This window comes from Paenibacillus sp. Soil787 (assembly GCF_001429545.1).
In the GTDB taxonomy this organism is placed as follows: domain Bacteria; phylum Bacillota; class Bacilli; order Paenibacillales; family NBRC-103111; genus Paenibacillus_E.
Window position 1 is genome coordinate 103,615 of sequence record NZ_LMSP01000006.1, and the last position, 57,671, is coordinate 161,285.

A 57,671-nucleotide genomic window follows, 5' to 3' on the forward strand; every position below is an offset into this window, starting at 1 on the left:
AGTCCGAAAACGACTTCTCGAAGCTAGAAGGATGCTTTTTACCCACAAATGTATGCTGAAAGGGCCGAAATGGACTTCTCACCGTCGATAAAGTAGCAAAGATCCGGGAGCTCGAATATCGACTTCTCAACCTTCAAACGCCTACCTCGCAACGGTTTTTCGCTGCATTTAGGTTTCGTTTCCGAGCCTATTTGGATCACTCCTCGCGGAAAGCTCGATTTCCGCACCTATTTCAATAACTTCTCAACGAAAGCTATTCGGTAAACCAACTTTTACTCCGGGTGATAAAGAGTTCCAACCACTTGAAGACCGCGTGAGGCATTTGGGCAAGCAGCTTCCACTCGCTTGGAAGGTTCCACGTTTGTGCAACTTCCTCGTTAATCAAAGGATTGTAGTGCTGAAGTGATGCGCCAAGACCTTCTTGCTCCAGCGCCGTCCATACTACAAATTGCAGCATGCCTGAGGATTGGTTGGACCAGATCGGGAAATTGTCAGCATCGGCAGCAAATTGCTTTTGCAGATTCTCTACGGTCGTCTCATCTTCAAAGAATAACTCCGTTCCATACCCGCTTTTGAAACTATCGATACGTTCCTCAGTTGGCGCGAAGCTGTCAGTAGGCACGATCTTTCTCAGTGTTTCCTTCGTAATGTTCCACAATTTTTCGGATTGCTCGCCGAATAATACAACAACTCTATGAATTCATCTTTTTGTCAAGCAAATTTACATTACATTTCAAAAGGTCGTCGAAGTTTGAGATCCCTCCCCGAGGGGAATAATCGGATGTAAATCCATATCAGGAGGGACGAATTTACATGGCGGTCACAACCAAAGGAACACTGCTCGTGGAAGGGCATGAGCTGACAATTACGAACCCGAACAAGCTTTTATGGCCTGAAATGGGCATTACTAAGGCTGATTATCTCGCCAAGTTAACCGAGTTGTCTCCATTCCTGCTGCGCTATTGCCGTAATCGCCACTTAACAACGATTCGTTTCCCTAACGGGTATAATGAAAAATCCTTTTATCAAAAAAATGCCCCCGATCCGGTACCTAGCTTCGTGAAGCTGGCGCCGCTGGATGGCATTAATTACATCAATCTAGACTCGTTACCCACCCTGATTTGGCTGGGAAATTTGGCTTGTTTGGAGTTTCATCCTTCCTTCCACCGAATTGGCGAGACGCTGCCAGCAGAATGGGTAATCGATATCGATCCATCCCTAGAGGAAGAGCCGCGAATTATGGAGGCTGCCCATATCATTGGAGAAGTGCTGGATTCCCTGCATATTCAGTCGATTCCCAAAACCTCAGGCGCTACCGGTGTTCAGATCTACATCCCTATTCAGTATGGCTACACATTTGAACAGCTTCGCCGTATCGGTCATTTCATTGGCGCCTTTGTCGTGAAGAAGTATCCTAATCTTTTTACCATCGAAAGGTTCAAGAAAAATCGCGGCGATAAAATTTACGTTGACTACCTACAGCACTGGTATGGAAAAACATTATCTGCGCCTTATACACCACGCGCCAAAAAGGACGCCTCTGTTTCCACCCCCCTGTTATGGAAAGAGGTTGAGATGCGTCCTAGCATTCGTGATTTCAACTTACATACGATGATGAACCGTTTGAGAACGTATGGCGACCTCATTGAGAAGGTGCCTCTGCAAAATTTGAACGCTATCTTAGACCGCCTCCAAGGATAAACGACTCCGTCGTCCTTCAGGGACGAGCGCGTTTTGTCAAGGTAGATGCGAAGCAAAAGTATAATACTTATACTTTCTTATCTACAAATAAAATAGCAGCCTCGAATAGAACTACTCTATTAGAACAAAGGGGATAATAATCGGGCAATGACTTCCTTCCCCTTTTCCACCCGGGACCTCTTCTCAAATTGGGCTAATTTCAGCTCAACACTCTCCTTCAAATCCATTAAAAAGTCAGCCTCTAAGCGCTTAATTACATCCTTATTAAACATCACGGCATTCAATTCAAAGTTGCTAAAAAAGCTGCGCATATCTACGTTCGCCGTACCTACTGTAGCCATTAAATGGTCAATGATCATGACCTTAGCGTGCATGAAGCCTTTGCGGTATAAATAGAACTGTACCCCCGCCTGCATCAGCTCAAGCAGATACGATCGCGATGCATACTGAACGATTTGGGAATCTGATTTGTAAGGGAGAATAATACGGACATCGACACCGCTGATAACCGCAGTTTTGAGTGCCATCGTGATACTTGGATCTGGAATAAAGTAGGGCGTTGTCATATAAATTCGCTTCTTAGCCGCTATAATACCTGCAAAAAACATCTCCTGAATCGCATCCCAATGGGCATCTGGACCGCTTGCAATAACCTGGATCAACGAGGCTTGCGGTTCATTATGCTCAGGAAATAACGATTCTTCAACTAATCGATCCCCGCCAACGAACATCCAATCGGTCATAAAGGTCTGCTGCAAGTAATACACCGCATCACCGTGCAGCATGAGATGGGTATCCCGCCAGAAACCAAGCTTTCGGTCTTTCCCTAAGTATTCATCGGCAATATTAATACCGCCAACGAACCCCACCAAACCGTCTACGACAATAATTTTTCGATGATTGCGATAGTTCATTCGTTTATCGAAGAAGGCAATGAGCGGACGCAAGAAAGGATGAATTTCAATCCCGGCTTGCTTAAATTTATTTATGTAAGCTGTAGAAAGCGTATAGCTGCCCACCCCGTCATAAATTACTCTGACCTTGACACCCTCCTTCGCCTTACGAATCAGAACTTCTTGAAATTTCACACCGGTTTCATCATGTCTTATGGTATAAAATTCAAAATGGATATGACTTCTCGCCTGCTCAATCGCCTTTATCATAGCCTCGTAAGTGACTTCCCCATTCGTCAGCACTTCAACTCGATTCTTCGGGGTAATGGGCGACCCCGGAATGTTATGGAGCAATCCACAAAGACGCGGCTCATCAAACAGTTGATAACTCTCCGCATTATTCGCAATCGCAGCCGATTCCTTATACATCCAATGATGTTTAATTTCATCCATTTTGCGGCGTCCTTTGCGCCGAACCATTTTCCTTTGGGTATATTCCTTAGCTAAGAAATAGTACATGATAAATCCGATAATTGGAAAAATAAACAAAACGAGCAGCCAAGCCACCGTTTTGGCTGGCCTTTTGTATTCACCGATCAGAATCGTGGCGGTCTGAAAGATGAATAGCAGCAGTAGTATGACAACCCACAACAAAAGCTCCATCTCCTCTACCAATTCCCCCAGATTTCTTGTCCTGATAGCTTTTGCCAAGGGCTTCTCATCTATACCCATCCTTCAATCTGAACTGGGCCGAATAAAATTTTCCAACTTTCGTAATAAAATCCTTTCATTTCGAGAAAAATAAGAAACGCATTCCTATCATCTTCATGCAGATTGCGGCAGGAGGGGCCAGCGCAATGGTTAAAGCATCCAAACAATTGATGAAAAGTATCCTGCGTAAACGCCCGTCAGACAGGCTCGGTGAGAATGATGAGCAATCCGAGCTTATTGATTCGCTTGACTATCATTTCATCGAAGAACTTAAGCAAACTAAACTATCCCTTCTTCTACATGATAATCATGTATTTATTAAAGCCATGTTTCAGGACTGCTCTGATGTCGTCGTCCGTGAATTCGAGATCGAACCGCACATTCCGGCACTGCTGCTCTTCGTTGATGGACTAACCAACACCCAACTGCTCAACGAAACGATGAAATCGTTAATGATTCTGGGTGGCGGCCAAACAGCAATCGACCGCATCGTTGGCACGATACTGCCGGTGTCTCAGACACAGATCTCCGATAATTACGGAGACCTGCTCGTTTCAGTTTTGGGCGGGGATACCGCCCTGCTCGTGGAAGGCAACGCGAAAGCCATTCTGCTTGGTATTCGCGGTACAGAGAAGCGTTCCGTCGGCGAGCCGGAGACGGAAACTGTCGTGCGCGGACCGAAAGAGGGTTTCGTGGAGAGTATTCGCACGAACACCTCAATGATCCGCCGCAAACTAAAGACGCCTAGACTCAAGATGAAATCCATGAGCGTCGGCAAAGAGAGCAATACCGCTCTTGTCATCTGCTATCTCGACGACTTGGCCATGCCCTCTCTTGTTGAGGAAGTGGTCAAGCGGATTGAGCAAATCAAGATCGATGCCATTTTGGAGTCAGGCATGCTTGAAGAACTCATCCAAGATGATGCGTATTCACCCTTTCCACAGATCCAATTCACAGAACGGCCAGACGTTATTGCCAGTGCTCTCCTGCAAGGACGAGTGGCCATTCTTGTTGATGGCACACCCTTTGCACTTGTCGTCCCTTTCGTATTCATACAGGTTATGCAAGCGAGTGAGGATTATTATGAACGATTCCAAATTGGTTCACTATTACGCTTGCTGCGTTACATCTTCTTGTTTCTGTCGCTCACCGCACCTGCTCTGTATGTCGCTATAACGACTTTTCACCATGAACTACTACCAACAACTCTGATGTTAAGTGTTGCCGCCGCCCGTGAAGCGATTCCGTTCCCAGCTGTTGTTGAGGCGTTCATCATGGAAATTACCTTCGAAGCTTTACGCGAAGCAGGCATCCGATTGCCCAAAGCGGTCGGCTCCGCTGTCTCCATCTTAGGTGCGCTCGTTGTTGGACAAGCCGCTGTTCAAGCCGGCATCGTTTCCGCACCGATCGTTATCGTCGTATCCATTACCGGGATTGCTTCGTTCACCATCCCGCGCTATAACGGCGCTATCGCTATTCGGATGCTGCGTTTTCCCTTTCTAATCGTTGCGTCCGTATTCGGTTTCTACGGAATCATCTTCTGCTTGTTGATTTTGTTCGGACATATGGCGAATTTACGGTCCTTCGGAGTGCCTTATTTATCCCCATTAGGACCGTTATCCGCTGGAGATTTACAAGATTCGCTGGTTCGCTCTCCTTGGTGGGCGATGGAGAAACGACCTGCATTTATGGCAATTCAAGACACACAGCACATGGATAGCAAGCTGCCTCAGCAAATCAAGGAGGACGGAGGCGTAGACGGAAGCAGAATTCAGCATGAGCATAAAGCGAGTGAGGAGGGCAATTCAAATGACTCATCGTAGGCGTCTTTTCGTGTTTGGGATGATGATCACCCTCATGCTGACATTCCTAACAGGCTGTTGGGATCGTACCGAAACCAACGATATCGCCTTTGTGCTCACTTCCTCCATTGATCTGGAGGACGATGGCAAGTATCGCGTTACCTATATGTTACCCCTTCCCGGTTCCATGGGCGGTGCCAGCGGGGGTGGAGGCGGTACGAGCGGAGGTAAAAGTTACTATATCGATTCGGAGGTCGGATCGACGATACGAGACGCAACAAGCAAACTGCAGATGCGAATGTCACGCAGACTGTTTCTGTCTCATCGACGTACGATCGTCTTAGGCGAAAAGCTTGCCAAGGCAGGCATTGGCATCATGTTTGACGATGCGGCACGGACACCGGAGAGTCGGTTGACCTGCTTTCTCGTAGTGACCAAAGGCAAAGGCTACGACCTGCTGAATGCAGAGCCCAAGTTTGAACGTTTTCCCTCCGAGGTTATTCGAGAAATAACCAAATCGCACCGCGCGATGGCGACATCCACGAAGGATATTGGCCTTGCGCTTAGCTTTAACAGTGATCCTATTTTGAGCTACCTCGAAGCCAAGGAAACTCAAGGCGCCAAGAAGCCCTCTCAAGAAATTCAGTTGGTCGGCTATGGTCAGTTCAAAGGAGACCGAATGGTTGGCATTTACAAGAACCAGGAGACGAATGGACTCATGTGGCTGAGAAACTATGTTAGAGAGCATCTTCTCACTTTTCCGTTTGAATCAGGCAAAGATATCTCCATTCTAGTTAAGGAAGGAAATACCGAAATCAAACCTATACTGCAAGGGGACAAGGTCATCTTTGAACTTAAGCTAGAGGCAAAAGGTGTCATTGGTGAAGATTTATCCGAACAAGATCTCAACAAGCCGGAGGCCATCCACAAGGTGGAACGTAAATTCGCAGAGCAAGTGAAGAAATGCGTCCAAGCCGCCATTAAGCAAATGCAAAAGGAAGGGACCGATTCAGCGCAACTGGGATTAATGATTTGGAGAAGTCATCCTAATACGTGGAACAACGGTTTAAAAGAACGGTGGCCTGAGGTGTTTAAAGAAGCCGAATTCCGCATCAAAGTGGAAGCCTCTATCACCGAAACCGGTCTTATCAATCAGAATGTGACCAAAGATGGGAGCCAGCCATGAACAGCATATTTATACTGATCTTTCTATTCATTATGATTGCCAGCCTTTTGATAGACCGCAAGGTACTTAAGCATCAGAAAGGCAGCGTAAAGGCGGCATATGGGTTAATTACCTTTGTCACATTCGTACTTTTTATCACCAAATATTTACACATACCTATTCCAATGCCATCGCGCTTCTTTATCCACACGGTCTCCCCTTGGTTTAGTCATTTAATGGGCATTTGATTGCAAATTAGCATCAATAACGCAATGATTTAGTGATCAGCCCAGAAGCAATCGAAAAGGCGGTGTCTTTCATGGATAAAAAACAAGTGATTAACCAGAGACAGCTGGCGTGGCTGGCCTCATCCGTCATCACAAGCGGAGGCATCTTTACATTGCAAAATGTACTGATTCGAGTAAGTGAGATGGATGCATGGTTCAGCTATATCCTATCTGTTTTCTATATATTTGTGATTGCAGCCTTTTTCGGATATCTAGTGAAGATGTTTCCCAAGCGGAACATTTTCGAAATATCCATACATGTGCTGGGACGCTGGGGCGGTACTGCCGTCAATCTGTTGATTTTGTTCCACTTCTGGCAAATTCTCGTACAGGATCTGGCTTCCGCGTCGAAATACAATTCCACTTTGTTGCTGCACAACACACCCTTGGAAATCTTAGTTCTGATGCCCTGTTTGTATCTGATTTATTTTGGGAGAACCAGCGTTGAAATCGTCGCTCGCGTAAACGATATGTTCTATCCTCTCTTCGTCATCGCGACTTTATCAATGCCGCTGTTGCTATCAAACGAATTCAATCTTCGGCTCGCATTGCCCGTTTTTGCAATGCCGTTCAAACAATTGGCCTTCAGCAACCTGCTTACTATCGGAAGTGCGGGTGATATTTTCATTCTCGGCGCCTTTCTGCATACGATGTACAACGCAAATCAAATCCGTTCCGCAATCCGACACGGATCCCTGCTCGGTATTTGCCTGTTCACGCTTCTCATTTTTTTGGTACTTACCGTTTTGGGACCGAAAATGCCAGCGAACTTCATATATCCCGCTTACAATTTGGTGCAAATGATCCATGTGACGGATTTCCTCGATCGGCTTGATATCGTTCTCCTGACCATCTGGTTACCCGTCCTAGCTTGCAAAATGATCGCGATTTATTTAGCGATTCTCTTAGGCATTAGCTCGATCATCAAGGAGCGCAACTATCCCGTCATTAACAAGCAGGTCTCGCTTTTGGTGGGGTTAACGACTATTCTATCGTTCAAGAGTATCACGGAGGTGCTCGCCTTTGCGAATTTCAGCATGCCGCTCATTGTACTGGGATATCAGCCTTTCGTCATCGGTATCCTATTCGCTGCCGCGAAGATCAAGCAGCGGAAACAGCTTCATCCAGCGGTGTCGCCCAGTGACAGTGGGAATTCAAATACAACTGCTCCTGAGCAGATGACCAAGGTCACTGTGCGATTCTCCTACAAGCAATGGGTTTGGCTGGGCAATATCCTGATCGTTTTTTGCACTGTCAGCATCTTCATCGGACTTGCCTTCGGCAAGTATATGCCCATCATGAGCATAGCCTGCGCTATGTGTTTTGCTTGTTGTTTATTCCTTACGCTCCTGACAACTTATATGGAGGTGAACCGTTCGAAGCAATCACAAGCCGGTAAATGATTTAGGAACAACAACCGAATAATTAATTGCGAGTTATTAGTCGGTTGTTCCTTAGCGGCAAAAAACAAAAAAACGCACCTGCCTAAACAGGTGCGTTACATGGTTAGACAGGAACTGACTGGCTTAACCGACTTTTGGCCACTTTCAAGTAGCCATACATATTTAGATATTCGCTTTCATTAGCGAATCTCAGTTTTAATGACCCTGCGGCTTCTTGGATGTAAGGTTTCAGCGCTGATGCGCCTCCACCAATCACATAGAAGCATTGAATATCAGGATATTTGCGCCAGCGCTTCTTGATCATCTCGATCATACGCAAAGCCGCCCGGCGGAAATGCTGGTCTACGATCGGTCGAATATCGACCTGTCCTTCGCCAAGGAGTTGAATCGTAAATTCGCGATTCTTCACTCGCTGAACTAGCTTCGCGCGGCTTGGGAACACGTAGCCGTAAGCATCTTCGACATCGCGAATGACGGCATCGAGGTAGGTAGCGATGCCAATTTGCTCGCCATGGCTGAAGTGATTGTCAATGGCCATCCGTTTAATAACAGGGAAGTCCGTTGTCAGCGCGCCGATCTCGCAAACGCCGATGCAGCCGTTGTAAATCTCTTCATCCTTGACTTGCAAGCTGTCGTGCGTAGCCAAATGGAACATAGCTGCCGCCCCTTCAATGGAGACTGCAACCTTGCGAACCGATACTTTAATCTTGCGGTTTTGGAATTGTGGAGTGGATAGAAACGTCACTTCATGCTCACCCAGCAGCCTTTGCTCGAATTGCTGATTGAACTTCGCAAATGCACGAACAGGCAAACCGGTTCCGAGCGTATATTCGACTTCGTCTACATTTCCGTACCCAGCATTAGAGGCTTGGTTGGTGAGACCTTGATAAGCTAATGCAGTAAGCGCAACAATAAGGGATTGATCCGATATCGCCTTATTATCCGTGTCTTCAAGCTCCAGGTTATCTTCATGCTCCAAAGCAAGTTGTCCGACGAAATAACGTTGATTTCTTTGCGAAAGTGATGGACTGTAAATCATTACATCCAGCGCTTTCAATGGTGAGTCTTCTTCCTGCAAAATATGCCTTTCGTATCCCGGCGCAATGATATTCGGGATCACTAGCGGTTCTCTAGAACCATCCAGCACCAGTTTAATACTATCGTTCCCTATATCGATACCTGCAAGCTTTATCATTAGCGGCTCCACTCCATATCTACATCTTCCTGTATTTGTTAAGTACATTCGATTATATCCGACAGGATTCCTTCCTACTTTCGACTCATTTTATGTAGGACTAGTAGGTATAAGGAAGGTTTTTATCAGAATATGACGAATTGAAGTACAGGAAACGCAATTTACCAAATTCAACCACGATAGGAGACAAGTAAGACTTTATGAAGCTCAACTGGAAACCCAAAAAACTTACGCTAGTCATCATTCCAGATGCTAATCAATCAGTCGTCAGGTTTCGTATTCCCCATCTATTCGCTTATATCGCTGCAGCATGTTTATCCGTGCTGCTGCTAATTTCTATAATCACATATGTGATGCATACAAGCACCTTGAAAGAGGCTAGCGCTCTACAGTCAAAGCTAACTGGAGCTAACCAGCAGTGGAGTGCTGCATTAAATTCCAAAGACAAGGCCATCGAACAATTACAGAATGAAGTTATTCAACTGTCTGAGCAAGCCGAACAAATGAAAACAAAAGTCGAAGAGATGAAGAAATTAGAAAGTGATCTCAAATCGATTGCCGGGATCGACGCCAATACATCTGGTACATCTGTTGCCAGCACGTCATCCAGCACAGCGGATAAGCCCGCGGATGCGGACGGGAAGCCCCCTGCCCTTGATAGCGGCGTTGGCGGAAGTCCTAACCCTGCTTCTCAGGAAGACATTATCAAGCTTGGTGAACAGACGTTAGCATCCTTCACGGCACTTAACAGCGATGTGAATGAGCTGCAAACCAGCTTTACCGTAACGAAGCAAAAGGTTGCCGATAAGCAGCAATTGCTTCGCATAACCCCAACCCTGTGGCCGACTACCACCAAGGTCGTCACATCGACGTTCGGTTATCGTACGGACCCTTTTACGCATCGTCCAAGCTTTCATTCCGGCATTGATTTCGGTGCCCGTGAGAATGATCCTGTCTATGCAACCGCAGACGGTAAAGTCGTCAGTACGGGGAGTGATATGTTCCACGGCAACAATATCGTCATCGAGCATTCGAAGGGATTGCGCACTTGGTACATGCATTTAAATAAAATTTTAGTGAATAAGGGAGATTCTGTGGAAAAAGGTAGTTCCATAGGCCTAGTCGGCTCCACAGGACGCAGTACTGGACCTCATCTGCACTATGAGGTACTCAAAAATGGGGAAAGCATCGACCCCAAACCATATCTCAAAGCGACTCGAAAGGATGAATAACCACCATGTTTAAGAAAAAGAAAGACTTCATGAATCCAAATACAACCGATACTTTGATTGGAGAAGGTACAACCTTTGAAGGCCGCATCAAATCAGAAGCGAGCATACGCATTGAAGGCGGCATTACAGGTGATATCGAGTGCGCAGGGGATGTTATTATTGGGGAAAATGGCGTTGTAAAATCCAATATTTCGGCAAGAGACGTTGTATTGGCAGGAAATGTGCAGGGCAACATCATCACCAAGGGCAAGCTGACGATTACTTCTACAGGTTCCCTTCAAGGCAATATCAGCGCGGCTTCCTTCATCATTGAAGAAGGTGGACTATTCCAAGGAAACAGTAAAATGGACTCGAAAACATCAACAACGGCTCCTATCCAAAACGGTGAGCAAGAGAATGGGAATAAACCTGCCTCATCCGCCAATGGGACATTTAAGGGGAATACGGTGGCGATGTAAGGGTCTCGCCTAGGCCTTAAGGCTAGGCGCATGTTATAATAGTTGGAAATTCATTTCTAACTGATGCAGGAGACGCGGCCTATGAAAGAACAGACGATACTTTTTGATCTTGATGATACGTTGGTGCATTGTAATAAATATTTTGACTTCGTGATTGACCAGTTTATCGATCTTATGCTCACTTGGTACTCTGGGCACGGACTTAGCGCGCAGGACATCAAGCAGAAGCAGCTCCAAATCGATCTCGCTGGCATCCACATTCATGGCTTTATGCCGGATCGTTTTCCCAAATCATTTGTTGAGACATACCAATGGTTCGCCTCACAATATAACCGTCCAACGAATGTAAAAGAAGAATCATGGTTGATGCAATTAGGCCACACTGTCTATGAATACACGGCAGAGCCTTATCCACAAATGAACGAAACACTCGATCATCTCCAGCAAGCCGGACACCGACTTTTCCTATATACAGGTGGCGATGCATCTATCCAAATGAAAAAAGTGAAGGACTTGAGCTTAGACACTTACTTTGATGATCGCATCTTTGTTACTGTGCATAAGACGAGAGAATACATGGAAACGATCATGAACGAACAGCGTTTTGATCGCAGCCACACATGGATGATCGGCAATTCGATTAAGACGGATGTACTGCCTGCGCTTCATGCGGGTATTCACTCGATTCACATTCCTGTGCAGCAGGACTGGGAGTACAACAAAGGAACCATCGACATCACTCCCAAAGGGGCGTTCTATCAGTTGAACTCCTTGCAGGAAGTTCCTGATACGATCCATGCTTATATTCAAAAATAAGAAAAGGACGATTCCAAAGGTTTCATAACCTAGGAGTCGTCCTTTTTGTATCTGTTAATCTCTGATCATCTGATGATCAGGCGGCTACATCGCGTCTGCGGAATATTTCCCAAGAGAGCACAATAAACAATAAGAAGTAGAAGAGCAGCACGGTTATAGAGAAACCAAGCGTCATCCCTTCTGCCAGCGGCTGCCCCTCTAAGTAGGGAGTGAGATCCGTGTTGGCGAATAAAAAATATTTGCCCCAGCTGTATCTCATCAGCAATAGCGTAATAATTTGCCCCGCGAACATGATGAAAATGCTAAGGCCAATAGCTAGTGATGAGCTGCGAAATACGGTCGAGATCATAAAGGCCATCGTCACGATCATGATGAGTTCGATCAACTTTAGTCCATAGGTTGCAAACACATACACCAACATGCTCCCTTCGCGAACTTGTCCTGCTGCATTTACAGTCAAGTGTGGAAGGTTTAGACTCTGAAACCCGTAGAGGAACCCGTTCATAATCAGTGAAGTAATAAACATCACAATCAGCAGCGTAGCTGCAAACAGCAGCGTTGTTAGATACTTAGACAAAAGAATTTTCGCTCGGCTGGCAGGACGAATGAGCAGCAGCTTGATTGTCCCCCATGTAAACTCACCAGCGACCATATCTCCGGCAATGATCACGGTAAATAACGTAACCATGATGATTAATCCTGCTGCGCTTAGGGTGCCGCCCCATAACGTGCTATCTGTCGGAGGATAATTATGATCCAACATGTACTGCTGGAGTGCTATGTCCTCCCTCATCTTCTGTTTAAATTTGGCCGGCACATCGGGATTTTCCAGCTCTTTCTGATTGTGCTCAATCGATTCCGCCGCTCTTATCTTCCAGTTATCGTCATTAGTACTATAGCCCGAATGTGAGAACAGTGCAGCTAATACGACAATGACAATCAATAATCCACCTAGAATCCAAGTTCGCAGCCTCCGATAAATTTTCATATGTTCATTTCGAATAAGATTAAGCAATCGGATCACTTCCCGTCATCTCTAAAAATTGATCTTCCAGGGATTTGGTTGCCGCTCGGATGCCGTAGACCGCAATCCCTGCCTCAACGAACCTTTTGTTCCACGCTGCTGTCTCTTGCTTATCGAGATTCATGACAAGATCATCCCCAGATACTTCCACTTGTGCTCCGTGTTCTGCTGCTAATGCCACAGCTCGATCCATCGACGCCACCTCAAAAGCCACCTGCTGCTTGCCATCCGCCTGACCAAACTCTTTAATAAGTCTGACGTCCACCAGCTTCCCGTTCTGAATAATGGCGACACGGTCGCACATCAGCTCCATCTCCGACAGTAAATGACTGGACACGATAACGGAGATCCCATCCTCCCGGGTAAGCTTTCGCAGATGATCACGCAGTTCACGAATACCTGCCGGATCCAGCCCATTCGTAGGCTCGTCCAGGATTAGCACAGACGGCTTATGCAGCAAAGCTTGAGCAATTCCAAGCCTTTGACGCATACCGAGGGAGTACGTTTTGACCTTGTCATGGATTCTATTTTCCATACCAACAAGATCAATGACCTCATGAATTCGGTCTTCCGGAGTACCCGGGAACATTCTCGCGTAATGGACCAAATTATGATAACCACTCAGAAACTTGTACATTTCCGGATTTTCCACAATAGCGCCAACATGGCGAATCGCTTGCTCAAAATGGGTACGAATCGAATACCCGCCAATCCGTATATCCCCTTCCGTGATCGACATGAGTCCGACCATCATCCGAATGGTTGTCGTTTTTCCCGCTCCATTTGGACCCAGAAACCCAAACACCTCGCCCCGCGGCACTTCAAAGCTTAATTTATCAATAATCGTCTTAGAACCGATTCGTTTCGTAATTCGATCGATTTTTACTATCGGCGTAATGGCATCTGTTGTTGCTGTCATCTTTAACACTCCCCCTAACTTATAACCAATATAACCCAATGCTACCCTACCTGAACCGCTTTGCCTAGTAATCTTCCTAAGAATAGTCATAGAGAAAAGTCACCAATCATCACCAAACCATATGACTGCGCTCACTATGGCTTTTTCCTGATTTTATGTACAATGATCTTATATGATCTTGTGTAAAGGAGTCCTTTTATGATTCAAAGAAGACCTTGGCACGGTGTGGAGTGGTCCCTTTTTATCGTATTGACCGGTTCTACGTTGCTTGGCCTGCTTTATGCGCTTCTGCATATGCAAGAGCATGAACTAACGACCAACATCCAAACAATATTGGCCATCCTCCTGTCTTATGGCGCTCCATTTCTATTCTGGAGACCGAATTACATCAACTCAACTTTCTATCCGATTGCCGTGCTGCTGACAGGTATTCCTCTACAACTCTATCTTTCATGGATGCAGCAGGATGCGTACCTTACTATTAATTGCCCATTAATGGTCATCGGATTCCTTACCGACCGAAAAAATGCTTGGTGGACCGCACCCATATTCATGGTGGCTATGCCTGTTGAGTATTATTTCATCCTGCATAGCGGGATGGGGGTTGGCCAGTTATTTAGCATTATCTTAAATGCTGTGCTGTTCTTTGCCATTGGCCTTAGCTTACAACGGGTTGTGACTTCGAATGAGAAGACCGAAAAACTTTTAGCCGAGAACCAACGTCAGTATCATTTAATCCATGAGCAAAATAACGCATTAGAACAGTACGCCAACCAAATCGAACAGCTTACGCTGCTTGAGGAGCGCAACCGGATGGCACGTGAATTACACGATACGGTGGGTCATACGTTTACCTCCGTCATCATGGGGATGGACGCTGTGTCCTACCTCATCGAAACTGCGCCAGACAAAGCCAAAGAAAAGCTGGACGTCCTGCGCAGCGTAACCCGTGGTGGACTCGAAGAAGTACGCCGCAGCATTCATCAGATGGTTCCCGAGGGCGATATGCTGCTCTCCCAACAGTTGACGAGACTGGCCAACGAATTTGCCCTTCATACCGGAACCCAAATACGATTCACGACCGTAGGTGAGGAATTCGAAATTCCGAAACAAACCAAACTTTCGCTCATTCGCTGTCTGCAGGAATCACTGACCAATGCCAAACGGCATGGCCGTGCTACCACCGTAGAAGTTACACTAACTTATGCCAATGATCTAGTCGACATTCGCATTGAGGACGATGGCATCGGTACGGAGCAGCTGAAAGTTGGCTTTGGTATCAACGCCATGCAGGAACGCATATTTGCTCTGCAGGGTACGCTGCAGGTAAGTTCCACATTAGGTCAAGGTACTATCGTCCATTGTTCCATTCCTGCCAAACGCTCGCCGTCATTGTAAATTCTTTCCCGTTGGAAGTACTGGGTGGTACAATGTGTGTACGCAAACTCAAGCAGCACTTTCGATGCCAGTTTTTCTGGCGAAAAACTCAAGTAACGCTTTCGATGCCAGTTTTTCTGGCGAAAAACTCAGGTAACGCTTTCGGAGCCAGTTTTTCTGGCGAAAAACTCTAAGGAGGACCAAGCATGAACACGACACCGCTTAAACTTCTTCTGGTCGATGATCAGGATTTAATAAGAGAAAGCCTGCACATCGTACTTGATATGGACCCTGAAATTCACGTCGTCGGTTTGGCCGAGAATGGTCATATAGCTCTAAAGCAGTGCGAAGAACAGCAGCCTGACGTGGTACTCATGGACATTCATATGCCTGTCATGGACGGTGTCGAAGCAACCCGCCAAATCAAGGCCGCATGGCCTCAGATTCGCGTCATTATCCTGACTACCTTCCAGGAAATCATCTATGTCATGGATGCCCTAGGAGCGGGTGCTGAAGGCTATTTGCTCAAAGCCATTCATCCGAAGGATCTGGCTGCCGGTATCAAATGGGTGCATCAAGGCGGTACACTCATCCCGCAAGATATCGCCAAAATGCTCGTCCAGCAAGCGAGAGGCGCCGCAGATAGCACATCTCAGGGTGCCGGAATCAAAGCTGTAGAAGAGCAGGTTCGGGCCGATGCATATGGACTCAGCGAGCGTGAAGTGCAAGTACTGCACTGTATCGCCGATGGCCTCAATAACAGAGAAATTGCCGAAAAGCTGTTCTTATCCGAAGGCACCGTGAAGAACTATATTTCCAGCATATACTCGAAAATGGACGTCCGAGACCGCGTGCAAGCATCCAAGAAGGCTCATGAGGAAGGGATGCTGTAGATTTTCAGCCGCACTAAGAAACGGAAAAACCGCTCTTCGACTAGGAAGAAGCGGTCTTTTGTTCTTTTTAACTATCCGAAAAGCTTCTCCAGTAACGACTTCTTTCGTTTCCGAATCTTTTTGTAGCTTTTCACTCTGGAATATGTCGGCTCTTCATCAACCGGTTCAGACAGCTCATTTGAATAGAGAGTCAACTGTTGGGATTCCTTATGCAGAACTTCGGCATCCATGTCCGTCGGCTGCTGCAGTACAACGATCCCGTTTGCCAACTGCTCATGGAGCTTATGTTCAATTTGATATTTAAATTGCCGCAGCAATTGTTCTTGTTGTTTGTTCTGGAGTTCAAAATGCGCATGAAGCTGCGTTTGAAGATCCGCTACCTGCTGGGAGAGGAGCACAACGGCTTTTTGCAGAGAATGAAGATGCTCTGTACCGATGGGTTCGTGCATTTCAAATTCCTGAAAGTCCTCTCCATTCTTAGCTAACAGTGCATACAGTTCCGCCGCCGTAATGAGATCCTCTTTCTTCATGTGCTCCCCTCCAATCCGTACATACTAGGCTCCGCAGCATCGCGCGCTCACCTGCTCCTTCTATTGTACATGATGTGTATGAATTGTTCACCTTTTGATTCTGTGAGTTAGGAGTAAATCAAACATGCAAATCGAATCCCATCTTAAAAAGAAACAGCGAGTACTAGATAATTTCCTAATTCCATTCATCAAATCGCGTTCCTTTCCTTATCTGTGGCTCAGCCAACTCATCTCCATGCTCGGCGGTTCTGTTACTACCGTTATTTTGCCCATGGTTGTTTATTCCCTAACAGGTTCAACCACAATGATGGGCATCGTTATGGCTGCTTATATGCTCCCTTACATAATCATACTCCCCTTTTCCGGCTGGATCGTCGATCGTTATGATCGCGTTAAAATTATGATGTTCTCTGATATCGTCCGATTCATCACCATGTTAGCCATCGCGGTGCTTATTTTCACTAACACCTTATCCATCCATGCTTTATTCGGACTTGTTGGCATCTATGGCCTTATGGAAGGCCTTTTTCATCCTGCGTATTCAGCTGTACGCGCCACCGTATTCACACCCGAAATTCGCAATGCAGCTAACGCTCTGACACAAATGAGCAATCAAGGCGTCCGACTCATCGGCCCCGTCCTTGGTGGACTGCTGATCTCCTCCCTATCCGCCAGTTACGGCTTTGGATTAGATGCGCTGACCTATCTATTTTCCTTTCTATGCCTGCTATTTTTGGTAAAAAAATCACTTTATGCACCAATCATCAAACAAATTGCAGATCAACCCTCGACTTCGTTGAAGAGTGAATTTCTAGAAGGCATTAAGATCCTCAAAGGTCATCCTTGGCTTTGGATAACGATCCTTGCCTTTTCGTTCATTAATATTAGCTATAGTGGAATTAGTGTCATTCTGGTTCCATGGTTATTCAAAGTACATCTACAACTGGATCCCTTGATGTATGGGATCGGGATTACTTGCTCCGGTCTTGGGGCCATCGTTGCAGCACTCATTTTTGGCTCGAGGGCAAAATGGCCTCATCGAGGTCTACTCGCTTACGGCTCTGTACTCCTTAGCGGTGTGGCATTGCTGCTCTTGCCTTTCACCTCTTCAGCGGTCATTCTAGCTTTACTGATGGCTGTAGAAGGCTTTGGACTTATGATCTTCGGTCTTATCTGGGAAACCAGCTTACAGGAGCTTGTACCGGCAGAAGCCTTCGGCCGAGTGGCCAGTCTGGATCTCTTAGGGTCTTTCGCCCTGCTGCCTGTGAGTTATTTCCTTATCGGCTTAATTGCTGATGAGATTGGCGGGATCACGACTATCACATTATTCGCTTCGATTGGCATCGCCATTGTTGCTAGTGTGCTCTGCGTGCCGGCTATTCGTCGGTTTCAGTGACTGGTTAGGACATCTTATGGAACCGCGAAAGGGAACGTCGATGCGTTATTTTGCTTAATAATCGCTATAATGCTAGCATGGCGGAACGTCAGTGCGTTGATTTCAATATTGGGAGCCGTATTTCAATCTAAATGGTAAAACAACGGATCCACGTTCCCTTTAGTGTTCAAAAAGTAGAAATTTCGATAAATAGAGCATCGTCGTTCCTCTTGCTACGTCCGAGCCCAGTAGACGTTGGATAGATAAGATACTCCCACTGCACTGCTATTGTTCGACGACAACTAAATCAGGGTCCAAGGATAAACGACTCCGTCGTCCTTCTGGGACGAGCGCGTATGTCAAGGTAGATGCGAAGCAAAAGTATAAACTTATACTTTCTGCTTTGAAAATTAAAAATTTTCATTCATCAGTGGTGCCGCAACGCGGCATGAAAGTCTTATCAACAAAAAAAGGAAGAAACCCAAACCAAGGGTTCCTTCCTTTTCTACATCTTTATGGTAAATTCGATGATCCCATCAAATACCGATCCACTTCACGAGCCGCTGCGCGGCCTTCGTTGATCGCCCAGACCACTAGACTTTGCCCACGTCGCATGTCACCGGCAGCGAAGACACCGTCCACGCTCGTCGCAAACTTGCCGTAGTCCGCTTTCGCGTTGGAACGCTCGTCTTTGACGACGCCGAGTTGATCCAGCACCGTGTTCTCCGGTCCTGTGAAGCCCATCGCGATCAGTACCAGCTGAGCTGGGTATACTTTCTCGCTGCCCGGAACCTCCACTGGAACGAACGCACCCTTCTCGTTCTTCTGCCACTCGATGAGCACCGTGTGCAGTTCCTTCAAGTTGCCATTCTCATCCCCCACGAATTTCTTCGTGTTAATTAAGTATTGGCGCGGATCTTCGCCTTGCACGGCAGCCGCTTCTTGTTGACCGTAGTCCACTTTGTGGACTTTCGGCCATTCCGGCCAAGGATTGTTCGCTGGACGTGTGTCCGGCGATTTCGGCATGATCTCAAACTGCGTAACACTCTTCGCTTTGTGACGCAAAGATGTGCCCACGCAGTCTGTACCCGTGTCCCCGCCGCCGATGATGATAACATCCTTACCTTCGGCGGAAATGAATGCGCCGTCAGCGTGCTCGGAATCCAGCAAGCTCTTCGTGTTCTTGCTCAGGAATTCCATGGCCAAGTGGACGCCGCCTAGCTCACGCCCCTCGATCGGAAGATCGCGGCCTTTTGTCGCACCACCGCACAGAACGATGGCATCGAACTCTTCTTGCAGCTTCTCGATCGGATAGTTCACACCGACATGAGCGCCGGTAACGAATGTAATACCCTCGGCTTCCAGTAGGTCTACACGACGCTGGACGTACTTCTTATCCAGCTTCATGTTCGGGATACCGTACATGAGCAGTCCGCCCACGCGGTCTGCACGCTCATACACGGTTACCCAATGTCCGGCTTTGTTCAGCTGCGCTGCTGCAGCGAGTCCGGATGGGCCCGAGCCTACGACAGCAACTTTTTTACCTGTGCGCACTTCCGGAGGCTCAGGTGTAAGCCAGCCTTCATCGAAGCCTTTATCAATAATGGCTTTCTCGATGCTTTTGATCGTAACCGGTGTATCCTTCAGACCTACCGTACAAGATCCCTCGCATGGCGCCGGGCATACGCGTCCTGTGAACTCAGGGAAGTTGTTCGTCTTATGCAGACGGTCCAGAGCCTCTCTCCATTGACCGCGGTATACCAAATCATTCCATTCCGGAATGAGGTTATTCACTGGGCAACCAGCGGCCATGCCGCTGATCAACGCCCCTGTGTGACAGAATGGAATCCCGCAATCCATACATCTTGAGCCTTGCGTCTGTAATTTATCTTCCGTCAGCGGCGTCGCAAACTCCTTCCAATGTCCAATCCGGACTAGGGGAGCAGTTTCAGTCGCCACTTCACGACGATGTTCTATGAAACCAGTTGGTTTACCCATTAACGTTTAATCCCTCCTGAGAGTTTTCCCGAGAAAACTTACTTCGTAAGCATGTGCTGAGTTTTTCGCTAGAAAAACGGACATCGGAAGCATCATACTGTTTTGCATAAACAAAACATACTTCGTCAGCATCTGATCTGATTCGTTAGTTTCCGCCGACACGAGAAACGTCCCTCATATTCGCCTCGAAAGCAACCATGATCGCTTCTTGTTGGCTTAGACCGGAGCGTTTCACCTTTTCGATAGCATCAAACATCCGTTTGTAGTCCTTCGGTATAACCTTCACGAACTTCCAAACATACTCATCCCAGTGCTGAATAACATGGTGGGCAACGCTGCTATCCGTAAATGTGGCATGGTGCTGAATCATCGTTTTCAGTTCGTTCATTTCATACGTTTCTTCCAACTGCTCTAGGTAAACCATTTCTTTGTTCACCTTGCTTGAGAAGTCCCCCTTCTCATCCAGCACATAGGCGATACCGCCTGACATACCTGCTGCGAAGTTGCGTCCCGTAGAACCGAGGACAACAACACGTCCGCCCGTCATGTATTCACAACCATGGTCACCTACACCTTCGACAACCGCTCGCACGCCGCTGTTTCTTACGCAGAAACGCTCGCCTGCAATACCCCGGATGTAAGCATCCCCGTCGGTTGCGCCATAGAACGCGGTATTACCAATAATTACGTTGTCTTCGGGAACAAAGTTCGACTTACTGGAAGGGAAGATAGCCAGCTTACCACCGGATAATCCTTTACCAACGTAGTCATTCGCATCGCCTTCGAGCGAAAGCGTGATTCCTTTCGGTACGAAAGCACCGAAGCTTTGTCCTGCAGAACCATTAAAGTGAAGACGGATGGTATCGTGAGGTAAGCCGTCCACCCCGTGACGACGTGTAACTTCACTGCCTACAATCGTTCCGACAACACGGTTGACGTTCGTAATTGGCAGGATGGCATGGACATGCTCCTTGCGCTCAATAGCAGGCTCACAAATAGCGAGCAGCTTCGTTACGTCCAAAGAGCGATCCAAACCATGATCCTGCGCCATTTGGCAGAAACGGCCCACATGCTCGCCCATCTCTGGTTGATGCAGTAGCGGCGATAAATCGACGCCCTTTGCTTTCCAATGCTCGACAGCTTGCTTAGACTCAAGCACATCTGTGCGGCCGACCATCTCTTCAATGGTGCGGAAGCCAAGCTCAGCCATCATCTCACGCACATCCTGCGCGATGAAGGTCATGAAATTGACCACATGCTGCGGGTCTCCGGCAAATTTCTTGCGAAGCTCCGGATTTTGCGTAGCAACCCCAACCGGACAGGTATCCAGATGGCACACGCGCATCATCACGCAGCCAATGGTAATGAGCGGAGTTGTAGCGAAGCCGAACTCCTCAGCCCCAAGCAGGGCAGCTACGACAACGTCGCGCCCCGTCATAAGCTTGCCGTCTGTCTCGACGACGATACGGCTGCGCAGGTTGTTGAGCACGAGCGTCTGATGCGTCTCCGCCAGACCGAGCTCCCACGGCAGTCCCGCGTGACGAATACTCGTCTGCGGCGACGCGCCTGTTCCTCCGTCGTAGCCGGAGATGAGGACAACGTCCGCTTTCCCTTTGGCTACGCCGGCAGCGATGGTGCCAACGCCGACTTCGGATACCAGCTTCACGCTGATCCGTGCCCGCGGGTTGGCATTCTTGAGATCGTGGATCAGCTCAGCTAGATCCTCGATCGAATAAATATCGTGATGCGGCGGCGGCGAGATTAAGCCTACGCCTGGCGTAACACCGCGAACCTCGGCCACCCAAGGGTACACCTTGGTTCCCGGGAGCTGACCGCCCTCGCCGGGCTTCGCGCCCTGCGCCATCTTGATCTGAATCTCGTCAGCATTGACGAGATAGTGGCTTGTGACGCCGAAGCGGCCGGACGCCACCTGCTTGATTGCGCTGCGGCGAAGGTCGCCGTTCGCATCCGGCGTGAAGCGCTCCGGATGCTCGCCGCCCTCGCCGGTGTTGCTCTTGCCGCCGATGCGGTTCATCGCAATCGCAATCGTCTCATGCGCTTCTTTACTGATAGAGCCGTAGGACATGGCTCCCGTCTTGAAGCGCTTAAAGATCGACTCGATCGGCTCCACCTCTTCGATCGGGATCGGTTGCCTTGCTTCCTTGAAGCTTAGAAGCCCGCGCAAAGCCATATATTTCTCATCCTCACGTTTGATGAGCTTCGAGAAATTCTTATACATCGCGTAGTTGTTCGTACGAACGGCTGATTGTAAAGCATGCACCGTTTCCGGTGTATAGAGATGATCTTCTCCATCTCGGCGCCACTGCAGATCACCACCCGTATCGAGCACCTTATCGCGTCCCTCTTGCTCGGAGAAAGCACGATTGTGGCGGATCAAAGCTTCCTTAGCCACAATATCGATACCAATCCCGCCAACAGGTGTGTGTGTCCATGTGAAATACGAATCGATGAGCTCTTGGCTAAGTCCAATCGCTTCGAAAATTTGCGCCCCACGATAACTCTGGATCGTGGAGATACCCATTTTCGCCAGGACTTTAACAACGCCCTTCGTCACCGCTTTAATGTAGTTATACGTCGCTTTCTCAATATCAACGCCAACAAGTTGCTTGCGCGCTATCATGTCGTCTAACGTTTCCAACGCGAGATACGGGTTAATAGCTCCTGCGCCATAACCGAGCAGCAAAGCAAAATGGTGCACTTCACGCGGTTCACCCGACTCTACTAGCAAGCTAACTTTGGTCCGTGTGCCTTGGCGAATCAAATGGTGATGAAGACCCGAAGTCGCAAGTAAAGCCGGAATCGGCGCCTTACGGCTATCCACGCCGCGGTCTGAAAGAATTAATAGAGATGCGCCTTCCACAATGGCTTGATCAGCCGCAGCATAAAGGGCTTGCATAGCACTTTCCAGACCAACTGTGCCTTCAGCCGCCTCGAATAGCGTAGGCAAGGTAACTGTTTTGAAGCCATCGCGCTTAATATGACGCAGCTTCGCCAACTCTTTATTAGAAAGAAACGGTGATTGCAAACGTATTTGTCGACAGCTCTCCGGTTCAGGATTAATCAGGTTGCGCTCAGGACCGATTGTCGTGCCTTGAGCTGTAATGATTTCTTCGAAATTCGCATCGATCGGCGGGTTGGTCACCTGCGCAAACAATTGCTTGAAATAGTTATACAACAGCTGCGGTCGATCGGAAAGCACAGCTAGCGGTGCATCCGTACCCATTGAACCAATGGGGTCTACACCCGTTTTGGCCATTGGCTCTAGTGTCTTACGCAGTTGTTCGAAAGTATAACCAAATGCATGCTGACGCTGCAGTACCGTGTCATGGTCGGAACCGAGCACGACCGGCGCATCTTCCAAATCTTCAAGGGAAACCAGGTGCTCGTTCAGCCAATCGCGGTAAGGCTGTTCGCCAGCGATGCGGCTTTTGATTTCCTCATCAGTCACGATGCGGCCTTCTACCGTATCTACTAGCAGCATGCGTCCCGGTCTGAGACGATCTTTGTACAAAATGCGCTCCGGCTCAATATCTAAGACACCAACTTCCGAAGCCAGTACAATGAAGTCGTCGGTAGTTACATAGTAACGCGATGGCCGCAAGCCATTACGGTCGAGGATTGCTCCAATTTGACTGCCATCTGTGAAAGCAATGGCTGCTGGACCATCCCAGGGCTCCATCAGTGTACTGTGGTACTCGTAGAAAGCTTTCTTCTCATCATCCATCGTTTCGTGTTTGGACCAAGGTTCCGGCACCATCATCATGGCTGCATGCGGCAGCGAACGTCCAGAAAGCATAAGGAATTCTAATGTATTATCAAACATTTGTGAATCGGAACCATCGGTATCAATGACAGGAAGAATGCGTTTGAAATCTTCGCCGAATAATTCGGTTTCGCACATAGCCTGACGGGCATGCATCCAGTTCACATTGCCGCGCAGGGTATTAATTTCACCATTATGAATCAAATAACGGTACGGATGTGCACGTTTCCAGCTAGGGAATGTGTTCGTACTAAAGCGGGAGTGAACGAGTGCGAGTGCGGAGTCTACTTTGTCATCTTGTAATTCCAAGTAATAAGCGTCCACTTGCTCAGGCGTTAACATACCTTTATATACAATCGTTCTGCTAGACAAGCTAGAATAGTAAAATTGCGAATCATCATGGGATAATTTGATAGCGTTTTCAGACAGTTTACGAATCATATATAGCTTACGCTCAAAATCTAAATTGCTTGTAACATCCTCACTTTGACCGATAAAGACTTGGCGTACAAACGGCTCTGCAGACTTAGCGGAATCTCCCAAAGAACTGTTGTCCGTTGGAACGGTTCTCCATCCGAGGAATTGCTGCCCTTCTTGTTTGACAATTCGCTCAATTATACTCTCACATGCTTGGCGCGCCTCCAAATCCTGAGGTAAATAGACCATACCGACACCATAGCTGCCAGCAGCAGGGAGCTTTATATTTTCTTCCTCACAAGCGAACTGAAGATACGTATCCGGGATTTGCATCAATAAGCCTGCCCCGTCACCCGTATTCGGTTCACTGCCTTGACCACCGCGGTGCTCTAAATTACAAAGGACACGAAGCGCCTGCTTGACGATTTCATGTGATTTGACACCTTTGATATTGGCGACAAAGCCAATACCGCAAGCATCACGCTCAAACCCCGGATCGTACAATCCCTGTTTGGGAGGTAATCCAATTTTAGTCATGTTGTGCAACCTTTCTTTTCTCGTTTTTGGTTGTACTCTTCGTCCTTGTGGACGGACGCACGCGTTAAAGCGCTAAAAAGTGATGACGCGCGAATGCCTATTCCATCAAAACCCGCAATTATTAGATGAAATATTCTCAATATTTTTTATATTATATTAACACTTGATATCTTATAGTTCAATTTAAAAATAATTAATATGAAAAGGTTTTCAATATAGTAGATTCCATGCGTTACAATCACCGCTGTCCGATATCCATTTCGTCTTGCCATCCCATATCACAGCACCTAAAATAATGTTACAATTACTAGGAGTTACATGGGAATATTTCCAAGTAAAGTTAACTTTCCATCTCATTAGAAAACCGCAAAAAACGTGACAGAAAGTTTCTTATTCATTGGCCCATGATAGCAAACTTTCTATGTTTCATGCTATGATAGCTTATACCGCTGCAATGAACATACATCCAGATTCCACAGCCTAGGAGGAACTCTGTTTTGAGTATACAGCATACCTTTTCAACCGGAACGATCTGGGAGCCTCTTTATCAATGGCAAATGAAGGCCCATCCGATTGAAGTTGAGCTTTTCCGGTCGCAGCCAGTTCGCCGTCTGAAGTTTCTGCATCACTTCGGGGCATCTGCGCTTTTTTCACCAATGACACATTCCCGTTTTGAACATACCGTAGGCGTCTGGTCATTGATGGCTCATTTTCGCCCAGATGAACCTCATCTGCGTATTGCTGCGCTTCTACATGATATTGGACACTTGCCATTCTCCCATGCGGTTGAGAGAACACTTGGGTTCGATCATCATCAGCAAACGGAGCAATTGATCAGGCGCGGCGTCGTTGCTGATATTCTCATCAAGCACGGCATTTCTCCACCGTCGATTGTGGATATTTTGAATCAAGACAGCCCTCTTACGAATAAAACAACGCTGCTCGGGCTCGATCATCTTGATAGCTTTCTGAGAGATACTTATTACGCCGGACAACAAGTACGTCCACCCTCTGAGATTGTCAAAGGGCTTCGCTTACGCGGTCACTATGTGGAGGCTGATGAAGATACGGCTGCTGCGCTCGTACATGCGGTTGTCGAGGACCACCGGCTCTTTCTGAACCCGCAGTTCCTTGCGATGGATGCTCTGCTGGCCAAGGCCGTTGCTCATCACTGCGAGTCGAATCCCGGCATGAAGGAACGTATTCCTTCCCTTATGGATCATGAATTGATCCAGGAACTTTTGCAAAGCAATAATGCGATTTCCAGGGAAATCATCCATGTGTTGATGTACGAGCCTGAGCGGATTCAAATCACAGGGGAGCCTGTTCCAGGCAGTATAGAAGTCAAAATTCGAAAGCTTTACAAGAAACAGCCACTGATCGGCGATAAGCTCGCCTCAGAAGCAAGCTTCCAATCCGCCGTCAAACTGGCAGAGCTCGATAGCATGAACGCCACTTACTTTTTTACCATTTAAATACTTACATTTATTTCATCCGCAGAGGGGAATGGCCCAGCTTGGCAAAATTGTATTTCCGTTATGGCACAATGAACAGTGGTAAATCCATTGAAGTTTTACGTGTCGCTCACAATTATGAAGAACAAGGTAAGAAAGTACTGCTCCTCACGTCCGTTGTGGATGATCGTTTTGGGGTTGGTAAAGTTGTCTCCAGAATCGGCATGCAAAAGGTCGCTACCGTGGTAGACAAGGACTTGGATATGATTGCACTCGCGAGCACAGAACGCCCAAACTGCATTTTGGTTGACGAAGCGCAGTTTTTGAATAAAGAGCAGGTTGCTCAATTAATTGAAATTGTGGATGAATTAGATATTCCCGTTATTGCTTATGGGCTCAGGGCTGATTTCATGGGGCAATTATTCGAAGGTAGCGATGCCTTATTAGCTGTAGCTGACACGATTGAGGAGATCAAAACCGTTTGCTGGTACTGCGACAAAAAAGCGATTATGAATATGCGCTGCAAAGACGGGGAACCGATCTTCCACGGGGAACAGATACAAATTGGCGGTAATGAAAGCTATGTGCCTGTGTGTCGTAAATGTTATGCATCTAAGCGGAAGTCTTCACAAATTTAAAGGCTATACCTATCTATAGATCACAAAGATATGGTTTTATTAAGAAAGGTGAGTTCCTTGCGAAAAAAACGGATTTTGCTCTTATCCGAGGGCTTCGGGAAAGGTCACACACAAGCGGCTCACGCGCTTTCAGTGGAGCTAAGACAAAGCTCATCTGAAATTATCACACGAGTGATCGAGCTTGGCGCTTTTTTGCATCCTACCTTAGCACCTTGGATCTTTTCGGCATACCGCCGCACGGTTACATCACAACCCAAACTCTATGGTATGCTTTACCGTAATCAATATGAAAAGTCGCCTAACCGCGTTGCAGCGCTTATGCTGCATCGTATTTTCTACTCCCAAACGAAAGCAATTATCAAGCAGCTTAAACCAGATATCATCGTTTGCACGCATCCTTTTCCGAGCATTATCGTCTCTCGTCTCAAAAGAGCTGGACTTGCTGTTCCACTCTTCACCGTCATCACCGATTATGACGTTCATGGCACTTGGATTGATCCCGCAGTGGATAAATATTTGGTTTCAACACCATTGGTGAGAGAACGCATGATAGGCCGCGGCGTGCCGGAAACGCATGTTGAAGTCACAGGGATTCCTGTGCATCCTAATTTCCGTTTGGAACATAGCAAAGAGCAGATTCGCCAAGAGTTTGGTCTACAAGCAATGCCCACTGTTATGGTCATGGGCGGCGGTTGGGGTGTATTTAAAAAGGAAGAAAAGGAAGAACTGCTGACGTATTTGGCAAGCTGGAGCAAGGATATCCAGCTTCTAATCTGCCTGGGGACGAATGAAAAAGCGCGTCAACAACTGCTCGAGGAAGACGTGTTCCGGCAGCCTAACGTACATCTGATCGGTTACACAAGCGAGATTAACAAGCTGATGGACATCTCCGATCTGCTCATTACGAAGCCGGGCGGGATGACCTGTACAGAAGCGATGGCCAAAGGCATTCCGATGCTGTTCTACAGTCCCATTCCCGGTCAAGAGGAGAAGAACTGTGACTATTTTCAGGAACAGGGTTATGGTCAGAAAATTATTTCGTTAGAGATGATAGATCACTGGTTCAAATTGCTGCTTGAACAGTATCCAGAACTAGTGAAACGTAGAATGGATATCCGTAACCATCAAAAATATACGGCGCAAGACTGCTCCGCGGCGATCATTCAATATTTAAAGTTATCGGAGAAGCGCCCTTATATGCAGGCATCAACAACAACACCGCTCATACAATGGTATTAACCATGTATAGGGCGGTGTTTTATTTATGGATCCCCTTCACCGATTTGGCAAGCAGTTCATTTTCACTTATTTGCTTATCTGGTTCGTCGGCAGCCTCTGGATGATGGCTGTGCTTGGCAGCGGCTCTGTTCAGGGAAAGCTATTCGGTGTAGATGTAAATCTATATCATGAGTATGTGAGCTTTGGATTTGCAGGAGCTTTGGGCGGGGCGCTGTATGGACTGCGCATGTTTCATGAGCATTACCACGACCTCACTAATCAGTGGGTATATTGGTACCTGATGCGTCCAATCCTATGCTTCGGATCAGCGATTATTACCATTGTCTTATTCGAGAGCGGCATTCTGCTGCTGCAAGTCGGGGACTCGATGGCCGCCCGTATCAGTGTGGCCTTTCTAACCGGATATGGGTACGGGAAATTCATGGAGAAGATTCGTGCATTGACGAATACGTTTTTTAATGGCAGTGGGAATGGGAGCAGTAACGGAAACGGAAATAACGGCGGTGATCAGCCGAAGGCCTAATAGAATTGTGCAAAAGACATGTTGCCGCCGCAGCATGTCTTTTTTTGCTCAAAATCACCAAAAAAACTGAATCGTTCCAAATTTATATTGAATTGGATTGGGTTAATTGGAGATTATAATTTTGTCACCTACTTGTATGAAGGAGAGAACCATGAGAATATTCTTGATTTTGTGTATATGTCTATTTTTGATACAGCCCGCTGTTAATGCTAGTTCTGTCCCTAAGAAAGATCGAGCTTATTATGAGACGCGCGGAGAAATCGTTTGGGAAGTAACCACCGATGAAAAAGTCATTGCACTAACGTTCGACGATGGTCCTCACCCTGAGTACACACCTCAGATCCTGGAACTGCTTAAACAGTATGAGGCTAAAGCCACTTTTTTCGTTGTAGGTAATAAAGTAAAGCTTTATCCTGATGTTCTAAATCAAACCATACGTGAGGGCCATGAGATAGCTAATCATACATATACCCACGCCTATCTGAGCAAAAAAAACAACATCAAAAAAGAAATTAATAAAACAGAGGAACTTATCTATGACACAACTGGAAAGCGGTGCCTATTGTTTCGCCCACCTGGAGGGTTCTATAACGAGCGGCTTGTAGCTACTGTCCGAGCAGAAGGTTATAAGATGATAATGTGGAGTTGGCAATTGGATACAAAGGATTGGAGCACACCAGGGGTCAACAAAATTGTAGATCGCGTATTAAAGAATGCGAAAAACGGAAATATTGTGTTATTTCATGACTATATTGAAGGTCCTACAGACACCATAGCAGCCTTGAAGATCATTTTGCCAGAATTAAAAAATAGGGGGTATCAACTAGTTACCGTTTCACAGCTTCTAAACTATAACAAGGTTCTTCCTGCAAAAATTAATTAGACATAGAAATGCCTAAATCTAAAAAGTGATTTGATTGGAATGGAGTGCATTGCGATGGCACAGTTTAAGCTACGTTATTGTTTGATACTTTGTACGCTGCCTGTTTTGTTCGGATTCACAGTATCCGCTGGTGATTCCGTCATGACCGAGATTATGAATGAAGCTCCAAAAAAGCGAATCTTACCTATTTCCGCCAGAATAGATCGTGTTGACGGTGCAATCCCTGGTTACAACGGTCTGGAAGTCGATATTCAAAAGACATACGAAATGAACAAGAATAACCTTGGCGGAAGAGCTATTCATTATGTTTATAAGGAAATACCGCCGGAGATTCATCTTAACCAGTTGGGAGCAGCCCCCATTTATCGAGGTAACCCTCAAAAACCTATGGTTTCGTTCATGATTAATGTGGCATGGGGAAATGAATATCTCCCTCTGATTCTCGATACACTGGACAAGCATCATGTGAAAACAACTTTCTTCCTTGACGGATCTTGGCTTAAAAAAAATGTGATCACGGCCAAACAAATCCTGAGCCGCGGCCATGAATTATCCAATCATGCTTATTCTCATAAAAACATGAGCCAATTAAGCAATAGCCAAGCCTACCAAGAAATCTCGAGAACCGAGAAACTGCTCTCACAAGAACTGCAAGTAAAAAACCGATGGTTTGCTCCACCGTCGGGTGATTTCGATAAAGAGACTGTTGAAGTTGCTCAAAGTATGAAGCTGAATACGGTGTTGTGGACGCTAGATACGATAGATTGGAGAAATCCAAGCCCGCAATCCATTGTTCAAAAAATAAATACAAAAGTGGACAAAGGATTCTTAATCCTCATGCATCCTACTCGATCAGCAAGTAAAGCCTTGGACGGCATGATAACCGCTGTCAAGAATAAAGGATTGCACGTAGGGACTGTAAGTGATGTATTATCTACAAATCGGGTTCCAGTTGGTGAACAGTACTTTGGGACCGAATAATGCGGGACTTTTGAGGAGTTACAGAACGCGCTTAGCCTGGACAAAGCGCTCTTTCCAAGAACTATTCAATTCAGATATTGTGACTCCAATGCCAGGGCGGAAGGTATGCAGCATAAGACCGTTACCTAAGTACACCGCAACATGTCCGATACGGTCGATGCCGCTTTTAGTTTTTCTTTTGGGAGTGGTGAAAAATACGAGATCACCTTCACGTAGTTGATCGATGGCTACCTCTGTACCCAGCTGACTCTGCTGCCTTGAATCTCGCGGCAGCAACACCCCTTGACTGATAAAGATATATCTCAAGAAGGAAGAACAGTCGAAAGAGTCGGTTTGGTCCGACTTCGCCCCGAATACGTAGGGGGTTCCAAGAAAGCTAAATCCTTTCACAATGAGATGATCGGCTTTGCGTTTCCAGTTCGGCTCCTTTTGATCCGAATGGGCAAGCTGTTCAAAATGTGCGACGACTTTAGCTATTTCGGCGGCGGATATCTTTACATTCTTCGCATTTGGGACTGGATCATCTCCATCTTGGGTCTGATCTTGTGTGAGAGCGTTCTCATTCTCCTTCACGGCAGCCGTGCTGGACGACGACTTGGCAGGGGCTGGCCCTTGGTTCGGTTTACGCTCTTCAGCCTTTGATTTCGCTGAAGGCTCCGCCACTTCGCTGGCTGTACCTGCAGCCGATAATGCCATGTCCTCAGGATTTTTCATGGTAAAACCGATTAGTACCAAAAGAGCAAGAACTAGAGCGACAATCGCATATTTTGGGGCAAGCATGTGTAGCCTCCTATAGACAACTAGTATACCTATAGCATTCAATGGCCGATGACAAGGTTAGGGGGTATACATAATGGGATTTCATGGGTGATGAGGCAGCAACGAAGGATAAACGACTCCGTCGTCCTTCAGGGATGAGCGCGTTTGTCAAGGTAGATGCGAAGCAAAAGTATAAAACTTATACTTTCTTATCTACGAACAGCAAAGAAGCCTTTCCGTCAGCAGATCTCTGCTTCCGGAAAGGCTTCTACTTCATTTCAGTGCATTAAACGTATGCACCTTGTTCCAACTAACACCACCGCTAGCAGTGGTGTACATCACGCTTGGCTGCTCATTGTCATTCGTGATGAGCCAGCCTTGAGTTATGTCTGCCATTGCGAGCAGCAGCTCACCATAGCCTGTGAACGACTCCTTGCCGTTCACCCATGTCTTGCCGCCGTCCTTGGTCCACCCGACGGAGTTCGGCTTGTCGCAGCTTGGGCACTGCCCGCCCATATAAGCTACGTCTGGACTGACGACGTAGAGAGGCCCGGGCTTGGAACCCGTATTCTTCGGCCCCGTGTTCTCACCCGCAGGGAAGCCAGGGGCTGGTCCACCACCTGCGGTGCTGTTTGCCAGAACCGTCAGCCAGTTTTTCCCGCCGTCTTTCGTGTGAAACAACGAATACGAGGTTTGGGTCATCCCTGATTCGCCTATTAACTCAACCCATGCATCGTTTATACCCGCAGAACGAATAACGACACCGGTTAGCGAAGCTGCTGTTTTACGCGACATCACCTTATTCCATGTCTTACCGCCATCCTGTGTTCGCTGGACTTCAATAACATCCTTGACTTGTCTAACCGCCCATCCATTATTTTTATCATGGAAATAGGCGTCCCCCTTCGTTCCCTCAGGTACTGACAAGGAAGTCCATTTCACTCCTCCATCCACGGTGTGTGCATTTCCGCTAAATGCTTCCGTCTTCGATACAAAATGAAGGAACGCCTGATTCGGCACTTTACCAATGGATGTCCAGTGTTGGCCTCCATCCTTCGTACTTAGCAGTTTCCCTTCATCCGAGGCAACTGCCCAAGCATCTTGGCTATTCAGAGCGAACAACTGCTTAATGTCGCCTGTCCCTTCGTATTGAACTTTCCATTTCACACCGCCATCGTCTGTTCGTGCGATCCAACCTTTGCCGCCGATCCAGCCGGATTTGGCATCAGCCAGCCTTACCGCTGTTACCCCGTTCATTGATACCTTCGATGGCGTTTCATTACCTTTATTGGGAACCGCTGTCGAACCAGGAGTTGGCGTTTCAGCCGCCGTTGTCGGTTGTGGCGTGATCGTTGCACTAGGTGTCGGTGAATTTGAAGCATTCACTGTTCCGCTTGCTGTACCGGATGATTGACACCCTGTAAGTGCGAATACTGTTATTACCAAAAGTGTAAACGTTTTTCTCAACATCATCATAGCTCCCTTCATAACTAACCCTTCATCGATCTACCTTATAGACGTAACTTTCATAGGAAAAGTTGAGCCCTAGACAAAATAATAATTGGAAAATTTAGTAGTCCCGTAGCGTATAGTGCATATGTTGGCAGCACGAATGACCGCCATCCCCTTTCTAGCAAAATAATAAATTAGGCATGACTCATCCCATAGACGAATACAATCGAATCAAGGAGGGGGACATTGTTACGGAAAGGAAGAGGATCGGTTGAAATTCATCTGGGGTAAAAAAGAACTCACCTTAATGATCATTCCGGGCGCCAACCGCCGAACCGTAAGATTCAAGCTTCCGCACAGTAGTCTGTATATTGTGCCGAGCTTGATCCTGCTCGTGTTGATTGGATTTTTTGTCACGATTTACTTAATGAATATCTACTCCCATCAAACGAAATCCAGCATGCAGCAAACATTCGATGGACAAGAACGCCAACTGGTTAATCAAATTACACTTAAAAATAGCGAACTGGAACAGCTTCAAACTAATTTGATTGACTTATCCCAGCAAGCGAATGAATTTAAGGTGAAGTTAGAGGAAATTAAGAAATTGGATCATGTCATTCAGTTAATGAGCCAGACAGAAGGAACAAACCGGACAAGCAAAAAGATTTCTATGGAGAATACAGAAGCTCTGAGTGGCGTAAGCTCGGACATCGGTGGCAGCGAGGTCCCTGTTACTTCGCAAGAAGTAACTTCTTTGGTCAGCAGCACCAAACAAGGACTAACTTCGTTAGTTGGGGATATTAACGCGCTTCTTGTGAATTTGAACGAATCCGAAGCCAAGCTGGAAGAAGCCGAGCGTCTACGCAGCATTACGCCGACACTTTGGCCAACGGTGACCCACGTTATTACATCAGGGTTCGGCATACGAAGAGATCCTTTTACGCTTAAACCGACCATGCATGCCGGGATTGACCTCGATGGTGAGATCAATGACCCCGTATATGCCACTGCTGCAGGTAAAGTCGTAGAAGCGAGTTTTGACAACGAACATGGCAATCATATTATTATCGACCATTCTCGAGGGATACAAACGGAGTACATGCATCTGAATAAAATCCTCGTCAAACGCGGAGAATCAGTAACGAAAGGTCAAAAGATCGGCCTACTCGGCTCCACAGGACGAAGCACGGGCTCCCATCTGCATTATGAAGTTCATAAGAACGGCGTCCAGATTGACCCCTTCCCTTATCTCATTACCAATAGAAAGGATGAACCCTAATGCTTGGAAGCTCAAAGACGAAGCGAATTGATGCGAAAACAACCGACACATTGATTGGAGGCAGCACCATTTGTGAGGGTAAAATCATGTCCGAAGCCAGCCTTCGCATCGAAGGCCAGATGAACGGCGACATTGAGTGCGCAGGCGACATCACCATTGGTGAGAACGCTGTTGTGCAGTCCAACATCCAGGCGCGCGATGTCATCGTTGCCGGCAAAGTGAAAGGCAATGTTCACACCAAAGGCAAGCTCATCGTGACCAGCTCCGGCGTGCTGGTTGGCAATATTGATGTCCGTTCCTTCATTATTGAGGAAGGCGGCATTTTTCAAGGAAGCAGTGCGATGAACCTCGCAGCCGTGAACGAAAAAGGAAATGGCAAAGTCATCGATGCCAAAGCACATAAGCAGCAAAAGAACGAGCAGCAGGCTGCTTCTGGCGGGAACTAAAATAATTCATATTGTTAATGGACATTAGAAATATAGACTGCCTATTATCCGGCCTTTTTGGTCAGGTTGTTGGCGGTCTTTATTTTGTTCTGTTCGATGGCACCTGACTTCTCTCGCTGCTGAAAAATGGCAAAAGCGGAGTCTGTTTTCCCTGCTGCCCCTGTGGCGCGCGAAAACCAACCCTTCGTGCAGAACAACTGCAGCATTCGACCGGCAGTTCGGTGATTGATGCCTAAATGAGTCACTACATCAATTGGCCGCAGCGGCCGAGCGAGACTGCATAGGCGGACCCAGTCCAGACGAGACGAACGACTTCCCCTCTCCGAAACGCTGCTCGAAGCAGTCTTTATTTTGTCCCCTAATCGACTTTCATCGTTAGGCGAATTGATGAAGCTGATGAAAAAGCCTGCATAAGTGCAGTCTTTTCTCAGTCGAGTCCAACGATTAGGGAGGAATTCCTGCAAATATACAGTATTATTGCAGCATTTCTGCTTGTTCCTGAGAAGTAGCTGCGAAAAAGTGTATTTTTGCAGGCATTTTATTTACCGAGCTAAATAAGAGGTAGAAAGGATGTATAAATGCAGCCATTCTACAAGAGCTGATTTGCGCTTCGTTGAAGTTCGTATCGCACGACGTTTTTGCCTGCTGCCCCTGTAACAGCAGAAAACCAACCCTTCGTGCAGAGCGACTGCAGCATTCGAACGGCAGTTCAGTGATTAATATCTAAATGAGTCACTACATCAATTGGCCGCAGCGGACGAGCGAGACTGCAGGCAAGACGAACGATTTCCCTCTCCGTCACGCTGCTAGGACTGGTGAGAGATGATTGCGACTGATAGCGACTAAGCATCATCCGCAGTAACGTGGTGCATAGCTCAGGACGATGAGCGACATCGTCATAGGCAAAAGATATGATCTGGAATCCCATAGCAGATAGAAAGGTTTCCCGGTTCAGTTCGTTGCAGTACTTCTGTCTGTCCATATCCCGAACATGCGGACCGAAACCTTTGATTTCGATGATCAGTTTCACAGCTCGCGTCAGGCAAAATCGCAGAAATAGGATAGGCCGCGCCAATCGAGTACTTCGAATTCCGGATGCAGATTGTCGAAATTTCCTAGGAGAGGCCACCATATGTTCCTGCAAAACAATACCTCGGCTTCCCGGTGTCCCCGTTTCAGGTGACCTCTTCGTTCTCCCGTTCGCCTCTGCAAATGATTCTGAATAAAATCGGCATGTAACTTCTCAAACGTCATCTCCAACCCCCCTCTCAAATGAAAAAAGAACGACCCAACTCCATCTGTTAAAGAATGGAGCGGGACGTTCTTCGTCTCGTTGAAATTATTATAATTCGAAATGGATCGTTTAACCAGCACAAAATTGGGTAATCATTCCTAATTAAAGTCCTGCATTCCCCGCTGCCTCGCGGATCCTTTCCGTATCCAATCGCGAAGCCTCCCCACAACTGACTAGTAACGCGTCACACTCTCCAATTCGGCCATGAAGCCAAGTCAGCGCTCCTCGTTCTCCATATGCGATAGAAGTGAATAGGCTTGCAGCCATGACGGAAGGCGTGTTGCTCCTATCTCTTCGATGTCATCAGAGTCTCAGCAGCATTTTCTCCACCAACCGTAAACGTCATCTTAAGATACCTCCATCTTCTAGCCGCTGCCATGTATCAAAGGAATGCCTTCCTTCTTCCAGCCGAATGACACGAGCGCCCCGAGGTAAGTTTCCGTAGGTGTTATAACCTGTCACGCGGCCAAAGCATAACCGAATATCATGCAGCGTACCGCAGTAATCATTATCATGATCATGACCGACAAAGGTTCCCATCACATCGCCCATTTCCACCATTGCTGCAAATAATCCGCTGTTGAGTTTGGGACAACATACCTCTTCGTGCTTGGTACCGCTCACTTTCCCCAGTTTCCATACATCGTTGTATTCAGGAAGCGGGATGTGGAAAAACGCGAGTCCAGGCCGTACAGCCCCGACCCGTTCGCGGAGAGCAAGCGACTACTGCTTATACCAATGCACCTGATCCGAGGCAATCCAAGCGTAACCGCCCACTGATTCTGGCGCCATCTCGCCGGAATCGAGAAAATAAAGCACAGCAGCCGGATTCTCGGATGCCACACTTTGAATCGTGAGCATGTAATTGCCAACGCCGCTGAGATCGACTGGACCTGCTTGCGAATAGCAAGTATTATGTGCCAGCGCAATCGCCATCAGTTCCTCACGGGTCACATTCTCCTCCGTATCGTGATTACCGAATACGTGCGTCCAGGGTAAGCCAGACTCAACTGCCGGAGCAATAGCTCTGCGAAAGGATGCTGAAGGGTCAGATACGCTATAGCTTGAAATCAGATCGCCCGTATACACGATGAGATCCGGCTTCTCCGCCGCCAGCACCGCTCTGACCAAAGCGAGCGTCCGCAAATCCTCTTCATTGTCCTTATCGCCTCCTAAATGCAAGTCCGTGAGCTGTACAATAGTAAATGTCCCGTCCTCCCGGAACCTCAGATCGTCCGCCATTCATCCATGCCCCTTTCTAATCGCAAATTATTGAGAAAGCTACTAAGAATGTATCCACAAAAACCACAAACTCGGTAGAATGAACAATGAAGGGAGAGAGGCGAGATTTAGGCATAAATTATTGCATTTACTACAACATCGTTCAACAGCGAATATGAATACGTTCATCCAGCAACCTAAATATTCTACCTATATGATGATTGATTCGATTTAAGACAAATCAACGTTGAGCAAGATTGGGTCGAATGAATCGACAGCCTCCAAACTGCAACTTTAACTTTTGGGCGTGAGAATTGTTGTAGAGACTATAGAAACTACAACATTGGTGCCACGAATGCGCTAACTACCCTCGTAAAGCTGAGTTATAACGAGCATAATTCATAGCTAATCAAACTGAATAGAGGGTAAGCCTCGCATATCCTCTTTTCCAAGCTATTCAGCGACTAGTCGTTATACCACCTCAGAATGGTCAGATCCCTGTTCTTTATTTTGCCTAATAAAAGCTTCCAGACCTTCCAGATCCGGGGTGCCGGTGCTGCCGCCATAAGCTCCGACTGACATGGCTCCGCATACGTTGCCATACAACAGGCAAGTCTCGAGATTTAGCCCTGTTAAGAACCCATATATATAGCCGGCATTAAACGAGTCTCCCGCTCCTGTCGTATCTACGGCATTGACCGAGAATCCGGGGGAAGACGTTTGCAAACCGTCTTTCATCGCTACGGCTCCTTGCGGTCCAAGCTTGACTACAACATGCTTGCAGAAGCCCGACATATAGCTTAAGCTGTCATCTATGTGTTCGAAGCCCGTATAATGGTGCGCCTCGGTTTCGTTCATCAGAAAGATATCTACATAACGCATCAATTCAAACACCCCGGAATACCATTCCCCGGTATCATCCCACCCTACATCGCAAGAAAGTGTGACTCCCATCTCTTTCAACCTCTTAGCCATACCCACGAATTCATCATGGTTGCGTCGTCCTCTATAACCAGTTACGTGGACATGTCTGCCTAACGCGACTTGAGTTAAATCCAAATCGCTTACTTGCATCTCCGCGTTTGATCCAGCATAAGTAATGAAAGAACGATCCTGCTCAGGATTAATCGCTATCGTTATGCCTGTACGACTCGTTTGGCTAGTCAGGATCAGACTGGTATCGATACCATATTGTCCGAACTGTTCCCGGATATAATGACCGTAGCCATCATCTCCAAGAACACCGTTAAAGGCTACATGCAGCCCTAACTTGGCTAATGAGATCGTGAATAGAGCCGCACCTCCGCCTACATGCATCATCATATCTTCAACAAAAATTTCCTGCCCAGGCAGCGGAATCTGATTACAGCCCACCACTACTAAATCAATATTGGCATCGCCGATGACAACCGCATCAAACTTGTTCATTCCGCTCTCCCTCTCCCGCCACGTTCTGTCCTATCTCTCAGTTTGAAAGGCCCTGCAGCTGTCGCGCACGACAAGTTTATGTCCCAAGATCAAATCTTCCCTCGGACTGAATGTAGGATCTGAAATTAATTCAATCAGCGTATCCACCGTAATTTTCCCCATGTCCTGAATAGGCTGCTCCATAGAGGACAATCGCGGACGAACGAGCTCCGTCAGTTGGCTTCCATCAAACCCGATGATCGATATATCGTCCGGAACTTTTAGCTGATGGTCATGAATGCAGTTCATAGCCCCAACCGCCATATCGTCACTTACTGCAAATAAAGCAGTAGGACGTGGCTCACAGGCAAGCAGTTCCTTCATCAGATTGTATCCGCTCTGCGTCTTATAGTCGCCAAACCGGATATAGTCATTCACAGTCCTGACCCGGTGATCTTTGAGGGCATTGCGATAACCTACATAGCGGTTCTGTCCAGAGGTGATGTCTCTCATATCCCCGCCAATAAAGGCAATTCGCTCATGTCCGAGCTCAATTAAATAACGGGTCGCATCATAAGCCGCCTCGTAATCATCGATAATGACAGAAACGAACTTATGATCTACAGGTCTTACACTTGAAAAGATGACCGGGATATCCAATTTATTAATAAAACTGCGAATGTCATCGCTTAATTTCTCATGCATAATAATAATGCCGTCTACACGCATCTCTTTAAACACATTCAAATATTTTAGCTCTTTATCCGTATCCTCGATAATGTTGCAGACCAGCAGGTTGTAATCATTCAAGCTCGCCGTTTCCTCGATGCTGCTCAAAATGGTGGAATAGAAGCTGGATGTCAGATCGGGAACAATGACGCCAATCAGGTTCGTTTTCTTCCGCACCAAACTCCTCGCGATGTGGCTCGGGGCATAACCAAGCTCGTCAATCGCTCGTTTGACTTTGGCCTTCAGATCGTCCTTCACGTATTTTTCTCCGTTTAACACTCTGGAAACTGTGGTTACGGATACTCCCGCTTTCTTGGCTACATCCTTAATTTTGGGCGCCATGATTATCATCCTTCCTTGCTTGCGGCATGAACATTTTTCTCCGTTATTCGACAAAAATCGGCTGAGCGAACGCCCCGAATCCACCTTCCAAGTCGACGGCGATTCTGATATAACCCTCATTGCCTTTAACCGTATACTTCACCTGGTTGATTCTTCCTGTCTCCTCATGAAGGATACGGCCATCTTTACCGATCAATGTCACATATTTATACATTTTATCATATAATGGGCTCGACCGAAGATCATAAATAATTTGACCATCTCTTACCTGAATTCCATCAAAGCCATAGCCTGTAGAAACATAAAAGCTGCCCTCACGAATCGCGGTAAGAACCTCGCAGCAAGATGCCTTGTTTGTTATAAGGGTTTGTTATTGAAGTCACTTACAACCTCTCCTCCTGGGCGATTATTCTTTGACCGATCCAATCATTGCACCTTTAGCAAAATACTTCTGAATAAAAGGATAGGCAGCAATAATCGGTGCCACAACCACGATGATCGTCGCCATCTTCAGGGAATCTCCCGTAAGCTGCATGCGTTCAAGCATCTGAAATTGCGTCGTACCGGCGGCCTGCATCAGAGATTCCCGAATCGCATCCTGTTTGGTCAACATCTCCTGCAGCAGGGTAGATAAAGGTCTAAGCGAAGCAGTGCGGACAAAAAATGCACCTGTGAACCAATCATTCCAATGACTCACTGCTGTGAACAAAGAGATCGTTGCCAGCACAGGCTTACTGAGCGGCATGATAATCCGCATAAAAATACCAAAGTCGCTGCAGCCATCCAGCTTTGCCGATTCTTCCAGACTGATGCTAATTTGCTGGAAAAACGTCCGCATGATAATCAAATTCCACGCACTGTATAGTCCCGGAAGGACATAGACCCAGATCGTATTGGTCAAATGCAGACTTTTGAGCAGCATATAATAAGGAATAATGCCGCCAGAGAACAACATCGTAAAAAAGACCATAAGCGTAAAAAATCGTACGCCCGGCATTGTCTTGCTTTTTAGCGTATAAGCAGCCATAGCTGATAGAAACACGCCTGCAATGGTGCCTAGAGCCGTACGAAATATGGAAATGGCAAATGCCTTGCCGATATTAGCCGATGTAAATACTTCACGATAATTTTCTAGCGTCCATACACGGGGCCAGAAATAGATGCCTCCTCTTTCCGCATCCTTACCTGCGTTAAAGGAAAGTGCCAGTATGTTCAGAAAAGGAAGTATGATGGATAGGCATAGGAGAATAATGAGTGCATAATTAACGAACTTAAATATTTTTTCACCTGCTGAGAGCTTATAAAATTCATTTCCCACGTTAATCTCTCCCCGTACTAAGAAGTGCGCTCCCGCCATGATCTGGGGGGAGCGCCCGCTTCCCTACTCATCCATTCCTTATTTGAGAATAACCTTCGTTTTAGGATCGCTGTCCTTCTTCTGAAGCAGTTCTTCGAATTTGTCCAAGCCAGCTGCCTGCAGTTGCTTTTTCGATGCATCCAGAATTTTTTGCGCTTCATCCATGCTCTTGGCATAGAATGCGCGAATGACGCTTTCATTGTAGTTCGTTAATGCTGTTTTTAATTCATTGCCTGTTGCAAACTCGTCAATAAATGAAAGCGGACGATAGCCGTCGTTGATGATTGCGTTTTTCTTTTTCTCGTCATAGCCCCAGTACTCGGCAATTTTCAGCGGTGTCGCATTGGCTTCGGGTGAAACAGCATCCCCATACTGCATTTCGCCGAAATCACCCAGCCTGTTGATATCCGTACTGCCAAGATAGCTTCCCCAGCCATTCCCTGCTCCCTCAAAGCCAAGCTGCATGGCCGCTTTCGGATCTTTACTCCGAAGCTCCAACACTTCTTTCTTGACCAATGGATTGCCTTTGGCATCCAGCGTATAATCTCTTCCCTCTAAACCGTACTGCCAAAGCAGCTTGCCTTCACGACTGGCCAGGAAATCAGCGAATTTGACGACATCCTGCGGATTTTTTGTTGTTTTCGGAATTGACCAAGCCATGTACCCGCTCTTATAGTCAACCGACATCCGGTAGCTTCCATCCACAGAATTAATAGGTCCAAGCGGAAGATAGCTCATATCTTTATTGAAATCCAAATAGCTGTGCATATCGCCAATGATGCCAAATGAACCGTTAATAGCTCCTTCCGTCGCTTTGTTTTCCTGCATGGCGTAATAATCAGGAGCCATTAGTTTATCCTTCAAAAGCTTCTGAACGAACTCAATACGTTTCATCGGATATTCCGTCTTGCTTTCGTGAACAATTTTACCTTCCTTGTTCTTTTCGAAGCCTTGATCAATCGCTCCCCAGGTCAAATCATTAAACAGGGGCCCATTCTCGTGATTGCTATTGCCCCAGTATCTAGGTCCGAGAGGCGTAACGGCTTTTCCGTTTTTATCTTTGAAATTGCCATCTTTGATCTTCTGGGCCAATTCATATACTTGATCCGTTGTTTTAATCGTTCGAGGATCCACCTTCAACGCTTCGGCAATATCTTTGCGTATGAAAGGACCTCCGACATACTTGCGTTCTTCGTAGCCACCCTCTCTTTGAACGTTCATATGGACAAAGTAACTGGAGCCGTTAAATTCCGGACGGAACATAACACCGTTCTTCGTATCAAGCGGCAAATATTTATCATCCAGATATTTGCTATATATCTTTGTACCTTTGATAAGAGGAGTCAGGTCAGTAAACATGTTTTCTTTGGCAGCTTTCAGGATGACTGGCATTTCTTTGCGTCCGCTGTTATTGAGATAATAAACGATGAAGTCAGGCAAATCGTTGGAAGCTAGCCCTGCAATCAGACCGTCAATCGCGTGCTCCGAGTTTACACCTTCCATTTGCAACGTAATCCCTGTCATTTCTTTCAGCTTCTTGGCAATCTCCGGATTGATATCTTTCGTTATATCATCGCTGTCAATAAACAGAAGCCCCTTGATGGTTCGGTCTGCAATCCAAGTTGCGGGCTTGCCGCTGCTGGCTGTGGTTGACGGCGTTGAACTCGCATTGTCCCCTCCACCTGCTGGTTGACTGGAACTTTCACAACCGGCAAGCAGTAAACTTGCTGCCAAAGGCATGGTTACCCATTTGACCCATCTTTTGCTCATACAATACTCCCCTTATCTTTCAATTTTTATGAATAACACCCGAAGGCGCCCTTCAACAGTTGAAAAGCGGAAATCATGGTAACGCTACCATATTGATTCGTCAAAAAACTTTTTGGAAGCTCGATTGGCAGTTACAACAAGAATCAGTCCAATAACACCCTGCATTAAACCAACAGCCGTCGCATAACCGTATTGTCCATTTTGAAGGCCTACACGAATGATATAGGTGTCAAGAATATCGGCTAACTCCATATTCCCGGGTGTTCTCATCAGATAAATTTGATCAAATCCGGCCTGCAGAATGCTGCCCAGCGACAAAATAAACAAGATAGAAATCGTTAACCGTATGCCCGGCAAGGTAACATGCCAGATTTCATGCCATTTATTAGCGCCATCAATTTTGGCGGCTTCATGCAGCTCAGGATTTATGCTGGCAATAGCGGCCAAATAAATGATCGAATCCCATCCAATACTTTGCCAAATATGGCTTCCGAACATGAGTGGATAAAAGTACTTGCTCTCCATCATGAAAAAAGTGCTTCCGTCTCCGCCGAAGAATCGGATCGCCTCGTTCAGCAGCCCTGTCTCGGGAGCAAGCACCCGCTGCATAAGACCAATGACGATTACCCAGGAAAGAAAATGCGGCAAATAGGAAATGCTCTGTGTGATTCCGCGAAAACGTCGGCTTCTGACCTCATTGAACATCAAAGCAAGCAGAATCGGAAAAGGCAGCCCCAGAAATACTTTGATACTGCTGATAATCAGTGTGTTCTTAATCAACTTTCCACTTTGATAGTCGTTAAAAAAAGCTTTGAAATACGTTAACCCCACCCAAGGACTGCCAAGGATTCCCTTGTTAAACTGGTAATTCTTAAAGGCTAACATGAGTCCACCCATCGGGATATACGAAAAAATAACGAAAAATACAATACAGGGAAGGAGCATGAGATATAAATGCTTGTGCTGTAGTATTCTTTTCCCCAGATCAGCATTTTTCTTCTTCACCGCAGCGCCAACTTTAGCTTGCGGCAGATTCGTTTCCATGTTATGACCACCTTCCTATGGGTTTCTGCAAACTCATCTGGTATCGATTCCATATTGCACATGAATAAAGAAAATTCCGTGGAATAATTGTCTGGTAAGCGTTTTCTGAAATCGCTACCATATACATCTGCCTTTAGTATAAATCCATTACCTTCATTTGACAATACAAAATTTCATTTAAAATTCTTAATTTTCTGTAAATAACTGAGGGATCAGTAAAAACAAATAAGCGCGGAAAACGCGTTTATTCTTGCAGCCCTTAAAGAAAAATAGAGCCCGATTCATCCAGCACTTGGACGAAATCAGGCACTTCTCTTTACTTCCCGTTCTTGACTTCTTGCAGCATCGACAAATCGACGAATTTACTAAGGTTGAGCTCCTCTTTGTTAATGCCCTTAATATAGCGAGCATCGATGGACACCTTCGCCATCTCCTCCATCACCTTAACGTCAACGTCGGTGGTGAGTTTCAACCGGCTCAGCGAGGCTTTGATCAAGCCTTTGTCCATCCCTTTACCGCTGTATTGCTTCAGCTGGTTGTTGATGAGATCATAGGCTTGCTCCGGACTGTTCTGGATGAACGCGATGCCATCCCTATTCGCCTTGATCGCTCCTTTCACCATATCCCGGTGCCGCGCAATGAACTTGTCGCTCGCGACCATGATGACCGTCGGATAATCGCCGTTGTTTGGCGGGATCGCCTTCCAGTCGACGACGACCTTGCCAAGTCCGGCCTTCTCAATCTGTGTTCCCCATGGCTCGGGGACGAGCGTCGCATCGATCTCCTTCTGGCGGAAGGAGATCAGCGCATCCGACGGGGAGCGCACGATGAGGTGCGCGCTCTCTGCACCTCTGCCCAAGCTCACCCCTTCTTGCTGCAGCAGCATGCGCAGCGAGATTTCGTTCGTGTTTCCTTTGGACGGAATCGCGATTGTTTTATCCACTAAATCTTTAACGGTGTTAATTCCCGAGCCATTTCGCGCAACTAATACGGCTCCGCCATTATTCGAACCGGATACGACCCGGTAATTCCCACTTTTCAAAAAGAAGGTAGTCGCGGGCCCAGGACCAACGAATCCAACATCGATATCTCCTGTCGCCATCGCGATAGATAGGTCTGAGCCGTTATCGAAGGCTGTAACCTCAATCTTAACTTCGCTGCCCCATTCCCGGGCGAAATAGCCTTTCTCCAGCGCGATGTAGGCTGCGGCATGTGTGACATTTTTGAATACGCCGACTCGTACCACTTGAGCTTTACCTGTAGGCGTCAGCTTCTCACTACACGCACTCATCATTATAACCACGATCAGAAGCAGCATCAGCAGCCATCTACGTTTTCTCATACGACCCGCCCCCTGCTCAAGACTTCGAGCCAGCGAGGCCATATCGCTCTAGCACTTTATCTTCGAGTTTCTTAAAGCAGAAGTGATCAGATACCGTGCCCAGTACCGCGATAATAATGACAATACACAGCATCAGTGATGTATCGCCAAGATTTCTTCCGTCCTGTAATAGCTGGCCAAGCCCAGCCCCTTTGGCAATAAGCTCACCGGCAACAAGCGCGCGCCATGCGAATGCCCAAGCCGTACGAACACCATTGATCAAATGCGGGAAAGCGGCTGGAATCATCACCTGTACGAATAGATTAAACCCATTGCCCGTTCCCATCGTCTGCGCGGCGCGCAAATAAATAGGGGGGATGTTTTTGATCCCAGTACGGCTAGCCAATGCCATCGTCCAGGTTGCTCCGAGTGTCGTAATGAAAATAACCGAAGATTCGTTAAGACCGAACCAAATAATAGCAAAAGGCAGCCAAGCAATACTCGGAATGGTCTGCAAAGAAACCACCAGAAATCCAAGCGTATCATCCAGCATCCGGTAGCGTGCGAATAGGAACCCCAGAGTTGTACCGATCAGCAAAGACAAAGCAAAGGAAACCAGCAACCTCACCATACTCGAAAATGTTGCCTGGAGCAGTTCTCCATGCACTAACCCATCATAGAAGGCTTGCAAGGTTTGGGTGGGCGAAGGGAACTTCCAGCCCCATCCGAATAATCTAAATCCCGCCTCCCAAGCTATCAGAAGCAGTACCAGAAAAATCGTTCTTCTTGATGCTGTACTCATCGCCAGTCTCCTCCCTTACCACTTTCTCCAGCTCGTCTGCCAGCGCGTCCATGATCGAATTCTCCACATGATGGAGTACGGTATCTGCGCTATCCCGTGGTCTCGCCGCTTTCACGGCGAACTCCTTCTTAATGGTCCCGGGACGCGTGGACATCACGAATACACGATCCGAGAGGATCACGGCTTCACGAATGTTATGGGTAATGAAGAGAATCGTTTTGCGCGTACGCATCCAGATTTCTTCCAGTTCTTTATGCAAAATAAGGCGCGTTTGCTCATCCAAAGCAGCGAACGGCTCGTCCATTAGCAAAATCTCTGGGTCCATGGCAAGCGCCCGGGCGATTGCGGCCCGCTGCTTCATCCCGCCCGAAAGCTCATGCGGATAACGATCCGTAAAACGGCTGAGATGCACAGCCTTGATCTGTTCCATCGCCAGCTCGTAACGCTCCTTTTTACCAATACCCTTCTGCTTGAGACCGAAGGCTACATTATCGAGCACCGTCAACCAAGGGAATAGACCATGCTCCTGGAACACGACGACACGGTCCGCTCCAGCGCCGGTCACCTTTTTCCCATTCACCTGAATAAGGCCATCACTCTGCGTATCGAAGCCTGCAACCAAATTCAGCACGGTCGATTTCCCGCATCCGGACGGACCCAGCAGGGAGACGAACTCCCCCTTTTCAATCGTTAAAGTGATATTATCCAGCGCCTGATAGCTGCCGCCTAATCGCTGAACAAACGTCTTGCTAACTCCTTTAATCTCGATCAAAATGCCTACCTCCACTCGGGCTTCTCCCGTCGTTTTTCACCTAAAACAGCATTTTCAACCCTGCCAAGCCAAGTCCGATGATGAACCCGCATATCGCACCGTTGACACGAATCCACTGCAAATCATTGCCGAGCTTATCTTCCATCAACTGGGTCAGCTTTTCGTTCGTCAGCTTATCCAGATTTTCTTTGACGAGTAAACCGATTTTGCTGTGATTTTGCTCCAAATAAGCAGCGATTTTCTCTTGAATCCAGATCTCTCCGCGCTGCAGCATATCCTCGTTTTCCTTCACCGAAATTAGCATTTTACGAACCACCGGAACCACATACTGAGGCACAAAATCGGGCTGATCCACGAAATCCTCTGCCTTCGCCTTCAACCGCTCCAACAGCCCCGATAATTTCTCATCGAGATCAAATAGGCCCGGCAGCTTCGCCTTCAAACCTTCCAGCTCAGCCAAAAGCTGCGGATTCCGCTCAAGCTTGTTCAGCTCATTTCGGATAAAGGTAAGAACCGCTTCCCTGCGCGGATGATTCTTCATTCGCATCTGCTCGATGTAGGAAAGAACGAAGTTTTGGATAATGCCGCCAATCTTCTCTTCATTCACCATACCAATGAACGCATTCACGGCAAATGCCATGAAACCATTCGACTGCAGACCCTCGAACGCTTTGAGCGCCATAGCGCCCAGTTGATCGCGCGTATCCGTCTTAACAGCCCATGCTTCCACTTTATCGATAACAAAATCAAATGTTTTGCTGTCATAACCACCATCGACAATGCTGTCTACAATCGTACGAACGAGTCGACTCGTATCTACGTCTTGGAGTGCTTTATGAATTTCCTCGGCTAAAAGCGGCGTCAATTTGTCCAGATCAATCGCGTTAATAGCTTGTTTGGCAAATGTCGAGAGACCTTTGTGAAGCGACACATTGTCCAATTGGCTTTCCGCCAATTCAAGTCCACGTTCCAAAAAACGAATTTGCTGCAAACGGACACGAATGGTTTCTTTGGAAAGCAGTTCATTTTCAACCGTCGAAACGAGCGCTTTCGTGATCTTCTCACGATTATTCGGCAATAGGGCCGTATGCGGAATCGGAATCCCAAGAGGGTGACGGAACAGGGCACTAACCGCAAACCAGTCAGCCAAGCCCCCTACAACGCCGGCCTCAAAACCACCTTGCAAAAAGGTTCCCCAAATTGTTGAAGAAACCGGTGCGGGCAGCGTGGCCAGAAAGCCTGCTCCCATGACCCCTAAGGAAACCGTCGCTATATACTTTGCTTCTTTTTTCATTGTCATAACATCTCTTTCTACTCGAAGTTAATTATTCATTCCTTCTATTTTATCACAAAATACGACGAAAACTGATCTTGCAGCTTTTTTTGTTGCATGCGCATCGTGGATGCGTAATAAATGGTACGATAACACTCTGGCAGGAATACAAGATCATGCCTAAAGATATTTGGACCCAACAGAATGGAGCTAATCAAAGTGAAGCGAAGTTGTACTTTATACAACAATGTGTCCTTGAAAGCGAGGATATCCACTCCGAAGTTGTACAATGTGCAACACTTCCCCTCAACAACCGCGAAAAGATCAGCCCAATCTCACCAAAAAAAGAGCCGTAATTGGCTCTTTTTCGTTTACTATCGCTCGCCTTTCCACTCCGCATAAAACTGTTCGAGGTACTGCTCCATGAAGCGGTGCCGCTCCTCTGCCAGCTGGCGGGCGTAGGCTGTGTTCATAAGCTCCTTCAATTTGAGGAGCTTCTCGTAGAAGTGATTAATCGCGGTGTCATTCCCAGCGCGATACTCCTCCTCCGTTATATGCTCACGCGCCATGACGGTAGGATCGTGAATCGGGCGGCCTTTCCAGCCCGAATATGCGAATACGCGCGAGATGCCTACCGCGCCTATCGCATCCAACCGGTCGGCATCCTGCACGACCTGGCCTTCGAGCGTGCGAATCGGTGGACGCGCGCCGCCCTTGAACGACATCGTGCTGATGATCTCCAGCACGTGCTGCACTTGCTCCGCCGGCGTGCCGCTGGCAGCGAGCCACGCCTCCAGCTCGCGCTGCGCAGCGGCTGGATCGGCGTTCAGCTTCTCATCGACGACGTCGTGAAGCAGCGCCGCAAGCTCGCAGACGAAGCTGTCCGCGCCCTCCTGGGCAGCAATGCGCTTCGTCGTCTGCACGACGCGATAAATGTGCCACCAGTCGTGGCCGCTGCTATCGCGCTCCAGCTTCTCCTTCACGAGCGCTTCCGCTGCGAGTAGAATTCCCTCTATTTTCGTTTGTTGCGCGTCAGGCTGCGTCATTTCTTCTTTCTCCTTTTTCCCTCGGCAGACTTGCCTTCACTAGGTTTGCCTTCCAACGACTTCCCTACACCCGCCGGTTGTGGATCCATCTCCTTCACCCCGGTGTACTTCTGTATAATCTTCTTGAAATTCTTGCCGTATTTATCTTCCAGCTTTGCGCCCATATCCTGCTGCAGCTCATGGATCACCACATCACGGAAAAAATTGTTCAGCAGCAGCTCCACCATCGCTGGATGCTCCGTCAACATCGCCAGCGTCGGCTCATCGCCGCCTCGCGTACCAATAATCGCCAGCTTACGGTCAATCAGCAGCGTAAACTTCCGCCCATTGCGCTCCGGCCAATGCACCTCGCGCCCGTGCGGGAACTGATGAACCCCGTCCGGCAGAACCACTTCGCCGGTCGTTGAAACCAACAAGCGCACGCCTTGCGCGGGCACCAGCCGAAGATCCTCCTTCAGCAGCTTCGCTTCTTCCGGCCACAGGTCACAGAGCGCCTCTTCCTTCGCCTTTTTCAGCTCAGTTCGTATACGCCGGGTGACCTTCTCGTCTCCCTCCAAGCTGAAGTACTCCGAGCGGTGCGCATCCTGCTTCGGCATATGCGCTTTCACGTAGCGGATCGAGGCTTGCAGCTCCGCTTCAATCCGCTCGCCGATCTCTTCGATCGGCACGCTCTGATATTGCGTCGGCTCACCATGACTAGTGAGCACGGCTCCCTTCTCCGCGAGTTTCTGCAGCGCGGAGTAGACATTCGAGCGCGAAACGCTAAGCTGCTTGGCGATTTCGTAGCCCGTCTGCGTGCCGCTCACGGCAAGCACGTGAAGGCACTTGGCTTCTAGGTCCGTGAAGCCCAGATTTTTTAAATGCAGATGAACGTCCTCCATGCCAGCTCCCCTTTTCATCAACCCGTTATGATTTCATGATCAATATTGTATCATGATTTTATCCTTCAAGTTGTATAGAGTTCTGCTTTCCGATCTAATTTCTACTCCACTCCTACAAAGTCTCAACTTCCGCAATCTCAATATAATCCATACTTTTCAACTCATCATACACTTCTGAAGCATATTTCCGATCAATGTAAACGATGAAATGCAGCTCTTGCTGCTCCTTATTCAGCTCTTTGATGTGTACGCTTTTCATTTTGTAGCCTTTGGCAATGATCGCTTTGATGATTGTCGTTAAATTGCCGTCATGGGAGACGACGAGCCTAACGCGCAGGTCTTTCATAATCAGGGGTCTTGGGCCCATTTTTTTTATAAAGTAAGGTAAAATGACGACACTAATCATAATTAATACGAGTCCAAAAAAAGCTTCCACATAGAAACCCGCTCCAACCGCGATGCCAAGTCCAGCCGCTCCCCAGATCATCGCAGCCGTCGTTAATCCAACAATAACATCATTGTGCTTGCGAAGAATCACCCCTGCCCCTAGGAATCCAATCCCGCTGACTACTTGCGCAGCAAGCCGCATAGGATCCATAACATGCAGTCCCACAACCGCATATTTATTGGCTGATTCAATAGAAACTATCGTCAACAAACAACTGCTCAAGCAAATGACTAGTGAGGTCTTCAGACCAAGTGGTTTATTCCTGATTTCACGTTCTAAGCCAATAATTAATCCGAAAATTGCAGAAATCCCTAGTCTCATTAAAATGTTTACATCCACGGATAGCATCATTGTAAGTTTTCTCCTCTAAGTAAATTACATTTACAATATCTTAACATTTATATAGTGTAATAACTATTTTAAGTTCAATTTGTATTTAAGAGGAACAACAATCCTCTATTATTGGAAAAACACGCTGAAATTCAAATTAGCGGAACGTGAATCCTCTATTTGAGCAAAATTAGACTTTTAGAGGCAGAAGTAAGAAAATAGAGCATCCTCGTTCCCTCTCCCGAAAAACAGTACCTTGAAAACAAAAAAGCCCAAGAAGAGAACACACTCTTCTTGGGCTTCTTTGCCACACTCTTCCCAGGCTTTCCCGTTAAATCCGAAACCGATATCCCGCTCCCCAGATCGTCTCAATGTATTGCGGGTTGGACGGATCTAGCTCGATTTTCTCGCGCAGCTTGCGGATATGAACGGTCACTGTCGCGATTTCTCCCATGGCGTCCATTCCCCATAGGAGGTCAAAAAGCTGCTCTTTGCTGTACACCCGATTCGGATTCATCGCGAGATGGGTGAGCAGATCGAATTCTTTCGTCGTGAAGACGACTTCTTTCTCGTTTACAAAAACACGGCGCGCGGTTTTATCAATCATCAAGCCGCGGATGCGGACTTCATCATTCCGCGTTTCGCGCCGTCCCATCAGCCGTTCGTAGCGGGCTAGATGGGCTTTGACTCTGGCCACCAGCTCGCTGGGGCTGAAGGGCTTGATCATGTAATCGTCAGCGCCGAGGCCGAGGCCGCGGATTTTATCGATGTCTTCCTTTTTAGCGGAAACCATTACGATGGGAATGTCCTTCTCACTGCGAATACGGCGGCAGATTTCGAAGCCATCCACCTTCGGCAGCATCAGGTCGAGAATAATGAGATCATACTCCGTGGAGAGGGCTCGCTCCAGCCCCTTGTCCCCGCTATTTTCGATATCGACTTCGTAGCCGCTGATCTCCAAATAATCCCGCTCCAGCTCGGCAATACTTTGCTCGTCTTCAATAATTAAGATTCGACTCATCCTTCGCTCTCCCCCTGCTGACTAAGCGGTAATGCCATGTACACGGTCGTTCCCCGTCCAATGATGCTGGTTGCGCTGATTCTCCCGCCGTGCTCTTCCATAATTTGTTTGGCTATCGCCAGTCCAAGCCCGCTTCCTCCGGTAGCTGTGTTACGTGAAGGATCTGCCCGGTAAAACCGATCAAAAATATGAGGAAGCGACTCTTCCGATATGCCTTGACCTCTATCTTTTATTTGAATGACGGCATAGCCGTCTATCTCTCTCAACGTTAAGGTAATGTGACATTTGCCTTCTTCACTATATTTTATCGCATTTTCGATAATATTGAGCAGTACGCGTCTGAGCTTGTCACGATCTGCTGTCACATACAGCGGTGACTTCGGCAGCTCGGTGAGCGCGAACTGAACCCCTTTTTTCTCCATATCGAACTGCAATTCCTGCGCGCAATCCAACACGTATTGTCCGAGATCAACCTTCTCGAATTGAAAGGGTACTTTGCCCAAATCCAGCTTGGAGAACAGAAATAGTTCATCAATGAGCCGGTCCATATCAGCTGCTTTATTATAGATGGTTCGAATGTACCGATCCAGCTTGTCTGGGGAATTCGATACACCGTCCATAATCCCCTCGACATATCCTTTAATGGCCGTAACCGGCGTCTTGAGATCGTGGGAAATATTCGAAATAAGCTCCTTGCGGTTCTCTTCATATTGAAGCTGAACTTCCACGGATTTCTTGAGCTTACGACGCATTTCTTCAAATGCCGTACTAAGCTCACCAATTTCATCATCGGAATGAGGTACAATCTCAAAGTCGAGATTGCCTTCCTTGATTTCCTCCGCCGCACGTTTAAGCGCTCTTAGAGGCCTAATAATACTGCGAGAAACGAAGTATGTCAGTACACCATTCGTCAATACGAGAATGAGAATGAACGTCACAATGACGGATTTGGAAAATTGGTGAAGATACTTTTGAAAGGGACCGCCATCCAGAAAAACGAAGACAGAGCCTTTACTATGATCTGAAAATAAAAAATCCTGCTGCCTAGTTATCCACAGGGAACCTTGATTACGCTGAAATTGCCCGGATGATGTGCCAAATGAAGGCAGCTTGGAGGTATCCTCAGCCTCACCCTGCTTAATATACGGTGAAACGTACGTAATCTCTTTATCCTTCCGGATGATGATACCCATATTAATTTTGTGGAATTTGGCCTCCAGATCTTTCACGAATGCGGGATCCAGAAAAACATCCGGTTCCGTATCCGTCTTCGCTTTCATATAAGCGACATTTTCCAGCTCTTGATCGACAACACGTTTGATCGGATTGCCTTGGGAGAAATCGACCTGAAAGACGGACTTCAGATTCCCAAACGTTGCGACGCTGATTAAGATCACGGCTAGCACGGAGAGCACTAGTGGTACAAGCAGCATAGCTATATAGGAAAGTACCAGCCGTAAACGAATCGACATCCGGATCAAATCTCCTTTTTATCAAACAAATAAAATCCTGCTGTAAAAAATAATATACTACACGCCATCAAAAACATAAAGATACTGCTCATTTTGCCAACTGCCATCGAACTTCCAATCCAGAGCATATGCCAATCTGTGTAGGCTGTTGGTGAGTAAGTTGCAATTTGCGGTATGAAAAAAGCGGCTACTTTAAACGCCAAATAAAGAAGAATGCTCACGGTCAATGCGGAGCTGCTGCTGGAGAAAAACTGCGCAAGAAACACGGCTGCAATACTGAGCACAAGCAGAGGAACGAATGCCGAGCCATAGGCGAGAAACCACGTAATGACTGTACGACCGCCTCCGAAATGTTGGAAAAATAAAGCAGACAGGATCGAAGCCAGCAAGGCTGCGATTAAATACAGCGCAATGTACACACCCAGTGCAATTTGCTTAGATGCGAAAACTTTAAACCGAGTGATGGGCCGAGTGAGCGTATTCTTCATCGTGCGTTCACCCATTTCACCAGCGAATACATCCGCGGCTCCCATGAACACGAACAAAGGCAAGAATATACTTGTAAACAATCCGAGCATGACAATAGGGAAATCACCCGATGCTATGGCACCGATGCCGATGCCGCTTTGAAAGCGCGCAAGCAATAAGCCTGCAATGACCGGAAGAAGCAGCGTAACAACTAAGAAGAAAATGGTTTTCTTCTTCGATGCGAGTTTGATCGTTTCGTTCCAAACGTTGGCGGTTAAGCTATGCATGGGCCGTGAGCCTCCTGACTTCCTTGATTTCGCGCAGGTATGCTTCTTCCAGCGTCGCGCTGTCTTTGGCTAATTCAGAGATGAGTCCCTCACGAACAAGCCGTCCTTGATGAATGATGCCCATACGATTGCACATCAGTTCCATTTCATGAATGAGATGGCTGGAGATGAGGAAGGTAATTCGCTCTTCACGCGCTAAGTACATAATGATTTCCCGAATATGAACCATCCCTTCAATATCGAGCCCATTGGTCGGTTCATCGAGAATAAGCAGTTCAGGCTTCGACAGCATCGCTGCCGCCAGTCCGAGCCGCTGCTTCATGCCCAGTGAGTAGCCCGCAACCTTTTCGTGCTGAAAAGGGGTGAGTCCGACGATCTCCAGCACTTCGTCCACTCGCTGCTTGCCGATCCCAGGATAAAAGCGCGCCGCCAGCTCCAGATTCCGCTTGCCGCTCATATAGGTGTAAGCTTCCGCTGTTTCAATCAGCACGCCAACCTTGGCCATTGCCTGCTCATATTGCGTAGACACATCATGACCGAACAGCTTTACTTCGCCTTGCTGCGCTTTTGTTAAACCAGTCATGATCTTCATGACCGATGTTTTACCGGCGCCATTGGGTCCGAAGAAGCCATAGATATCGCCTTGCTGCACCGTCATATTCACTTGATGGATGCCGCGCGAATTTTTGTAAATTTTCGTGAGATTCTTAATTTCTACTACCGGTTTCATGAACGGGCCGCCTTTCAGAATGAATGAGGAGGTCAACGATCGTTGAATCCTCCTCTAGTCTTTCTATTAATGTTTCTCTCCCCAGTTTTTGTGGGAATTCTCGTCAAACTTCACATTTTCCACTTGTTTTCCGGTCAAATCAATCGTATCCGGCGTTGTCGAGTTCAGACTAGATAGTGTCATATCCACGCTCAAGACCACATCATGCGCTGCACCTTGAGCATCTTTACCGGAAATATGAATTTGTGCCGTTTGATTCGTAATGTGGTTATCCGCGTCCACGCTAGCGTTCATTTCAACCTCATCCATTTTGATGTCCGTTACAAGCTGAGGCAGGCTGTTCTTGAGTGTTGTTACATCTACACCAAGGGTATCCGCTTTAGCCGGAATTGGACGGTGACTGTTCTCTACAGTGCCGTGTTTAATTACCAGCGAGCCAATCGTGTTCACAACAGGTGAAATCTGACTTCCGGATAGTTTGAAGTGAATGTCCTTCACGTTACCAGGTGCTTCACTCATGGTTACATAGTTCTTAAGGTTTCCAACCAATGCATCGACCACATTCTCCACTTCGCTAATCACTTGCGGGTCAGGTGTATGGCCTACTTGGTCATGTCCTTTGAACTTGCCCGGCATGCCTTCACCTTCCAGCACTTTATACACCTCGGAATCCTCGGTTTTTACAATCTGCTTCCCATCTTGGCTGTAGAAGTGAATGGTTTGCTCATCCGTCCCGCTATTCACTGTGACTACTGCGCTGCCCGCGTGATCGACGCCAGTGCTCTTGATCGTTGATTTCACATTGAGTAATGAAGCTCCATTGTCTTGTAGAGATACGTTCACCTGGCGAGTCACATTCTCCACTGCCGCTGTTTTCTTGAATGCCGATTTGAATGTTTCATACCCGGGAGCGTCTCCCACACCTGCATATACTGAGGTCACTAGCATCATGCTGCCCACCGCAACGCCTAATCCCAACATTGCTAACTTCTTATTCATATCTTATTTCCTCCGCGTATTCATACGCTTTATCTAATTTGGATGCATTCTTCGCTTCCATGTATTCATCTTATCCCCTCTGCATTAACTGCCTCTAAATCACCTATAAACCTTGCCTAAAACAATTCTTAAATTTTTATTAAAAAAAGCCTCCAAAACCGCAAAATCTACGGATGAAGGCTTCTTTTTATGGGTCAATGACTAATACTGCTGCTCTTTTTCTCTCATCTTAAGCATCCCGGAATGGGTTAGGTGGATATCTACTTTTATATCCCCTAATTGATAATCCTCGAGCGGTTTCTCTCCGTTAGTTGTAAGCTTAGACCACTCCGGAAAAGCTTGCTTATATAACACATGCTCGAGCTGATAGATATCCGTATCATGGCTCTTCCCCACCTTGCAGGTTTGCTCGATCTCCTCAGCGATTTGTTTGACGATCTGTTTTTGCAGCGTATCTTCATCAATGTTCTCTAACAATTCGGCAACGACTGCCTTGGCTTCGATATGAATATCGAATAAGGGTTGATCACCTTTCATTCGAGGGGTAATGCGGGCCTTAGGCTTCTGTATAGTAACAGATAGTTTAGCCTTCCCGTTTATATAAACGACCAGAGGTGTACGGGCAGTGGTCTTCTCTAACCAACGCGCACCTTTGAACTCCTCCTCTGACAGCCATTCCACATGATTTTGTTTAGCAATCGCATAGACACCGCTTACTTCTAATTTAGGATCTGGTTTCTCATTTTTCACCCACACATCCTTACGAATAGCTAAAGTGGGCATCATCACCGTGTTCCCAGGTTCTCTAGTTAGAGCAGAAAACCTGTACAATTTGAGCGGACGAATATAAGCTCGTTGATGGTAACTTTCTTCAGGTTGCAGAAGAATAGAGGCCAAAGGAGAGACATTGAAAAAAGGAATGACCGAAAAAATCGTCTCTATCGGCTCATCGGTACTATAAACCCATGGGGTAAACCTTGTTTCCCCATAGCGTACTGAACTGTCCGTAAAATTACCTACACCTTGCTTTAGAGCCTCTCTTGTAAAAACATAAGCACCCACATGCCCCCAAAAGGCTCGCTGCTGTATGGTTCTGTACAAACGGGCGAAAGCCGCATTAGCCGTGTCTCCCTCCTCTTGTCCAACCCAAATCATAGGTGGTGATCCTGATTTACCACCCTCCTGTTTAGCCACGGTAGAGAAGTCTAACATTTGACAATACACAATATAGCGCCCTTTTTGATAATCAAAGCCCATCGCTGTAATATAATTCGTATCTTGGATTGTCTTCATATCCCAACAGCCTGATTGACTAACCAGAAGCAGTATTCCGATGGCTAGTCGTCCTAAACCTTTCGTTATCATGAGGATTCCTCGCCTTGGCGTGTGTCATCCTTCGTATTCAATGCCTTCGGTCTTCGCTTTATTTTGCTCCACGGCTTGGCCAGTAAGGAAGGAATGATATCTCTGAACTGAGGCGGCGACATGGGAGATAAGTAAGGAACACCGAATGATTCTAATGTAGATAAATATAAAATGAGCCCCATGAGGGATACCATAAAACCGTAAATTCCGAAAATCGTGGAAACCATCAAAATCATGATCCGCAGCACCGTAATCGTTCCCGCAAGTGATTGATTCACTAAGGTGTACATCGATATCGTGGAAATGGAGGTTACTACTAATGTTGTAGGACTCGTGATTCCCGCGCGTATCGCGGCATCCCCAACAATTAGCCCACCGACAACAGTAACGGTTTGTCCTACCACCTTAGGCAGCCGTGCTCCCGCTTCACGGAACAATTCGAACAGCAGCAGCATGATGATAAAATCCATCGGTCCTGATAAGGGTAATCCCAGTCTGGAAGTTGAGATGGTGGCTACTAAAGGATACGGGATTTGATCCAGATTAAAAGCAGAAAGTGAAATCCAAAAACCAGGCAATAAGGCTGAAACGACCAACCCGCCCAAACGTAAGATACGTTCGAATGCTACATAATAGTAGGGGGTGTGCACATCTTCGGGAGATTTTAATATATACATCAGATTCGCTGGCGCAATAAGAACCATAGGGGAACCATCGACCATGATCGCGAATCTTCCTCGCAGCAGGCTGTCCGCAACAAAATCGGGTCTTCCCGCATAATTCAAAAGGGGAAATAACGGATACTTGCTTCCACATAAAACTTCCTCTAATTGAGAGCTGCTAATCAGGGCATCAACGTTAATAGCTTGAAGCCGCTGCTTTGCTTCCTGGAGTACATTAGCATTTATTACATCGTCTATATAGAGAAGAGCAACAGAGGTGTTGCTTCTCGTCCCGATTTGCATTTTTTCACAGCAAAGACTGCGCGTCAGCAAGCGTTTACGAACCAGCGCGATATTCATAATGACGCTTTCTGTGAACGCATCTCTTGGACCTTTGATGGATGTCTCCGTACTTGATTCCTCTGGTGATCGGTTGGGCGGCGCAGCAATATCCAG

52 protein-coding genes and 1 pseudogene (1 of these 53 running past the window's edge) are annotated in these 57,671 nt (G+C 47.1%); 19 read left to right on the top strand and 34 right to left on the bottom strand.

What is annotated here, in order from left to right; all coding sequences use genetic code 11:
* Window positions 1-316: 316 nt before the first annotated feature.
* A pseudogene (locus ASG93_RS09070) lies at window positions 317-694 on the bottom strand (nitroreductase family protein); the annotation flags it as partial.
* Window positions 695-813: 119 nt separating this feature from the next.
* Between ASG93_RS09070 and ligD the strand changes: the two are divergent.
* A complete protein-coding gene (gene ligD / locus ASG93_RS09075; protein ID WP_056831033.1) occupies window positions 814-1,701 on the top strand; it encodes a non-homologous end-joining DNA ligase in 888 nt (295 codons plus the stop codon).
* A 119-nt stretch (window positions 1,702-1,820) separates the two neighbouring features.
* On the opposite strand, the gene cls is transcribed toward ligD, so the two are convergent.
* A complete protein-coding gene (cls, locus tag ASG93_RS09080) occupies window positions 1,821-3,248 on the bottom strand; it encodes a cardiolipin synthase (protein ID WP_056831035.1) in 1,428 nt (475 codons plus the stop codon).
* Window positions 3,249-3,475: 227 nt separating this feature from the next.
* Between cls and ASG93_RS09085 the strand changes: the two genes are divergently transcribed.
* The 4 genes from ASG93_RS09085 (at window position 3,476) to ASG93_RS09100 (ending at window position 7,962) form a co-directional block, all read left to right on the top strand.
* Window positions 3,476-5,128: a spore germination protein gene (locus tag ASG93_RS09085; RefSeq protein WP_056831176.1), complete on the top strand. Its 1,653-nt coding sequence runs from the start codon at window positions 3,476-3,478 to the stop codon at window positions 5,126-5,128.
* Window positions 5,115-6,293 carry a Ger(x)C family spore germination protein gene (locus ASG93_RS09090; protein ID WP_056831038.1) on the top strand — a complete coding sequence of 393 codons (1,179 nt, stop codon included), beginning with the start codon at window positions 5,115-5,117 and terminating at the stop codon, window positions 6,291-6,293. Before ASG93_RS09085 ends, ASG93_RS09090 begins: the two co-directional genes overlap by 14 nt.
* Window positions 6,290-6,520: a hypothetical protein gene (locus ASG93_RS09095; protein WP_056831039.1), complete on the top strand. Its 231-nt coding sequence runs from the start codon at window positions 6,290-6,292 to the stop codon at window positions 6,518-6,520. The genes ASG93_RS09090 and ASG93_RS09095 overlap by 4 nt, the downstream gene beginning before the upstream one ends.
* A gap of 71 nt (window positions 6,521-6,591) precedes the next feature.
* Window positions 6,592-7,962 carry a GerAB/ArcD/ProY family transporter gene (locus ASG93_RS09100; RefSeq protein ID WP_056831041.1) on the top strand — a complete coding sequence of 457 codons (1,371 nt, stop codon included), beginning with the start codon at window positions 6,592-6,594 and terminating at the stop codon, window positions 7,960-7,962.
* A 103-nt stretch (window positions 7,963-8,065) separates the two neighbouring features.
* Here ASG93_RS09100 and ASG93_RS09105 read toward each other — a convergent pair whose 3' ends face one another.
* Window positions 8,066-9,157 carry a ParM/StbA family protein gene (locus ASG93_RS09105; RefSeq protein ID WP_056831043.1) on the bottom strand — a complete coding sequence of 364 codons (1,092 nt, stop codon included), beginning with the start codon at window positions 9,155-9,157 and terminating at the stop codon, window positions 8,066-8,068.
* A gap of 200 nt (window positions 9,158-9,357) precedes the next feature.
* On the opposite strand from ASG93_RS09105, the gene ASG93_RS09110 reads away from it, so the two are divergent.
* The 3 genes from ASG93_RS09110 to ASG93_RS09120 all read left to right on the top strand — a co-directional run bounded on the left by ASG93_RS09110 (window position 9,358) and on the right by ASG93_RS09120 (window position 11,663).
* On the top strand, window positions 9,358-10,389 hold the full coding sequence (locus tag ASG93_RS09110) for a M23 family metallopeptidase (protein WP_056831045.1): 1,032 nt from the start codon (window positions 9,358-9,360) through the stop codon (window positions 10,387-10,389).
* Between the two features lie 5 nt (window positions 10,390-10,394).
* Window positions 10,395-10,847, top strand: a complete 453-nt coding sequence (locus tag ASG93_RS09115; RefSeq protein WP_056831047.1) for a bactofilin family protein — start codon at window positions 10,395-10,397, stop codon at window positions 10,845-10,847.
* Between the two features lie 81 nt (window positions 10,848-10,928).
* A complete protein-coding gene (locus ASG93_RS09120; RefSeq protein ID WP_056831049.1) occupies window positions 10,929-11,663 on the top strand; it encodes an HAD family hydrolase in 735 nt (244 codons plus the stop codon).
* Window positions 11,664-11,739: 76 nt separating this feature from the next.
* On the opposite strand, the gene ASG93_RS09125 is transcribed toward ASG93_RS09120, so the two are convergent.
* A complete protein-coding gene (locus ASG93_RS09125; protein ID WP_200984467.1) occupies window positions 11,740-12,687 on the bottom strand; it encodes an ABC transporter permease subunit in 948 nt (315 codons plus the stop codon).
* Window positions 12,671-13,606: an ABC transporter ATP-binding protein gene (locus ASG93_RS09130; protein ID WP_056831052.1), complete on the bottom strand. Its 936-nt coding sequence runs from the start codon at window positions 13,604-13,606 to the stop codon at window positions 12,671-12,673. Before ASG93_RS09130 ends, ASG93_RS09125 begins: the two co-directional genes overlap by 17 nt.
* Before the next feature lie 198 nt (window positions 13,607-13,804).
* Between ASG93_RS09130 and ASG93_RS09135 the strand changes: the two genes are divergently transcribed.
* Entirely contained in the window at window positions 13,805-15,004 is a 1,200-nt protein-coding gene (locus ASG93_RS09135; protein ID WP_056831054.1) for a sensor histidine kinase, read from the top strand.
* Window positions 15,005-15,189: 185 nt separating this feature from the next.
* The gene (locus ASG93_RS09140; protein WP_056831056.1) at window positions 15,190-15,876 is read left to right on the top strand and encodes a response regulator; all 687 of its coding nucleotides are present in this window, start codon (window positions 15,190-15,192) and stop codon (window positions 15,874-15,876) included.
* Window positions 15,877-15,947: 71 nt separating this feature from the next.
* Here the strand turns inward: ASG93_RS09140 and ASG93_RS09145 are convergent, their stop codons facing one another.
* Entirely contained in the window at window positions 15,948-16,406 is a 459-nt protein-coding gene (locus tag ASG93_RS09145) for a hypothetical protein (protein WP_056831059.1), read from the bottom strand.
* 124 nt (window positions 16,407-16,530) lie between these two features.
* On the opposite strand from ASG93_RS09145, the gene ASG93_RS09150 reads away from it, so the two are divergent.
* Window positions 16,531-17,802: an MFS transporter gene (locus tag ASG93_RS09150; protein ID WP_056831061.1), complete on the top strand. Its 1,272-nt coding sequence runs from the start codon at window positions 16,531-16,533 to the stop codon at window positions 17,800-17,802.
* A gap of 492 nt (window positions 17,803-18,294) precedes the next feature.
* Here ASG93_RS09150 and ASG93_RS09155 read toward each other — a convergent pair whose 3' ends face one another.
* A complete protein-coding gene (locus ASG93_RS09155; RefSeq protein ID WP_056831063.1) occupies window positions 18,295-19,779 on the bottom strand; it encodes a glutamate synthase subunit beta in 1,485 nt (494 codons plus the stop codon).
* Window positions 19,780-19,924: 145 nt separating this feature from the next.
* A complete protein-coding gene (gene gltB / locus ASG93_RS09160; protein ID WP_056831065.1) occupies window positions 19,925-24,517 on the bottom strand; it encodes a glutamate synthase large subunit in 4,593 nt (1,530 codons plus the stop codon).
* A gap of 497 nt (window positions 24,518-25,014) precedes the next feature.
* Here gltB and ASG93_RS09165 point away from each other — a divergent pair, with 497 nt between their 5' ends.
* The 6 genes from ASG93_RS09165 to ASG93_RS09190 all read left to right on the top strand — a co-directional run bounded on the left by ASG93_RS09165 (window position 25,015) and on the right by ASG93_RS09190 (window position 30,235).
* Complete coding sequence (locus ASG93_RS09165) at window positions 25,015-25,992, top strand: HD domain-containing protein (RefSeq protein WP_082614806.1); 978 nt, start codon at window positions 25,015-25,017, stop codon at window positions 25,990-25,992.
* A 41-nt stretch (window positions 25,993-26,033) separates the two neighbouring features.
* Window positions 26,034-26,609 carry a thymidine kinase gene (locus ASG93_RS09170; protein ID WP_056831067.1) on the top strand — a complete coding sequence of 192 codons (576 nt, stop codon included), beginning with the start codon at window positions 26,034-26,036 and terminating at the stop codon, window positions 26,607-26,609.
* Window positions 26,610-26,666: 57 nt separating this feature from the next.
* Window positions 26,667-27,848 carry an MGDG synthase family glycosyltransferase gene (locus tag ASG93_RS09175; RefSeq protein ID WP_063891824.1) on the top strand — a complete coding sequence of 394 codons (1,182 nt, stop codon included), beginning with the start codon at window positions 26,667-26,669 and terminating at the stop codon, window positions 27,846-27,848.
* 25 nt (window positions 27,849-27,873) lie between these two features.
* Window positions 27,874-28,371 (top strand): hypothetical protein, encoded by a 498-nt coding sequence (locus ASG93_RS09180; protein WP_056831069.1) that lies wholly within the window; start codon window positions 27,874-27,876, stop codon window positions 28,369-28,371.
* Window positions 28,372-28,507: 136 nt separating this feature from the next.
* On the top strand, window positions 28,508-29,254 hold the full coding sequence (locus ASG93_RS09185; RefSeq protein WP_056831179.1) for a polysaccharide deacetylase family protein: 747 nt from the start codon (window positions 28,508-28,510) through the stop codon (window positions 29,252-29,254).
* Between the two features lie 54 nt (window positions 29,255-29,308).
* A complete protein-coding gene (locus ASG93_RS09190; RefSeq protein WP_056831071.1) occupies window positions 29,309-30,235 on the top strand; it encodes a polysaccharide deacetylase family protein in 927 nt (308 codons plus the stop codon).
* An 18-nt stretch (window positions 30,236-30,253) separates the two neighbouring features.
* Here ASG93_RS09190 and ASG93_RS09195 read toward each other — a convergent pair whose 3' ends face one another.
* The gene (locus ASG93_RS09195; protein ID WP_056831073.1) at window positions 30,254-31,015 is read right to left on the bottom strand and encodes a C40 family peptidase; all 762 of its coding nucleotides are present in this window, start codon (window positions 31,013-31,015) and stop codon (window positions 30,254-30,256) included.
* Between the two features lie 252 nt (window positions 31,016-31,267).
* Window positions 31,268-32,482, bottom strand: a complete 1,215-nt coding sequence (locus tag ASG93_RS09205; RefSeq protein WP_056831077.1) for a YCF48-related protein — start codon at window positions 32,480-32,482, stop codon at window positions 31,268-31,270.
* A 235-nt stretch (window positions 32,483-32,717) separates the two neighbouring features.
* Here ASG93_RS09205 and ASG93_RS09210 point away from each other — a divergent pair, with 235 nt between their 5' ends.
* Complete coding sequence (locus ASG93_RS09210) at window positions 32,718-33,728, top strand: M23 family metallopeptidase (RefSeq protein WP_235550790.1); 1,011 nt, start codon at window positions 32,718-32,720, stop codon at window positions 33,726-33,728.
* Window positions 33,728-34,174, top strand: coding sequence for a bactofilin family protein (locus ASG93_RS09215; protein WP_056831078.1), 447 nt, complete (start codon window positions 33,728-33,730; stop codon window positions 34,172-34,174). The genes ASG93_RS09210 and ASG93_RS09215 overlap by 1 nt, the downstream gene beginning before the upstream one ends.
* Before the next feature lie 44 nt (window positions 34,175-34,218).
* Here the strand turns inward: ASG93_RS09215 and ASG93_RS09220 are convergent, their stop codons facing one another.
* From ASG93_RS09220 to ASG93_RS09330, 24 genes are all read right to left on the bottom strand, one after another.
* Window positions 34,219-34,638: a hypothetical protein gene (locus ASG93_RS09220; RefSeq protein WP_056831080.1), complete on the bottom strand. Its 420-nt coding sequence runs from the start codon at window positions 34,636-34,638 to the stop codon at window positions 34,219-34,221.
* Window positions 34,639-34,883: 245 nt separating this feature from the next.
* The gene (locus ASG93_RS09225; protein WP_321166678.1) at window positions 34,884-35,318 is read right to left on the bottom strand and encodes a hypothetical protein; all 435 of its coding nucleotides are present in this window, start codon (window positions 35,316-35,318) and stop codon (window positions 34,884-34,886) included.
* Between the two features lie 492 nt (window positions 35,319-35,810).
* On the bottom strand, window positions 35,811-36,092 hold the full coding sequence (locus tag ASG93_RS36950) for a hypothetical protein (protein WP_321166679.1): 282 nt from the start codon (window positions 36,090-36,092) through the stop codon (window positions 35,811-35,813).
* A 99-nt stretch (window positions 36,093-36,191) separates the two neighbouring features.
* On the bottom strand, window positions 36,192-36,710 hold the full coding sequence (locus ASG93_RS36955) for a metallophosphoesterase (RefSeq protein ID WP_321166680.1): 519 nt from the start codon (window positions 36,708-36,710) through the stop codon (window positions 36,192-36,194).
* A gap of 450 nt (window positions 36,711-37,160) precedes the next feature.
* Window positions 37,161-38,117, bottom strand: a complete 957-nt coding sequence (locus ASG93_RS09235; protein ID WP_056831082.1) for a carbohydrate kinase family protein — start codon at window positions 38,115-38,117, stop codon at window positions 37,161-37,163.
* A 30-nt stretch (window positions 38,118-38,147) separates the two neighbouring features.
* Window positions 38,148-39,167, bottom strand: a complete 1,020-nt coding sequence (locus ASG93_RS09240; protein WP_056831084.1) for a LacI family DNA-binding transcriptional regulator — start codon at window positions 39,165-39,167, stop codon at window positions 38,148-38,150.
* 43 nt (window positions 39,168-39,210) lie between these two features.
* Window positions 39,211-39,369, bottom strand: coding sequence for a hypothetical protein (locus ASG93_RS34960; protein WP_156410853.1), 159 nt, complete (start codon window positions 39,367-39,369; stop codon window positions 39,211-39,213).
* Window positions 39,370-39,573: 204 nt separating this feature from the next.
* Complete coding sequence (locus ASG93_RS09245) at window positions 39,574-40,485, bottom strand: carbohydrate ABC transporter permease (protein WP_235550791.1); 912 nt, start codon at window positions 40,483-40,485, stop codon at window positions 39,574-39,576.
* Between the two features lie 78 nt (window positions 40,486-40,563).
* Window positions 40,564-42,294 (bottom strand): extracellular solute-binding protein, encoded by a 1,731-nt coding sequence (locus ASG93_RS09250; protein ID WP_056831086.1) that lies wholly within the window; start codon window positions 42,292-42,294, stop codon window positions 40,564-40,566.
* Between the two features lie 84 nt (window positions 42,295-42,378).
* Complete coding sequence (locus ASG93_RS09255; RefSeq protein WP_056831088.1) at window positions 42,379-43,338, bottom strand: ABC transporter permease; 960 nt, start codon at window positions 43,336-43,338, stop codon at window positions 42,379-42,381.
* A gap of 316 nt (window positions 43,339-43,654) precedes the next feature.
* The gene (locus ASG93_RS09260; protein ID WP_056831090.1) at window positions 43,655-44,680 is read right to left on the bottom strand and encodes an ABC transporter substrate-binding protein; all 1,026 of its coding nucleotides are present in this window, start codon (window positions 44,678-44,680) and stop codon (window positions 43,655-43,657) included.
* A 16-nt stretch (window positions 44,681-44,696) separates the two neighbouring features.
* The gene (locus ASG93_RS09265; RefSeq protein WP_056831092.1) at window positions 44,697-45,461 is read right to left on the bottom strand and encodes an ABC transporter permease; all 765 of its coding nucleotides are present in this window, start codon (window positions 45,459-45,461) and stop codon (window positions 44,697-44,699) included.
* Complete coding sequence (locus tag ASG93_RS09270; protein ID WP_056831184.1) at window positions 45,394-46,233, bottom strand: ABC transporter ATP-binding protein; 840 nt, start codon at window positions 46,231-46,233, stop codon at window positions 45,394-45,396. The genes ASG93_RS09265 and ASG93_RS09270 overlap by 68 nt, the downstream gene beginning before the upstream one ends.
* Before the next feature lie 40 nt (window positions 46,234-46,273).
* Entirely contained in the window at window positions 46,274-47,527 is a 1,254-nt protein-coding gene (locus ASG93_RS09275; protein WP_056831094.1) for a DUF445 domain-containing protein, read from the bottom strand.
* A 353-nt stretch (window positions 47,528-47,880) separates the two neighbouring features.
* Complete coding sequence (locus ASG93_RS09285) at window positions 47,881-48,552, bottom strand: HD domain-containing protein (protein ID WP_056831099.1); 672 nt, start codon at window positions 48,550-48,552, stop codon at window positions 47,881-47,883.
* Window positions 48,549-49,433, bottom strand: coding sequence for a TrmB family transcriptional regulator (locus tag ASG93_RS09290; RefSeq protein ID WP_056831101.1), 885 nt, complete (start codon window positions 49,431-49,433; stop codon window positions 48,549-48,551). Before ASG93_RS09290 ends, ASG93_RS09285 begins: the two co-directional genes overlap by 4 nt.
* 112 nt (window positions 49,434-49,545) lie before the next feature.
* Window positions 49,546-50,229: an MgtC/SapB family protein gene (locus ASG93_RS09295; protein WP_414858853.1), complete on the bottom strand. Its 684-nt coding sequence runs from the start codon at window positions 50,227-50,229 to the stop codon at window positions 49,546-49,548.
* 313 nt (window positions 50,230-50,542) lie between these two features.
* Window positions 50,543-51,232: a response regulator transcription factor gene (locus ASG93_RS09300; RefSeq protein ID WP_056831103.1), complete on the bottom strand. Its 690-nt coding sequence runs from the start codon at window positions 51,230-51,232 to the stop codon at window positions 50,543-50,545.
* Complete coding sequence (locus ASG93_RS09305; protein ID WP_056831105.1) at window positions 51,229-52,704, bottom strand: sensor histidine kinase; 1,476 nt, start codon at window positions 52,702-52,704, stop codon at window positions 51,229-51,231. The genes ASG93_RS09300 and ASG93_RS09305 overlap by 4 nt, the downstream gene beginning before the upstream one ends.
* A 5-nt stretch (window positions 52,705-52,709) precedes the next feature.
* Window positions 52,710-53,459, bottom strand: coding sequence for an ABC transporter permease subunit (locus tag ASG93_RS09310; RefSeq protein ID WP_056831107.1), 750 nt, complete (start codon window positions 53,457-53,459; stop codon window positions 52,710-52,712).
* Complete coding sequence (locus ASG93_RS09315; protein WP_056831188.1) at window positions 53,452-54,189, bottom strand: ABC transporter ATP-binding protein; 738 nt, start codon at window positions 54,187-54,189, stop codon at window positions 53,452-53,454. The genes ASG93_RS09310 and ASG93_RS09315 overlap by 8 nt, the downstream gene beginning before the upstream one ends.
* A 66-nt stretch (window positions 54,190-54,255) precedes the next feature.
* Window positions 54,256-55,188, bottom strand: coding sequence for a hypothetical protein (locus ASG93_RS09320; protein ID WP_056831109.1), 933 nt, complete (start codon window positions 55,186-55,188; stop codon window positions 54,256-54,258).
* 201 nt (window positions 55,189-55,389) lie between these two features.
* Complete coding sequence (locus ASG93_RS09325) at window positions 55,390-56,553, bottom strand: Ger(x)C family spore germination protein (protein WP_056831111.1); 1,164 nt, start codon at window positions 56,551-56,553, stop codon at window positions 55,390-55,392.
* Window positions 56,550-57,671: the 3' portion of a spore germination protein gene (locus ASG93_RS09330; protein WP_056831113.1), read on the bottom strand. The gene runs 330 nt beyond the window's last position; the window shows 1,122 of its 1,452 coding nt (coding positions 331-1,452); the start codon falls outside the window, past its right edge; its stop codon occupies window positions 56,550-56,552. Before ASG93_RS09330 ends, ASG93_RS09325 begins: the two co-directional genes overlap by 4 nt.

What these genes read in the sequence shown, in the direction of transcription:
- ligD (WP_056831033.1), top strand. Translation starts at nt 814, where the DNA reads ATGGCGGTCACAACCAAAGGAACACTGCTCGTGGAAGGGCATGAGCTG.
- ASG93_RS09085 (WP_056831176.1), top strand. Translation starts at nt 3,476, where the DNA reads ATGAAAAGTATCCTGCGTAAACGCCCGTCAGACAGGCTCGGTGAGAAT.
- ASG93_RS09090 (WP_056831038.1), top strand. Translation starts at nt 5,115, where the DNA reads ATGACTCATCGTAGGCGTCTTTTCGTGTTTGGGATGATGATCACCCTC.
- ASG93_RS09095 (WP_056831039.1), top strand. Translation starts at nt 6,290, where the DNA reads ATGAACAGCATATTTATACTGATCTTTCTATTCATTATGATTGCCAGC.
- ASG93_RS09100 (WP_056831041.1), top strand. Translation starts at nt 6,592, where the DNA reads ATGGATAAAAAACAAGTGATTAACCAGAGACAGCTGGCGTGGCTGGCC.
- ASG93_RS09105 (WP_056831043.1), bottom strand. Translation starts at nt 9,157, where the DNA reads ATGATAAAGCTTGCAGGTATCGATATAGGGAACGATAGTATTAAACTG.
- ASG93_RS09110 (WP_056831045.1), top strand. Translation starts at nt 9,358, where the DNA reads ATGAAGCTCAACTGGAAACCCAAAAAACTTACGCTAGTCATCATTCCA.
- ASG93_RS09115 (WP_056831047.1), top strand. Translation starts at nt 10,395, where the DNA reads ATGTTTAAGAAAAAGAAAGACTTCATGAATCCAAATACAACCGATACT.
- ASG93_RS09120 (WP_056831049.1), top strand. Translation starts at nt 10,929, where the DNA reads ATGAAAGAACAGACGATACTTTTTGATCTTGATGATACGTTGGTGCAT.
- ASG93_RS09130 (WP_056831052.1), bottom strand. Translation starts at nt 13,606, where the DNA reads ATGACAGCAACAACAGATGCCATTACGCCGATAGTAAAAATCGATCGA.
- ASG93_RS09135 (WP_056831054.1), top strand. Translation starts at nt 13,805, where the DNA reads ATGATTCAAAGAAGACCTTGGCACGGTGTGGAGTGGTCCCTTTTTATC.
- ASG93_RS09140 (WP_056831056.1), top strand. Translation starts at nt 15,190, where the DNA reads ATGAACACGACACCGCTTAAACTTCTTCTGGTCGATGATCAGGATTTA.
- ASG93_RS09145 (WP_056831059.1), bottom strand. Translation starts at nt 16,406, where the DNA reads ATGAAGAAAGAGGATCTCATTACGGCGGCGGAACTGTATGCACTGTTA.
- ASG93_RS09150 (WP_056831061.1), top strand. Translation starts at nt 16,531, where the DNA reads ATGCAAATCGAATCCCATCTTAAAAAGAAACAGCGAGTACTAGATAAT.
- ASG93_RS09155 (WP_056831063.1), bottom strand. Translation starts at nt 19,779, where the DNA reads ATGGGTAAACCAACTGGTTTCATAGAACATCGTCGTGAAGTGGCGACT.
- gltB (WP_056831065.1), bottom strand. Translation starts at nt 24,517, where the DNA reads ATGACTAAAATTGGATTACCTCCCAAACAGGGATTGTACGATCCGGGG.
- ASG93_RS09180 (WP_056831069.1), top strand. Translation starts at nt 27,874, where the DNA reads ATGGATCCCCTTCACCGATTTGGCAAGCAGTTCATTTTCACTTATTTG.
- ASG93_RS09185 (WP_056831179.1), top strand. Translation starts at nt 28,508, where the DNA reads ATGAAGGAGAGAACCATGAGAATATTCTTGATTTTGTGTATATGTCTA.
- ASG93_RS09190 (WP_056831071.1), top strand. Translation starts at nt 29,309, where the DNA reads ATGGCACAGTTTAAGCTACGTTATTGTTTGATACTTTGTACGCTGCCT.
- ASG93_RS09195 (WP_056831073.1), bottom strand. Translation starts at nt 31,015, where the DNA reads ATGCTTGCCCCAAAATATGCGATTGTCGCTCTAGTTCTTGCTCTTTTG.
- ASG93_RS09205 (WP_056831077.1), bottom strand. Translation starts at nt 32,482, where the DNA reads ATGAAGGGAGCTATGATGATGTTGAGAAAAACGTTTACACTTTTGGTA.
- ASG93_RS09215 (WP_056831078.1), top strand. Translation starts at nt 33,728, where the DNA reads ATGCTTGGAAGCTCAAAGACGAAGCGAATTGATGCGAAAACAACCGAC.
- ASG93_RS36955 (WP_321166680.1), bottom strand. Translation starts at nt 36,710, where the DNA reads ATGGCGGACGATCTGAGGTTCCGGGAGGACGGGACATTTACTATTGTA.
- ASG93_RS09235 (WP_056831082.1), bottom strand. Translation starts at nt 38,117, where the DNA reads ATGAACAAGTTTGATGCGGTTGTCATCGGCGATGCCAATATTGATTTA.
- ASG93_RS09240 (WP_056831084.1), bottom strand. Translation starts at nt 39,167, where the DNA reads ATGGCGCCCAAAATTAAGGATGTAGCCAAGAAAGCGGGAGTATCCGTA.
- ASG93_RS09250 (WP_056831086.1), bottom strand. Translation starts at nt 42,294, where the DNA reads ATGAGCAAAAGATGGGTCAAATGGGTAACCATGCCTTTGGCAGCAAGT.
- ASG93_RS09255 (WP_056831088.1), bottom strand. Translation starts at nt 43,338, where the DNA reads ATGGAAACGAATCTGCCGCAAGCTAAAGTTGGCGCTGCGGTGAAGAAG.
- ASG93_RS09260 (WP_056831090.1), bottom strand. Translation starts at nt 44,680, where the DNA reads ATGAGAAAACGTAGATGGCTGCTGATGCTGCTTCTGATCGTGGTTATA.
- ASG93_RS09265 (WP_056831092.1), bottom strand. Translation starts at nt 45,461, where the DNA reads ATGAGTACAGCATCAAGAAGAACGATTTTTCTGGTACTGCTTCTGATA.
- ASG93_RS09275 (WP_056831094.1), bottom strand. Translation starts at nt 47,527, where the DNA reads ATGAAAAAAGAAGCAAAGTATATAGCGACGGTTTCCTTAGGGGTCATG.
- ASG93_RS09285 (WP_056831099.1), bottom strand. Translation starts at nt 48,552, where the DNA reads ATGACGCAGCCTGACGCGCAACAAACGAAAATAGAGGGAATTCTACTC.
- ASG93_RS09290 (WP_056831101.1), bottom strand. Translation starts at nt 49,433, where the DNA reads ATGGAGGACGTTCATCTGCATTTAAAAAATCTGGGCTTCACGGACCTA.
- ASG93_RS09295 (WP_414858853.1), bottom strand. Translation starts at nt 50,229, where the DNA reads ATGCTATCCGTGGATGTAAACATTTTAATGAGACTAGGGATTTCTGCA.
- ASG93_RS09300 (WP_056831103.1), bottom strand. Translation starts at nt 51,232, where the DNA reads ATGAGTCGAATCTTAATTATTGAAGACGAGCAAAGTATTGCCGAGCTG.
- ASG93_RS09305 (WP_056831105.1), bottom strand. Translation starts at nt 52,704, where the DNA reads ATGTCGATTCGTTTACGGCTGGTACTTTCCTATATAGCTATGCTGCTT.
- ASG93_RS09310 (WP_056831107.1), bottom strand. Translation starts at nt 53,459, where the DNA reads ATGCATAGCTTAACCGCCAACGTTTGGAACGAAACGATCAAACTCGCA.
- ASG93_RS09315 (WP_056831188.1), bottom strand. Translation starts at nt 54,189, where the DNA reads ATGAAACCGGTAGTAGAAATTAAGAATCTCACGAAAATTTACAAAAAT.
- ASG93_RS09320 (WP_056831109.1), bottom strand. Translation starts at nt 55,188, where the DNA reads ATGAATAAGAAGTTAGCAATGTTGGGATTAGGCGTTGCGGTGGGCAGC.
- ASG93_RS09325 (WP_056831111.1), bottom strand. Translation starts at nt 56,553, where the DNA reads ATGATAACGAAAGGTTTAGGACGACTAGCCATCGGAATACTGCTTCTG.